The sequence below is a fragment of the Exiguobacterium acetylicum DSM 20416 genome (assembly GCF_000702605.1).
In the GTDB taxonomy this organism is placed as follows: Bacteria; Bacillota; Bacilli; order Exiguobacteriales; family Exiguobacteriaceae; genus Exiguobacterium_A; species Exiguobacterium_A acetylicum.
This window is the reverse complement of record NZ_JNIR01000001.1, coordinates 2,229,489-2,287,159: the sequence shown is the minus strand read 5'-3', so window position 1 is coordinate 2,287,159 and position 57,671 is coordinate 2,229,489. Positions and strand designations below refer to the sequence as shown.

The 57,671-nt window shown below is 47.1% G+C and carries 58 protein-coding genes (2 of these 58 cut by a window edge); 44 read left to right on the top strand and 14 right to left on the bottom strand.

What is annotated here, in order from left to right; all coding sequences use genetic code 11:
* Positions 1-31, bottom strand: the 5' portion of a protein-coding gene (locus P401_RS0112095) for a hypothetical protein (RefSeq protein ID WP_029342677.1). 413 nt of this gene lie to the left of the window's left edge; 31 of the gene's 444 nt are visible here — the first part of the coding sequence; it begins with the start codon at positions 29-31; its stop codon lies beyond the left edge, outside the window.
* A gap of 239 nt (positions 32-270) precedes the next feature.
* Here P401_RS0112095 and P401_RS0112090 point away from each other — a divergent pair, with 239 nt between their 5' ends.
* The gene (locus P401_RS0112090) at positions 271-1,089 is read left to right on the top strand and encodes a tyrosine-type recombinase/integrase (protein ID WP_029342676.1); all 819 of its coding nucleotides are present in this window, start codon (positions 271-273) and stop codon (positions 1,087-1,089) included.
* On the opposite strand, the gene P401_RS0112085 is transcribed toward P401_RS0112090, so the two are convergent.
* Together P401_RS0112085 and P401_RS0112080 are read right to left on the bottom strand one after the other, a co-directional pair.
* Positions 1,070-1,903, bottom strand: a complete 834-nt coding sequence (locus P401_RS0112085; RefSeq protein ID WP_029342675.1) for a tyrosine-type recombinase/integrase — start codon at positions 1,901-1,903, stop codon at positions 1,070-1,072. The genes P401_RS0112090 and P401_RS0112085 overlap by 20 nt on opposite strands.
* Positions 1,900-2,334 (bottom strand): sigma factor, encoded by a 435-nt coding sequence (locus P401_RS0112080; RefSeq protein WP_029342674.1) that lies wholly within the window; start codon positions 2,332-2,334, stop codon positions 1,900-1,902. The genes P401_RS0112085 and P401_RS0112080 overlap by 4 nt, the downstream gene beginning before the upstream one ends.
* A gap of 502 nt (positions 2,335-2,836) precedes the next feature.
* On the opposite strand from P401_RS0112080, the gene P401_RS0112075 reads away from it, so the two are divergent.
* From P401_RS0112075 to P401_RS0112050, 6 genes are all read left to right on the top strand, one after another.
* Positions 2,837-4,789, top strand: a complete 1,953-nt coding sequence (locus tag P401_RS0112075; RefSeq protein ID WP_029342673.1) for a DUF1430 domain-containing protein — start codon at positions 2,837-2,839, stop codon at positions 4,787-4,789.
* Entirely contained in the window at positions 4,786-5,397 is a 612-nt protein-coding gene (locus tag P401_RS0112070) for an ABC transporter ATP-binding protein (protein ID WP_029342672.1), read from the top strand. The genes P401_RS0112075 and P401_RS0112070 overlap by 4 nt, the downstream gene beginning before the upstream one ends.
* Positions 5,398-6,145: 748 nt before the next feature.
* Positions 6,146-6,571, top strand: coding sequence for a hypothetical protein (locus P401_RS18445; protein ID WP_152548195.1), 426 nt, complete (start codon positions 6,146-6,148; stop codon positions 6,569-6,571).
* A gap of 71 nt (positions 6,572-6,642) precedes the next feature.
* Entirely contained in the window at positions 6,643-8,100 is a 1,458-nt protein-coding gene (locus tag P401_RS0112060) for a hypothetical protein (RefSeq protein WP_029342670.1), read from the top strand.
* Positions 8,101-8,104: 4 nt separating this feature from the next.
* On the top strand, positions 8,105-8,755 hold the full coding sequence (locus P401_RS0112055; RefSeq protein ID WP_034786107.1) for an ATP-binding cassette domain-containing protein: 651 nt from the start codon (positions 8,105-8,107) through the stop codon (positions 8,753-8,755).
* Between the two features lie 20 nt (positions 8,756-8,775).
* Positions 8,776-9,867, top strand: a complete 1,092-nt coding sequence (locus P401_RS0112050) for a hypothetical protein (protein WP_236627117.1) — start codon at positions 8,776-8,778, stop codon at positions 9,865-9,867.
* 214 nt (positions 9,868-10,081) lie between these two features.
* On the opposite strand, the gene P401_RS0112045 is transcribed toward P401_RS0112050, so the two are convergent.
* The gene (locus P401_RS0112045) at positions 10,082-10,846 is read right to left on the bottom strand and encodes an Ltp family lipoprotein (protein WP_029342667.1); all 765 of its coding nucleotides are present in this window, start codon (positions 10,844-10,846) and stop codon (positions 10,082-10,084) included.
* A gap of 347 nt (positions 10,847-11,193) precedes the next feature.
* Here P401_RS0112045 and P401_RS0112040 point away from each other — a divergent pair, with 347 nt between their 5' ends.
* Genes P401_RS0112040 through P401_RS0112030 form a run of 3 tightly spaced genes read left to right on the top strand, consistent with a single transcriptional unit; the run spans position 11,194 to position 14,749 of the window.
* Positions 11,194-12,579, top strand: coding sequence for a TcaA 3rd/4th domain-containing protein (locus P401_RS0112040; protein WP_029342666.1), 1,386 nt, complete (start codon positions 11,194-11,196; stop codon positions 12,577-12,579).
* A gap of 20 nt (positions 12,580-12,599) precedes the next feature.
* Positions 12,600-13,022 (top strand): zinc ribbon domain-containing protein, encoded by a 423-nt coding sequence (locus P401_RS0112035; protein ID WP_029342665.1) that lies wholly within the window; start codon positions 12,600-12,602, stop codon positions 13,020-13,022.
* The gene (locus P401_RS0112030; protein ID WP_029342664.1) at positions 13,019-14,749 is read left to right on the top strand and encodes a zinc ribbon domain-containing protein; all 1,731 of its coding nucleotides are present in this window, start codon (positions 13,019-13,021) and stop codon (positions 14,747-14,749) included. The genes P401_RS0112035 and P401_RS0112030 overlap by 4 nt, the downstream gene beginning before the upstream one ends.
* A gap of 46 nt (positions 14,750-14,795) precedes the next feature.
* On the opposite strand, the gene P401_RS0112025 is transcribed toward P401_RS0112030, so the two are convergent.
* Positions 14,796-15,479: a hypothetical protein gene (locus tag P401_RS0112025; protein ID WP_029342663.1), complete on the bottom strand. Its 684-nt coding sequence runs from the start codon at positions 15,477-15,479 to the stop codon at positions 14,796-14,798.
* Positions 15,476-16,216 (bottom strand): zinc ribbon domain-containing protein, encoded by a 741-nt coding sequence (locus P401_RS0112020; protein WP_029342662.1) that lies wholly within the window; start codon positions 16,214-16,216, stop codon positions 15,476-15,478. The genes P401_RS0112025 and P401_RS0112020 overlap by 4 nt, the downstream gene beginning before the upstream one ends.
* An 84-nt stretch (positions 16,217-16,300) precedes the next feature.
* Between P401_RS0112020 and P401_RS0112015 the strand changes: the two genes are divergently transcribed.
* The 7 genes from P401_RS0112015 to uhpT all read left to right on the top strand — a co-directional run bounded on the left by P401_RS0112015 (position 16,301) and on the right by uhpT (position 23,924).
* Positions 16,301-17,518 carry a hypothetical protein gene (locus tag P401_RS0112015; RefSeq protein ID WP_029342661.1) on the top strand — a complete coding sequence of 406 codons (1,218 nt, stop codon included), beginning with the start codon at positions 16,301-16,303 and terminating at the stop codon, positions 17,516-17,518.
* A gap of 18 nt (positions 17,519-17,536) precedes the next feature.
* Complete coding sequence (locus tag P401_RS0112010) at positions 17,537-18,442, top strand: hypothetical protein (RefSeq protein WP_029342660.1); 906 nt, start codon at positions 17,537-17,539, stop codon at positions 18,440-18,442.
* 125 nt (positions 18,443-18,567) lie between these two features.
* Entirely contained in the window at positions 18,568-19,239 is a 672-nt protein-coding gene (locus tag P401_RS0112005) for a response regulator transcription factor (protein WP_029342659.1), read from the top strand.
* On the top strand, positions 19,236-20,621 hold the full coding sequence (locus tag P401_RS0112000; protein ID WP_029342658.1) for a sensor histidine kinase: 1,386 nt from the start codon (positions 19,236-19,238) through the stop codon (positions 20,619-20,621). Before P401_RS0112005 ends, P401_RS0112000 begins: the two co-directional genes overlap by 4 nt.
* A gap of 95 nt (positions 20,622-20,716) precedes the next feature.
* Complete coding sequence (locus P401_RS0111995; RefSeq protein WP_029342657.1) at positions 20,717-21,493, top strand: DUF3919 family protein; 777 nt, start codon at positions 20,717-20,719, stop codon at positions 21,491-21,493.
* The gene (locus P401_RS0111990) at positions 21,490-22,479 is read left to right on the top strand and encodes an ABC transporter substrate-binding protein (protein ID WP_051656300.1); all 990 of its coding nucleotides are present in this window, start codon (positions 21,490-21,492) and stop codon (positions 22,477-22,479) included. Before P401_RS0111995 ends, P401_RS0111990 begins: the two co-directional genes overlap by 4 nt.
* A gap of 35 nt (positions 22,480-22,514) precedes the next feature.
* The gene (uhpT, locus tag P401_RS0111985) at positions 22,515-23,924 is read left to right on the top strand and encodes a hexose-6-phosphate:phosphate antiporter (RefSeq protein WP_023469436.1); all 1,410 of its coding nucleotides are present in this window, start codon (positions 22,515-22,517) and stop codon (positions 23,922-23,924) included.
* Between the two features lie 44 nt (positions 23,925-23,968).
* Here uhpT and P401_RS0111980 read toward each other — a convergent pair whose 3' ends face one another.
* Positions 23,969-24,415: a hypothetical protein gene (locus P401_RS0111980; protein ID WP_029342655.1), complete on the bottom strand. Its 447-nt coding sequence runs from the start codon at positions 24,413-24,415 to the stop codon at positions 23,969-23,971.
* Positions 24,416-24,619: 204 nt separating this feature from the next.
* Between P401_RS0111980 and P401_RS0111975 the strand changes: the two genes are divergently transcribed.
* The 3 genes from P401_RS0111975 to P401_RS0111965 all read left to right on the top strand — a co-directional run bounded on the left by P401_RS0111975 (position 24,620) and on the right by P401_RS0111965 (position 28,072).
* Positions 24,620-26,146, top strand: coding sequence for an FAD-dependent oxidoreductase (locus P401_RS0111975; RefSeq protein WP_029342654.1), 1,527 nt, complete (start codon positions 24,620-24,622; stop codon positions 26,144-26,146).
* A 237-nt stretch (positions 26,147-26,383) separates the two neighbouring features.
* Positions 26,384-27,403 (top strand): Delta(5) desaturase DesA, encoded by a 1,020-nt coding sequence (gene desA / locus P401_RS0111970; RefSeq protein WP_029342653.1) that lies wholly within the window; start codon positions 26,384-26,386, stop codon positions 27,401-27,403.
* Between the two features lie 156 nt (positions 27,404-27,559).
* Positions 27,560-28,072, top strand: coding sequence for a VanZ family protein (locus P401_RS0111965; protein ID WP_029342652.1), 513 nt, complete (start codon positions 27,560-27,562; stop codon positions 28,070-28,072).
* 53 nt (positions 28,073-28,125) lie between these two features.
* Here P401_RS0111965 and P401_RS0111960 read toward each other — a convergent pair whose 3' ends face one another.
* Positions 28,126-28,320 carry a hypothetical protein gene (locus P401_RS0111960; protein ID WP_133207773.1) on the bottom strand — a complete coding sequence of 65 codons (195 nt, stop codon included), beginning with the start codon at positions 28,318-28,320 and terminating at the stop codon, positions 28,126-28,128.
* A 400-nt stretch (positions 28,321-28,720) separates the two neighbouring features.
* Here P401_RS0111960 and P401_RS0111955 point away from each other — a divergent pair, with 400 nt between their 5' ends.
* The gene (locus P401_RS0111955; protein WP_051656299.1) at positions 28,721-30,160 is read left to right on the top strand and encodes an ankyrin repeat domain-containing protein; all 1,440 of its coding nucleotides are present in this window, start codon (positions 28,721-28,723) and stop codon (positions 30,158-30,160) included.
* Between the two features lie 61 nt (positions 30,161-30,221).
* On the opposite strand, the gene P401_RS0111950 is transcribed toward P401_RS0111955, so the two are convergent.
* Positions 30,222-32,318, bottom strand: coding sequence for a 5'-nucleotidase C-terminal domain-containing protein (locus P401_RS0111950; RefSeq protein WP_029342649.1), 2,097 nt, complete (start codon positions 32,316-32,318; stop codon positions 30,222-30,224).
* 371 nt (positions 32,319-32,689) lie between these two features.
* Here P401_RS0111950 and P401_RS19065 point away from each other — a divergent pair, with 371 nt between their 5' ends.
* From P401_RS19065 to P401_RS17775, 3 genes are all read left to right on the top strand, one after another.
* On the top strand, positions 32,690-32,812 hold the full coding sequence (locus tag P401_RS19065) for a hypothetical protein (protein ID WP_255359374.1): 123 nt from the start codon (positions 32,690-32,692) through the stop codon (positions 32,810-32,812).
* Between the two features lie 376 nt (positions 32,813-33,188).
* Positions 33,189-33,947: an ABC transporter permease gene (locus P401_RS0111935; protein ID WP_236627116.1), complete on the top strand. Its 759-nt coding sequence runs from the start codon at positions 33,189-33,191 to the stop codon at positions 33,945-33,947.
* A gap of 15 nt (positions 33,948-33,962) precedes the next feature.
* A complete protein-coding gene (locus tag P401_RS17775) occupies positions 33,963-34,916 on the top strand; it encodes an ABC transporter ATP-binding protein (RefSeq protein ID WP_029342647.1) in 954 nt (317 codons plus the stop codon).
* 150 nt (positions 34,917-35,066) lie between these two features.
* Here the strand turns inward: P401_RS17775 and P401_RS0111925 are convergent, their stop codons facing one another.
* Positions 35,067-35,648, bottom strand: a complete 582-nt coding sequence (locus P401_RS0111925) for an LOG family protein (RefSeq protein WP_029342646.1) — start codon at positions 35,646-35,648, stop codon at positions 35,067-35,069.
* Positions 35,649-35,727: 79 nt separating this feature from the next.
* On the opposite strand from P401_RS0111925, the gene P401_RS18695 reads away from it, so the two are divergent.
* Both P401_RS18695 and P401_RS0111915 read left to right on the top strand, forming a co-directional pair.
* Positions 35,728-35,901, top strand: a complete 174-nt coding sequence (locus P401_RS18695) for a hypothetical protein (protein ID WP_169738098.1) — start codon at positions 35,728-35,730, stop codon at positions 35,899-35,901.
* 292 nt (positions 35,902-36,193) lie between these two features.
* A complete protein-coding gene (locus tag P401_RS0111915) occupies positions 36,194-36,427 on the top strand; it encodes a hypothetical protein (RefSeq protein ID WP_029342645.1) in 234 nt (77 codons plus the stop codon).
* On the opposite strand, the gene P401_RS0111910 is transcribed toward P401_RS0111915, so the two are convergent.
* Complete coding sequence (locus P401_RS0111910) at positions 36,428-37,300, bottom strand: helix-turn-helix domain-containing protein (RefSeq protein ID WP_029342644.1); 873 nt, start codon at positions 37,298-37,300, stop codon at positions 36,428-36,430.
* 169 nt (positions 37,301-37,469) lie between these two features.
* Between P401_RS0111910 and P401_RS18600 the strand changes: the two genes are divergently transcribed.
* The 4 genes from P401_RS18600 (at position 37,470) to P401_RS0111895 (ending at position 40,081) form a co-directional block, all read left to right on the top strand.
* Complete coding sequence (locus tag P401_RS18600; protein ID WP_160171463.1) at positions 37,470-37,616, top strand: hypothetical protein; 147 nt, start codon at positions 37,470-37,472, stop codon at positions 37,614-37,616.
* Between the two features lie 76 nt (positions 37,617-37,692).
* Positions 37,693-38,898 carry a hypothetical protein gene (locus P401_RS0111905; RefSeq protein WP_029342643.1) on the top strand — a complete coding sequence of 402 codons (1,206 nt, stop codon included), beginning with the start codon at positions 37,693-37,695 and terminating at the stop codon, positions 38,896-38,898.
* Entirely contained in the window at positions 38,891-39,628 is a 738-nt protein-coding gene (locus P401_RS0111900; RefSeq protein ID WP_029342642.1) for a class I SAM-dependent methyltransferase, read from the top strand. The genes P401_RS0111905 and P401_RS0111900 overlap by 8 nt, the downstream gene beginning before the upstream one ends.
* A 141-nt stretch (positions 39,629-39,769) precedes the next feature.
* Complete coding sequence (locus tag P401_RS0111895; RefSeq protein WP_029342641.1) at positions 39,770-40,081, top strand: hypothetical protein; 312 nt, start codon at positions 39,770-39,772, stop codon at positions 40,079-40,081.
* 37 nt (positions 40,082-40,118) lie between these two features.
* Here P401_RS0111895 and P401_RS0111890 read toward each other — a convergent pair whose 3' ends face one another.
* Positions 40,119-40,538: a helix-turn-helix domain-containing protein gene (locus P401_RS0111890; protein WP_029342640.1), complete on the bottom strand. Its 420-nt coding sequence runs from the start codon at positions 40,536-40,538 to the stop codon at positions 40,119-40,121.
* A 206-nt stretch (positions 40,539-40,744) separates the two neighbouring features.
* On the opposite strand from P401_RS0111890, the gene P401_RS0111885 reads away from it, so the two are divergent.
* Positions 40,745-41,215, top strand: coding sequence for a VanZ family protein (locus P401_RS0111885; RefSeq protein ID WP_029342639.1), 471 nt, complete (start codon positions 40,745-40,747; stop codon positions 41,213-41,215).
* Positions 41,216-41,285: 70 nt separating this feature from the next.
* Entirely contained in the window at positions 41,286-42,281 is a 996-nt protein-coding gene (locus P401_RS0111880) for an ATP-grasp domain-containing protein (protein ID WP_029342638.1), read from the top strand.
* 64 nt (positions 42,282-42,345) lie between these two features.
* Here P401_RS0111880 and P401_RS0111875 read toward each other — a convergent pair whose 3' ends face one another.
* Entirely contained in the window at positions 42,346-43,104 is a 759-nt protein-coding gene (locus tag P401_RS0111875) for a homing endonuclease associated repeat-containing protein (protein WP_029342637.1), read from the bottom strand.
* 28 nt (positions 43,105-43,132) lie between these two features.
* Positions 43,133-44,401: an O-antigen ligase family protein gene (locus tag P401_RS0111870; RefSeq protein WP_029342636.1), complete on the bottom strand. Its 1,269-nt coding sequence runs from the start codon at positions 44,399-44,401 to the stop codon at positions 43,133-43,135.
* Between the two features lie 339 nt (positions 44,402-44,740).
* On the opposite strand from P401_RS0111870, the gene P401_RS0111865 reads away from it, so the two are divergent.
* The 12 genes in view from P401_RS0111865 to P401_RS0111810 are tightly spaced (at most 21 nt apart) and all read left to right on the top strand, a layout consistent with a single transcriptional unit that may run on beyond the window.
* Positions 44,741-45,376, top strand: a complete 636-nt coding sequence (locus P401_RS0111865; RefSeq protein WP_231681773.1) for a YveK family protein — start codon at positions 44,741-44,743, stop codon at positions 45,374-45,376.
* A gap of 21 nt (positions 45,377-45,397) precedes the next feature.
* The gene (locus tag P401_RS0111860) at positions 45,398-47,263 is read left to right on the top strand and encodes a polysaccharide biosynthesis protein (protein WP_029342634.1); all 1,866 of its coding nucleotides are present in this window, start codon (positions 45,398-45,400) and stop codon (positions 47,261-47,263) included.
* Positions 47,264-47,278: 15 nt separating this feature from the next.
* A complete protein-coding gene (locus P401_RS0111855; RefSeq protein ID WP_029342633.1) occupies positions 47,279-48,538 on the top strand; it encodes an oligosaccharide flippase family protein in 1,260 nt (419 codons plus the stop codon).
* 12 nt (positions 48,539-48,550) lie between these two features.
* Complete coding sequence (locus P401_RS0111850; RefSeq protein ID WP_029342632.1) at positions 48,551-49,837, top strand: glycosyltransferase family 39 protein; 1,287 nt, start codon at positions 48,551-48,553, stop codon at positions 49,835-49,837.
* Positions 49,827-50,861, top strand: coding sequence for an NAD-dependent epimerase (locus P401_RS0111845; protein ID WP_029342631.1), 1,035 nt, complete (start codon positions 49,827-49,829; stop codon positions 50,859-50,861). The genes P401_RS0111850 and P401_RS0111845 overlap by 11 nt, the downstream gene beginning before the upstream one ends.
* Positions 50,851-52,200, top strand: a complete 1,350-nt coding sequence (locus tag P401_RS0111840; RefSeq protein WP_029342630.1) for a phenylacetate--CoA ligase family protein — start codon at positions 50,851-50,853, stop codon at positions 52,198-52,200. The genes P401_RS0111845 and P401_RS0111840 overlap by 11 nt, the downstream gene beginning before the upstream one ends.
* A gap of 12 nt (positions 52,201-52,212) precedes the next feature.
* Positions 52,213-53,556, top strand: coding sequence for a nucleotide sugar dehydrogenase (locus tag P401_RS0111835; protein WP_029342629.1), 1,344 nt, complete (start codon positions 52,213-52,215; stop codon positions 53,554-53,556).
* Positions 53,544-54,653, top strand: coding sequence for a glycosyltransferase family 4 protein (locus P401_RS0111830; RefSeq protein ID WP_029342628.1), 1,110 nt, complete (start codon positions 53,544-53,546; stop codon positions 54,651-54,653). The genes P401_RS0111835 and P401_RS0111830 overlap by 13 nt, the downstream gene beginning before the upstream one ends.
* 15 nt (positions 54,654-54,668) lie before the next feature.
* Positions 54,669-55,289, top strand: coding sequence for a sugar transferase (locus tag P401_RS0111825; protein WP_029342627.1), 621 nt, complete (start codon positions 54,669-54,671; stop codon positions 55,287-55,289).
* Positions 55,270-56,343, top strand: coding sequence for a lipid II:glycine glycyltransferase FemX (locus P401_RS0111820; RefSeq protein WP_029342626.1), 1,074 nt, complete (start codon positions 55,270-55,272; stop codon positions 56,341-56,343). Before P401_RS0111825 ends, P401_RS0111820 begins: the two co-directional genes overlap by 20 nt.
* Complete coding sequence (locus P401_RS0111815) at positions 56,340-57,491, top strand: aminotransferase class I/II-fold pyridoxal phosphate-dependent enzyme (protein WP_029342625.1); 1,152 nt, start codon at positions 56,340-56,342, stop codon at positions 57,489-57,491. Before P401_RS0111820 ends, P401_RS0111815 begins: the two co-directional genes overlap by 4 nt.
* A protein-coding gene (locus P401_RS0111810) for a hypothetical protein (protein ID WP_231925654.1) crosses the window boundary here: on the top strand, positions 57,488-57,671 show its 5' portion. 587 nt of this gene lie beyond the right edge of the window; the window shows 184 of its 771 coding nt (coding positions 1-184); the start codon lies at positions 57,488-57,490; its stop codon lies off the right edge, out of view. Before P401_RS0111815 ends, P401_RS0111810 begins: the two co-directional genes overlap by 4 nt.

The following is a 57,671-nucleotide window of genomic DNA, read 5'->3' as shown; positions in this document are numbered from 1 at the left end:
GATTGCCAAGATAGTCGTTATCCGTATTCATATGTAAGCTCCTTTATCGATTAGTGGAGAGAATCAATGCGCTGTCGTTCAGGGTAAAGAAAGGTATGTGTTCTCTCCTGCTCTACAGAAAATAGATTCAATACGATTGTAACTTTTTTCCTTATTTTTGTTTTTCGTTCATTGATTGTTTAGGGAAAGCGATTCTTGATATTTCATCGAAAATCAATCGTGTGCTTCATCAGCTGTCACGTCAGTCCCTACAAAAAGGAGGAACCAGCTATGACCCACTATGACTATCTCGATCAGTATTTATTGACCGACTTCTCGCGGTCAGCCCATACGATCAAGGCATACCGGAGTGATCTTCGACAAATGCGTTTGCATCAGGTCGATTGGTCAGTCGCGTCCTTACGACGCTACTTTCACTGGATGAAAGCACATTATAAGCCGTCGACGATCTTGCGACGCTATCATGTCTTACACCGGCTTGGAAATGTCCTCGTCGAGCGACGACGCATCAAAAAGAATCCGATGGTCGAGATCCGTCCCATCGTTCATCAACGTCTCCAAGATGAGACGTATCATGATAGTGAAGAGCTGATCCCCGTGATTCGACAGATTCAAGATCCAACCTATCGCCTCTTTTTTGAGGTGATCAGCCAAACGGGCCTCCGCTTCATGGAGGCCCGTTTGTTGACGGTGCAGGATTTTGATCTAGCGAAGAAGGAACTGTACGTTCGTCACGGGAAAGGCGGTCGAACACGGACGGTTCCGATCGGGGAGACCCTTTGCGATAAGATCGTTTTGTTTCTAGCAGGTCGCACGGTCGGCTACTTGTTTCAGTCCGTCACGGGACGGATGATCAATGAACATGCGGCAAGGAAGGCACTTCGCGAGGTGGGATTTACGTCCTTAAAGCGTCACGTCCGTCCGCATATGCTGCGGATCGCCTATGCGACCTATCTTTATCAGCAGGCAGGACTGAAGTTGCTCGATATAAAGCGTCTGCTTGGTCATGCCAGCATCTCGACGACGGAAGGATACATCCGTAGCCAGACGAATCATGTCCGGGACGTTCTTAATCGTCTGTCCGCTTGAGTCGATTGACTGACGTATGGGCAATGTCGTGCGATGGTAGGACGTAGTGCTGGGTCGTCCGAACATCGCTGTGACCGAGTAAGCGCATAATTGTTAGAATATCCGTCTGATGCACGTGATAAAGCGTCGTTGCGAACGTCACTCGGATGTCATGCGGACGCAGGATCCGTCCGAGGTATCGTTCACTTGCTTCTTTTAGGACACGACGAAACTTTGCCGGATTAACCGGTCGTCCGCTGTCTTCACAAAACAGTGGAAGGACATCAGGACGAATCGTCTCAATATAACGCGACAGGACATCGCGTAATGCATGATGCAACGGAACTTGACGTGATTGATCACCTTTACCGCTCCGGACGAGTACCTGATCGCGCGCAAAGTCGACATCTGCGAGCTGTAAGTCACGGGCTTCCGAAAACCGCAGTCCCGTGTGCAGGAGAAGAAAGCTAAAGGCGTAGACAGTCTCGTCACGAATCGTCTCGAGGACACGATGGACGTCGTCATACGTGAAGGCAAGTCGCCGGTGAGGCGTAGGAACCGGTTTTTTAACGCGTGCCAACGGATTCGTCTGGAGTGAACGTTCGGCGACCAGTTGATCGAACAGGATTGACAGAGCATGTAGTCGTCGAGCCGCAGTTGCTGGAGCGTAAGTATCGCGCAAAAACTTGCCATATCGCTGTAGGGACGGAAGATCGATTCGTTCGACGTGGCGACAGAGATGCCGTACGTCTGAGCGATAGGCTTTTTTCGTCAAGGGACGATAGTCCGCCTGTTCGATGATTACGAGTAAGCGTTCTTGATAGTACGTCATCATCCGAGGAGGAACTGAACTTTCTGCCGGAGTTCCGACTTTAATGAGCGCAGTCGCGCTGGTGAGTAACCGAGCGTCTCTTCCGTGCCGTGCATTAAGGCTTCGAGAAACGTGTACTCCTTATTCGACAGATCTCGCTTGAGTTCGCTGAGGAGATAATGAAAGGAGACGTTTGGGGTCCGAGGGAGTTCTGGCATCGTCTCGACCGCGACTTCGGTCGCAAGCGTCCGGTTGCGGGTCGCTAAGTAGTCGAGCATCGCTCCTTTTGCCCGGATCCGGGCGAAGGTGACGGTCATGACCTTTCCTTCTTCGATTGATTTCCAAAGTCGGAGGAGGGCAGCTTGCCGGCATTCATCATGTTCATTCGGATGGATCGAAAGGCGGGACAGGAGGGAGTTGACGAGGGGAATCCAGTTACGTAGTAAGTCGTTCATGAGTATCCGTTTCTTCAGATATGCATATCTGTTATGTATTCCGCGGTAGTTTTAGTATAAGTAGAGTTATCCTGAAAGCAATCGCGCGAGAATGCGGGTTTATCTGAGGCGAAGGGACGGAAGGAGGGGAAATCATACGGCTTACACTCTTTGAAAGTTAAAGAAACCGTTGGCATGATTGAAGAAATGGAGCGTTGCGCCCAGCGGATAACTCTACTTATCCGCTAGGGTGTTCGAAAAAAGAAATCAGTATCGTTCTACCAATCGAAAGATAGGGAGTAAGTCGTGGGAAAAAGATAATTAAAGAGGCGATCTTCCTAATTCGCTTACAGTCCTTAGATTCCTAGTCGCAAAAGAGAAGCGAAGCTGCTGATTTTAAGGAATAGATGGCTGTTGTTTTTAAAAGACGCGTTTTGTTGGATTGCGTTAGGAAATTATATCTTTTGGTTATTCGTGTTTCAAGGTAATCTGAACGTATTACTAAAAGATGGGAGGAAACCGGATGAAACGCTTGAAGTTAATGATTCTAACCGTGATGGTGTTTACGAGTCTGTTCATCATTGGAGAGAGTCGGATGCTGACACTTGAAGGATTCGCAGAACCGTTCGTGTCGACGACGATTTATCCGAATCCGAAGATTTCGGAACAACAGATGCTAGCAGATATCGAGCGAGCCGCGACGAAACATCAAGTCGATGTCTTCACTTATGAAGAGACGCCTAATCAGACGTTCTCGAGTACGAAGATGATTTACGGAACGGCGGGTACTAAAGCGATGTTTGCTACCCGCTCGATTGAAGAACAGGTCTATCAAAGCGTCTTTCTCGGTGATATCACGTTTCAGTTCAAGCCGTTATCCGAGCATCCTGCCGTTGCTTATACATCAAACTTTTACGGGATTGGTTCAGCTGCTGCCGTAAAGGCGTTTAAGATGGAATTGATTGATACATACGCGGGAAACCATCCGCAACCTGGTTATAACGAGTCGGCAGAACTCTACCGTATCTTAGGCGTATTCGCACTTGTTGCAATCATCACCGTGCTACTGACCTTCTATGAGCTGGCTGTCGTCAGAAAGGAATTGCTCGTTCGTCTATCGATGGGCGAATCGTTAGCCTATTGGATAACGCGTTCGATTCTGATGGACTCCTGCATTTTGTTGCTTTCGTTCATCGTTAGCTTTTTGACACTCCGTTCATTCACGCCGATTGATCCATACTTGGTGCTGTTCAGTGGATTGATGGTTGGATTGCTCGTCGTCAACGGACTGGTCTATCTCCGCTTACGACGCTTGACAATCAAAGAAGCGTTCTCAAACGGTCAGCGGTCGAATAAGTTACTTGTCTTTACATATGGAATGAAATTCGTGACAGCGTTCTTGACGATTTTGATGCTCTCAAGCAGTATCACGGTCATCGCCGAAGCCGTGACGATCTATAAACAACGTCCGTTCTTTGAAGCGAAGAAAAACTATTCGTATACTTACATCGGTCACAAAGTAACGTCTCCGCGCTATTCGGATGAGAAAAGTTCCGACACCTCGGAACAAATCCAGACGGAACTGTACACACGCTTTTACGATGACTTTAAAGTGACATTGAGCACTCCGATTAACAGCTTCACGGTAGATCAACCGACCGTCTTGATGAATCGGACGGCATTTGATGAAGTTGCTGGACAATTTGCGAATAGTGCCTCCGTCTTAAAGCATGAGCTGACATTCTTTGCGCCAGAGGGGATTGCGATTCCAGCGAAGTCGACCATTGATAGTGGTCTTCGTGAACTCGGACTCGCGGCGTATCTCGCAGATTCCTATCCGGTCGTCCGTTATCAAGAAGATTTCGAGACCGTCGCGATCGATCAAAATCTTACTAGCGGCAGTAGACTCATCGATGATCCGTTACTCATCGTCGTCAATGAAGCAAAGCAACCGAAAGTACCCAAACAACTGTCAAATGTCTTACTGGCTGACGTCATGTATGACCTGGACCAAGAAGCCTTTCAAGACTATGTGGCGGAGAAACAGATGACGAACGAACTCGTCTTACAGACGAATGCGTGGGAGAAGTATCTTGGCATCTGGGAAGCAGCAAAACGATTGATGAACATGAACCTGATCTTTGTCATTCTGATTCTTAGTCTGGAGTTACTCGTCATCTGGACGGTGCTACGCCTCGAGTATCAAGTGAATGCGATTGAGTTGTCGGTTCAAAAGGTGATGGGATACAGCATCTGGCAGAAAAACCGAAGCCTGATCGTGTCGACGATGGGGATTACGCTTGTCAGTACACTGGCTGTAGCGCTTACTGCCTATATCTTTGAGTTTTCTTCGCCATGGCTACTGTTAACTGGAGGAGCACTCTTGCTACTGGCCGAAGGAATCTTACTGATTTGGCTGATTCGAAAGATTGAACGGGCAAATGTCCAGCGCATTTTAAAGGGGGGTAATCTATGATTGAAATCCGGCAACTGACCAAGTCGTTTCAAGGGAAAACCTTATTCGAAAACCTATCGCTAACGATTTCTCAGGGCGACTTCGTCATCTTTTCCGGTCCAAGTGGATGCGGGAAGACGACGCTGCTTAACATGATTGGGGCGCTAGAGCCAATTGATACTGGAACGATCGTCGTCGACAGAAAGGATATCACGAACAAGCGCAATCAACTGGCATACTTTCGGACGAAGCTCGGCTTCTTATTTCAGAACTTCGCACTCGTCGATCAAAAAACGGTCCGGCAGAATCTCGAGATCGTTCAGAAACGCTATCGCTCGGGTAAGACGATTGAAGAAGTGCTGACTTCTGTTGGACTGAGCGACAAAATCGATCAAAAAGTCTTCATGTTGTCAGGCGGGGAACAGCAACGGGTCGCATTAGCTCGATTGATGCTGAAGCAGTGTGACATCATCTTAGCGGATGAACCGACGGGCTCGCTTGATCAAGCGAACGCGGAGCGGGTGATGGCGCTCTTACAAGAGTTGAACGATCAAGGAAAGACGATCATCCTCGTCACGCATGACGAAGCGATTAAACAACAAGGAAAAAGGCTGGTGGAGATAGGATAACGGAATGAACGATTCGCTGTTGTTGATTGGAGTTGTTCTAGTACTTTTTGTAATCAATCAAGTCTAAAACATTTGAAAGAAGTAACGCGTGAGCATTTTTTCGCTTGATTGATCGTCAGATACCTCTCCTTTTTAAGGAGAGTTTTTTTGTTCATTAGAAACAGAAAATAGATTTCAAAAGTAGATTGATGTAATTTGAAACACAGTGATGAAATAAAAATGGATAAATTTTGCATTGGTCGGAATCCGTGACAAAGAAGGAATCGTCAAATGATATGGACAGGGTTCATCATACTCGTCATGATCTTGGTGTTGCTCGTCCCTATTTCAAAACCATGTCAAATACTAATTACTAAAAAAACAATTCACAGTAGCAAAAAAGAACTTTTCTTTTATGCGAAGGCAAAGTTGTATGATTGCTTCACATCAGAGAAAATGGTAAGTCTGCAACGAATTGATGACATTCATTTAAGGCATTAAGAGTGACTTTTGGTTCCGTAATGGGAGGTCTCTTTTTTATTTATAGTTATCCATTGCTTATCAGAAGAAAAAGTTTAGCACCATTACTAAAGAGTGTTTCAAAATAATATATAAAAAACAAATAAATTATAAGGTAAAGAAATGATGGTAGAAAAACGAAAAATGGAAATTTTTTTCTAATTTGATGGTTATTATCTGAAAATTTATGATAGGATTTTTACGAAAGGGTAAGTGTAAAAGGAAATGAAAATTTAGGAGGAAATGTAAAATGAAAAAAGTACTTACGTTAACTGCAGTATCGACACTCGCTTGTACGCTTGCTTTCGCACCTCAAGCAGATGCTTACCGAGCGACCAAAACTGTGAGCAGTGTCACATCAAAAGCAGATTTACCTTACTTCTCTGATTTTAGTGGCTGCGGAAATTATAAAGCCTATAGTTCTACTACACGGACAGGCTTTAAAAGTTTAAAGCACCACGTCACATTTACGACAGTTGGAGGAAGTGTTTCATTCTCAGGTGCCGGCGTTAGCGGTAGCGGAACAAGCCCAGGGTACACGAAATCAACAAAGAGTAAATCATACTATAGTTCAGGAAATGTGTGTGGTAGCGGATTGACACTCTATTTAGGGATGAACACGACTATACATGTGGATTATAGCAACCGAACGTATACAGCTACTGCAAAGATTTGATCATTCGAACATAATTTAATCATTCTTTTTACACTAACCTTTCGTATTATGAACAGGAGTATCGAAACCATATGAAAAAAATAATCCTTATTTGTATCAGTTTTTTATTCATATTAGCTGGTTGTAGCCAAGGTGAAACGTTCATCAATCGAGATATACATAATTCAAACTTAGTGAAGACTGCATCTTCTTATCTAAAAACATCAGATGGTGGCTCTGTCTTTGAAGTAGATAGTCAGTTTAGTGAATCTTCAGCTATTAAAAATAACAGTACCTATCGTTTTCTAAAAAAGAAGTCAAAGAACTATTCGATTCAAAAATGTAATGAAAAGAGAAACAAGTTTTATTGTGACTTGATTGTTATGCAACTTAACCGTGAAGGTACATTGAATAGCAAACAAATTTCAAAAATCGACTCATTTTTTGATCTCTATTTTTTATACGAAACTGCAAATTCAATCAAAGAAGTCAGCATGATTCAAGACATAAAAGAGCATATTCACCAAATGAGACAACCCGTTCAAGGTGATCAAATTGAATATTTATACTTTACACTCCTATCGCTTGAACTTGATTCTAATATAAGCACTTCTCCGACAAAAGAAACGATAAAAACAATCATTGACGAATATTCTAATCAAGATTTGATGGATCCAAACCGTCCTATCTTGTTGTATGCAGCATTAAAATTAAACGATAGTCATAAATGGGGAATAAAGTTAGAACGTCTCCAATCTCTCTATCAGAATGAACAAAACCAAATCACACTACTATTTTGTGATGAAATCACATACTGGATACAATTACAAATTGTCGAGATGGTTATGGAGAACGATGCAGGAAAAAAAGCATTCGTAAACTTATTGAATCAAAATAAACCTTACACTAGTTTTTATCATTCTTTAGACAGTATTCGAAATCTGTATCTGATGTCTAACTTATTTGCTAGTAATAAATTGAAACATACAGAACAATACATCGAGGTGATTAATTCCCGCCTCGATACCCTCTTAGGAAGCGAAAAGAAGACGCAACAAAATTTGTACTTCATATCTGTCATAGATCAAATTTTAAAAAATGAAAATCGAGATTTGAGTGAGTTTCCAGATGTGAATTGTAAAGATTTACACAACCTATCGGAGAGATATTATTGTGGAAAAAACCAAGATGAAAATGATCTTTTTAATGAAAAGAATCTATTAGAAGAAAACAAATTATTAACAAAATTGTTGATTTATGATAGCTTTACATTGACCTCTTCACAGAAAAAAGAAGTGAAGTCATTATTTCCAACTGTCTTGAAATATGATGGAAAGGATGATTATGTCGTTTTGAATGTGTATAGCAGTATGATCACGGAGCATGAATTAAAAGTGGATACTGAGAAGATCAAAGAGCGTATAAAAGAGAAAGAATGCGGTCTTGGTTATTGTGAGAAAGCAGGAAACTATTCATTCGAAATGAGTGTCTACCTGAATAATATCTTAAATATTTTAGAGGGTGACGAAATTGCTAGGAGGTTTCGATGATTCGATGATGTCAATAAACGTAAATAACGTAAGTTTCGGCTATGGAAATCAAGAAATTTTAAATGACTTTTCTTTAGAAATTCAAAAGCCAGGCATTTATTCACTATTTGGTAAAAGTGGTTGCGGTAAAACGACTTTGATTAACATCTTGTCGTTGATACAGGCTCCTACGCATGGAGAAGTAGTATTGTTCAATCAAACGCTAGATTTTTCGAATAAAGAAAAGATTGATGAGGCACGTAAACAAATCGCTTATTTCTTTCAGGATTTAAATCTCATTGAAGCATTAACCGTGCGTGAAAATCTCGAAATCATATCGTTAATTAATCATCAAAATATTGATGAAGAAAGATTAAAGCGATACAGTGAAAAAATCGGAATGTCGAAGAAGTTAGACGTACCTGTCAACAATCTTTCAGGAGGAGAACGGCAACGGGCTGCTTTTTTAAAGGTAATGATTTTTGAATACAAATTGATTTTGCTAGATGAGCCAACAAATAATCTAGACAAAGAAAACATTGAAATGATCATGGATTTATTAAAGGAAATTAAGTCTGATAAAATCATCTTAATCGTTACGCATTCTAATTATGTAGTTGGTCAATCGGATCAAACATTTAATTTCAATGAATTGAATAGAGGAATTGCAATATGAAAATGACCGTTTTTCATTACATGAAGAAGAAGTATATGAAACAGCTTAAAAAATTGACTACATTAAACTTCCTGCTCATCATTTTACTATTGTTTTCTGTTTTTACCATCTTTATCTCAACAGAAAATATTCGAAATAACATTTTAAATAATGAGCGGCTTTCGATGGTACTCATCAACGGATACAGTAAAAACGGTGAGTTTTCGTATGATACAGAGAAGATAAAAAAGATGGATAACGTTAAAGATTTATCGTATGAATATGAGATTCCATTATCATATTCAAATGGTGATGGTGAGCAGGATTTCATGAACTGTCTGACGCTAAATCCAACGACGCGAGATGCCATCAACTATCACAAATCGGTCAAAGGAAATGAAATCATACTACCTGATTCATTTAAAGGGAATACGTTGAAGTTCACGGATATGGAGAATAAACCGTTGTCCTTAAAACAATCCTACTATGAGGGCTCAGGTATCTTCTTTTTGAAGGATAAATGTTATCTAGCACCTCAAACTAGTGCGAAATTGGCAGAGGAAATAAGTAAATCAGATAATTACTCTAGTGCTAAGTCGTTGTTAGTCAATATTACGAAAACAGAGCATATCTACGATTTCGTACAAGATTTTAATAACATGTTTGATGAAGAAAAAGCATATGTATACTATCAAGCGGAAGGATTAGAAAAACTTGTAACAGGATCTAAAATGTCGATGTATCTGTTGATACTCTTCCAAGTAGTGTTGCTTGCTATCGTTTTTATCTTCTATAGAAATAGTTTAAATGCACTGATCAAAACACTAAATAGAGACTTGTTGTCGTTATATATCAACGGGTTATCGAGTAAAGAAATTTCTCGACAATTTTATTCAACCATCGAATCCATGAATAAAAAAATATATATGTATTCCTATGCTCTGATTGCATTATTTGCAGTAGGAATGTGGAAATACATGGGAATGCAGCCGCTTCTGATAATGGTCGCTGGATTAGTTGTACTGTTATCCATTCTGATCGTATTAAACAAACGATTCGTGAAGTTATTGATTACTCGGAAAATGAATAAAGAGTTATCGAACGACAACATCGTCTCGCAATTGAGAAACTAATGTTGTTCCACACGATGTAAGAAAAATGGAGTGTTTAACATTTTATTTTGTAATAGAATTAGGAAGATTTTTTATACCCTTTGGTCAAGTATTGATCAAGGGGTATTTTTGTGCAGTTATCTTTATGTAGAGGATTCATTTCAACCATGCACAACGAATGAGATAGTCTAAATAAAAAACCACCCCATTCAAAATTAGAACAGGGTAAAAATTATTATTTCAGTTGACTGATTGCAAAGTTCGCTTCTTCCGCTGTGAATTTTTCTCCGTAATCCGATGAGAGTTGATCTCGAATCGCTTCAGGTGACATGCTCATCGTCTCTTGGTATTCCTTTGCCTTTTGAAGTGCATTCTGGTTGTAGTCGGCATCAAGTGTATCGATCGCATACTGTGCCTCTTCACTTGTAAACTTCTCACCGCTGTCGGATGTCAGCTGCGCGTAGATGCCTTTCTTCGACATACTCATCGTTTCGGAATAAGACTCAGCTGATTTGAGTGCGTTTGATTTCCAATCATTAAAACTCATGTTTTCCATCGCATAAGCTGCAGCTTCCTTCGAAAACTGCTCTCCATAATCGGACGTCAACTGGTTCGAAACGGCTGCTTTTGACATGTTCATCGTTTCCGCATACGATTCCGCCTTGTCTAGTGCTGACAGATATTCTGTTGGAACATCAGGTGTCGAGTCTTCTACTTCAGTCTCTACTGTAGAAGTATCTTCTACAGTAGCTTCTTCCTCCGAAGCAACCTCGTCCTCTTCTGAATTCGATGGTGCAGTCGTTTCGTTATCCGTGTCGTCTGCCTTTGTAGTAGAAGGCTTTTTCGTGGTCGATTCTGTTGATTTTGCTGATGTTTCTTTTTTGGCTGGAGTCGCCTGATCTTCTGAATTGTTTCCTGCTGCTACAAAAATAAGAAGTACGATTAACCAAAACCACCATTTCTTATAGAATTTACGTTTTGGTTTAGTAGATGATTGCATTATTTTATCCCCTTATATCTTTTATACATAAAAAATAGCATACATGACTATAAATTGGAATTTCATTATTTTAAAAAATGGATAATTGAATATGTTTATAGGATATGAATTCCACCTAAGTTTATTCATTCATCAAGAGAACACTAGAGGGAAAGATAGCGTTTAATATGTATAAATCGTTTTTAGAATAAGTAAAAAAATCTTTTGAAATATTGATTTTAGTCAACAAGAAGTCTGAAAACAAAATTATTTTTACAAAAATAGTAAGTTTCGAGTAAACGTGTTATTATTTTCTATGGCTATTTTTTACTTAAATGAAATTAAAAAACAGAAGGAGAGTAGGACATATGGCATGTGTGAATTGTTCGGATGCTGCAAAACGTGGATTGAAATTTTGTCCGAGTTGCGGTGACGCCTTGGAACATCACGTAGAACACGCAAAACCTGTAGAAAAAGAACGCGACGTCAGACCTGTACGCTCTAAAAAAATGAGTAAGTCTGCAAAAGCCGTTCTTTTAACAGTTGGATTGTTGGTCGTAGCAGGTGGTGCCTATTATGGACTCGCGACACAATGGTTCACGGTCGAAGCGACGACGAATAAGGTCCGTGATGCGATTCGCTCTGGTGACGCTACATTACTCGCTGAGCATACGGAGTTCAACGGAAAACCGGTTGATCAGAAGATGGCGCAACGCTTTTTAGATGCCTTAAAAGAGACACCGGAACAAAAGAAATCATTCATGGATTATTTATTGATGGCCGGTGTGTCGATTCAAGCAGAAAACGAAAGTGATGTTCCTGGTCAAATCGTAGCGAGTGGTCGCCAGCTCGGGATCTTCAAGGATTATCGTCTGCGCCTCGATAGTGTGAAAACGGAAGTCATCAGTAATTTTAAAGGAACGAAGGTGACGCTCGTCAATCCGGTCGGAACGGAAAGTAGTAAAGCGTCGGCGGAGGGCATCATGATGGACGGCGTCTATCCAGGATTGACGGATGCCAAGATCGCGTATGATGGCGAATACGGAAAAGAGTCGAGCGATGTGACAATCAATCCGTTGACGCTTGACGCTGCAGATCGGAAATACGAAATCACTTTAAAAGGAAATGCGGTCGAACTCGACCAGACGTATCCGGATGCCTTTTTGATTGTTGATGGAAAATCGACATCAGAACGAGTATCAGATTTGAAGAACTATGGACCAATCCCGAAGAACGGTATTAAACTCTCGATTGAAAATTCATTCCCCTGGGGTGAGGAAACATCGGGTGAGGTTGTCGTCAAACCAGATACGAAAAAAGCGATGTTCACGTTCGAACCATCAGAAAACGTTTTGAACCAACTGCAAGAAGCCGTCGAGCAGCATGCTTCTGACTGGGTTGATGCGGCAACTTATCAAGATACAAGTTATTTCTCACTCGTTGATGATGCTTCCTATCTTGCGAAACAACAAAAGAACTATGACGATTGGAGCCGAAAGGACTTGGAGTGGGACGGAGAGTTCATGAATGCGTCGATTGATCGTCCCTCAGCTAAGTTCGTCGAATATGGGGATTCGGTAGGTATCGAAGTCATGGCGACAACCTATATTCGGGGTGAAATGTATACGCCTGATAGTGAATCGCCAGGAAAAACAACATCGAAGTCGCTCTTCCGCTACTTGTTCACGTATGAAAGTAGTGAGGATAGCTACGAGGAAAGTTTCAGGATTCAACAGGCAACGAGTATTAAATAAGAACAAGGGAGGCTACACAGATGATGGATTGGCAATCAGTCAGATCACGTTTTCAAGGGATGACAGCAAAAGAATTACAGGAGCAGGCGGAGCAAGCACGACGTGAAAAAGGACGCTTGCTGTACGAAATCGGAGAGCGTCATTACATGAAGCTGCGGAGCGAAGGGCATCGTCAAGAAATCGAGGACATTCTTGCACAAGAAGTACTCGTATTCGGTGCCTTGTCACGGATTGACGAGATGGAAGTCGAAGCTGCACAAAAGCAATGTAAGTCATGCCGGACGCCACTTGAGCCAGGCGCGAAGTTTTGTGGGAAATGCGGCACGTCCGTTCCACGTGAGAACGAACAAACGAAAGTCGCCTGTACGACATGTCATACACCACAACGTAATGATCAGCATTTCTGTACATGCTGCGGATCGGAAATGGGGCAACGCGTATGAAGTATTGTTCGACCTGTGGCCAAGCACATGCTCCACACGCCCAGTATTGCGAAGTAGACGGGACGTCGCTCGATAAGCAAGCCCGTCCGATTCGCTTCGAACAAGCTGCGCATTTTTGTGTCGGGTGTGGTACACAAATGGATGGTCGTGCGTCGTACTGTCCGAATTGTGGACATTCGCGCCTCATCGCTGCGACGTCAGAAGGCTCACTTGTAGATCGTCTTCCAGGTATGGACGACATTCGTAAGAAGTGGAAGTCGCAGGATTGGAACGTGAATCTCCCGTTGAAAGAGCGTGGACGCGCATTTATATCACGATTCGATTTCTCGTTTGGGAATCCGAGTCTTGCGATCGGTAGTATCGCTGCCATCATTTGTTTTGCTGCAATCGTCGTCTTATTGTTCGTCATGCTCGGTCTCCTCAGTGATAACCCGGCATTAGAAGGAATCAAGACTGTTCAACAAAACATGGGAGATGATTTTAGTACGTTCGGTATGTTCTTTTTCCTTGCTTTCGTTGCCCTTGCTGGTCTAAATCTCACATCAAGTGAAGACTTGAAATCACGCTTCCTTACAGAAGTGGTAGGCAACGATGCAGAACAGTTCTCTGATATTCAAAAAGCGATCGATCAACTTGATTTTCATATTTTCTCAGGACATTTCTTGCTGTCCTTACCGGGTCTGCTTCTATTGATTGGGAGTGCGTGGTTACTGGAACGAGGTGGTGTCATCGGAGTCAAGACGACATCGTGGAATGAGCGAATCGAACGTGCTGTCGTCTTTGCCCTGACATTATCGTTGATTACGCTGGTCGTCGGATTGTTTGCGACAGATTTCGGTATCTTCGATCTACATCTGGTCATAGGAATGCTTCGGATCTTCCTTCTAGCGCTCGCTGGTGTCCTTTTGTTCCAATTCATCGGTCAAACGGATCTGCGTAGTTCTTGGCAAGTCGGGCGGATCGCTGCGACGACGTTAATGAGCGTCTATTTGTTTGGTGTCCTGCTGACGTCATTCGGACAATTGTATTATCTAAACGAGCTCGATGAAATGGACGAAGTCGAATTTGGTGAATCAGCAAGCCTCGTTCTCTTGAGTGGTGCTTCTCCGCTTTACGCGATGTCGCAAGCGGGACAAGTCGATTTCAAGATGACCGTTTTGACGGAAGACTTCCGTTTAGGTGCGGCCTTATATGGCGAAGACCGTTTGAATGATCTGCAACGACCAGTGGAAGAAGCGGGAGAAGCTTCGAATCTGAGTCGGATTCAAGGAATCATCGGGAACCAGATTGAAAACGGAGAAGATCCAACACTCGATCCGAAAGTAACACGTTTTGATGAAACGGTAGATGTCGGGCTCTTAACACGCTTCGCTCAAATCGCGAATGCCTCCACTCCATTTGAAGAAGAGCAATTGCTCAGTTCAAGTGTTGCTCCTTACGGCTTGATTGCGCTTGTACTGATGTTCATCATCCATATCGGAATCGGATTCCGCTGGATTCGGACGTTACCGAATGTTGCGATTTATGCTGGGGTCTTCATGATTGGTGGACTCATTCTAGCGTACTTCACACAAACACGGTTTGAACTGCAATGGGATAACGATGTCCTAGCCGGTGTCGTCGTTTCTACTTTGACATGGTGGAATGCGTTCATGCTTTTCCTCTTCCCATTCCTCGGTGGATTAGTGGGATACGGATTGAACCGCTTCAAAGATACAAAAGGATGATTCCAAATAAAAACGCTTGTCTCCTTTTGCGAAGACAAGCGTTTTATCATAAGGATTGTTTAGTTGTTTGTTCAAATTCAATGTAAGAGTCTTTTTCGATACCAGAAGCACGGAATGTCAGACTCCCGTCTTCATTAAACCTGATTTCTAAAGATGACTCGTGAAAGTAGAGCATCAAGGTGTTGTCGGAATTGAAACGTCCGCTGTACGTATAGTCATCGAGCGGTTGTCCTTCATAATCACGGGCGTCATGAATCGTCAGTGTTGCCTCGCGATTCGGACGTGTCACGACATCGATCGTCGCATCCGTATAATCTTGCTCATATTCGCCTTGATCACTTGTCGAGTACGCATAGCTACCGGCTAAATCATTGAACGCTTTTTCGACTTTACCGAGTGTCCGGTGATAACGAGCCGCCTCGTTCGCGAGTGCTTTGTCACCGAACGTCTGGTTCATGACCCGTTCTGCGTAGCGAAGGGCATCTGTAGTCTGATTCATGAACAAGGCGGCTTCAAGGTCACGAAAAGCTTCCTGTTGTTGCGTCAGTGCGATGAGCCGTTTGTCCGTCGTACCTTCCGTACGCGCCTTCTCACGCCATTGTTGTTCATCGAAAAGATCTCCAGCCATTGTACTTTGAGCACTTTGCTTCAAGTAGAGATCTGCTGAATCGTTACTACAGCCACTTAGTACGATGGCTATGAAGAGGAGAGGAAGTACACGTGTCATCATGATGTAGTCTCCTTCTTGAAAGTTCGTTTGATCGAAGTAATGCTATATCGATCGTCTTGGAACGTGATCTCATATTCGACGATTGCACGATGCGAGGGCTGGTTCTCCATCTCGAAATCGTGTCGGTCGTATGTTTCCGTCGTCTCGACATGGAAGTGATTTTTATCGATGACTTTGACGGCATCGAACGTCATGTCTTGTAAGGCAACGTAACTCGTCGGATATTCTTCTGAAAAGGCAAGGCGATCGCCGAAATGTACGCGTTCATCTTCCGTCAAATCATCGTCTCCATAAAATAAGTCCGCATACGATATGTATTCGTCCATTGACGAATCATAATACTGCCAGTCATCGCCACCTTCGTTCTCAATCGAAGGAAGACGCTTGGCATAGGTACTGAGAAAGCGGTACAGGGAATCGGGTGATGCTGATTCAAAAGTGAGGTACTCCTCGAGTTCGTCGTCAGCTAACCTCGTCGCTGAGAAGCCTTGCGGCAAGACTTGATCGACATCTGCTGCGTCATGAGTCAGCTCACTCGTCTGAAACAATGGTTGTGCAGCTTGATATTTCAAATAACCGAAGGCACCTCCACCGATGCAAAGCAACAGAATCAGCAATCCGATGAACCACGCTTTTTTGGAGGAACGGGATTGCGTGTGACTATTTTTTTGACCACAAACTGGACAAAAGATCATCTGATCATTCATCGGAGTCTGGCAATTTGAACAATGTGACATAAAAGCACTCCTTTCTTATCTTCGTCATTATAATGTAAAATAAATATAAAAATAACAATTTTTTGAATAAAAGGAGAGGAAATCATGGATCCATACGAACGCCTAGGAATATCGCGTACCTCATCGATGAAAGAACTGGAACAAGCATACTCGGAAAAGCTTGAAGCACATCCGGAGGACTCCGAAGAACGGACGGAAATCGAGCGAGCGTACGTCGTCATAAAATACGAAAAGAAACAAAAGAACAAACGAAATAAACGAACGATTGGGATTGGAGCGCTCGTTCTGTTGCTCGCTGCAGGAGGCGGAACGTATTTCTTTTTAAATCAGGAAAAGACGCCTCAGGCGGTCGAACAGAAGAATCAGGACGCTTCGTTCGTCATTGGGGAAGAAGAGAAGGCAAGTCAGGAAAAATCAGAATCGACGGATACAACGAAAAAAACAGATTCGGAGGAACTGTCTAATCAGGATTATAAGGACGTCCAAGATATTTCAATGCTCTTTTTCCGGGAACTTGAAGATGCTTTGACAGAACGAAGTGTCAAAGGACTGTCCGTCAGTACAGACACATATAACCAGAACTTCCAAAAGAGTTTGGATGATTTAGTCACAGGTGGCTATATCTTTGACGGTGTACTGACGGTCAATGATATTCCTCAAAATGATATGACGATCAAAGGAGATAAGGCGACAGTCAAAGCGACGGTCGACTATTCCTCCCGGTCCTATCAGCCGTATCTGCACGAACGCCCCGAGGGTAGCACGATCGTCTGGGAACTAAGTCTTGTAAAGTCAGGTCAAGACTGGCTCGTCGATCAGCGGAAGTCGCTCTCGGATTCAGCGACAGGTAGAGGCATGGAAGTTCGAGAATCGGTTAAAGAAGATATCGTTGATACAGTGTATCAACATGCCAAAGAGTGGGAGCAGGCGTATATCGATAAAGATACGTCGGCGTTCACATTGTTTACATCATCTGCATACTTGAATAAGCAACAAGGCTACTACGCTAGCATGGACAAAAGGGGCGTCTATTGGGAAGGGTACTTGGACGAAGTCGAATATTCACCAGCATCTATCACTGTCAGTGAAGTCGCGACCAATCTGACCGCGACGGTCGAAGCACTTTGTTATTATGATGGAGATTATTTAAAAGAAGAAGACGGTTCACTTGCTGAAGAAAACCCAGGAAAAGACGTACCTTTCAAGTATTATTTGAAGTACAACCTGGATGACGAGCGCTGGTATATCACCGACTCGGAAGAACTGAAAACTTTCAGTCAAAACGATACGACGACATATTAATTGTAAGGAGGAGTTCAAATGAAAAAAGTAGTTATAGCAACAGCACTTGGTCTCATCATCAGTACACTACCAGTAGCAAGTGATTCGGTAGCAGCACTCAGTAAGACGGAAAAAACGATCGTTGATCGTCAACTCGCGGCGTTAAAGAAAAGTAAACTATCAGGTGGTTATAAACCGGTCGATGTCCGGTCTGTCTATCTACTAGGTGGCAAGTATCCTGAGACATTTACGTTGTATGAACGATTCAACTCGAACACATATATGAATGATGTCATCGGTAAAGCTCAGAAGTATGACGCGAAGAAGAAAAAATGGACAACGATCTATACGTATACAGATCGAGATACAGACTATTATGATGTCCGGGCGAAAGGAAAACTACTCGATACGAAAAAAGAACAGCTTGTCATCGGACCATCTGGTGGAAGCGGGGGTTACATCGTGCCGATCCTGATTGGTTCAACGGATGGTAAGATGATCAAAAAGATGTTCGAATCAAAAGAAGCATACCCGTTCGGTCGGGCGCTAATTAAAGATAAAAAACTCTATGTCGGTTCGATGACGATCGTTCATGATGTCTACTCCTACAACGGAAAGACACTGAAGCATCGAGTCGGTACAGGAGCGGATGACCGGATTGTTGCCGGGAAGGTCTCTAACTATATGACGCTCGATTATTATGGCGGTAGCACGCATCTGACGAGTGGCAAAACGATGACACTCAAAAAAGGGCAACGTTTCGGAATCGTTCGTAAATCGACGAAGGATACGAATCCATACGTCTATCGGGCATTTTCTTCAGGAGAAGGAAAGTTACAACTCGACGGATATGGATTTAAAGCGATTAAGACTGGCGTTGAAAAATGGCACTTCGAACCAGACGCATATAGTGATGCTATTACGATGAAGTTTACAGTGAAATAAGTACGAGCCAGTTCCTAGTTGTTGTAGGAACTGGCTTTTTTCGTTGTTCCTCTTATTATGGGATTGCAAACGATTTCATGATACGCTAGGGGACAGAAAAACCTGCCTAGAAAGAAGGAATTCCTATGCATATTCTTGTCATCGATGATGAGGCGAGCATCCGGCATCTCGTCAAACTGCAACTCGAGCTTGATGGTCAGACGGTCGAGACGGCAGCCGATGGAGCAGCAGCACTCGCCTTGCAGGCAACACAGACCTTTGATTTGATCGTCCTCGATTTGATGCTACCGGATACGACCGGTTTCGATTTGATTCCAAAACTTCGACAGACGACGCCTGACTTACCGATCTTGATGCTGACAGCACGTGATCAGATGAACGATAAAATCATCGGGCTGCAGCTCGGAGCGGATGACTATATGACCAAACCGTTTAACGGAACGGAGCTCGTCTTGCGTGTCAAAAATCTATTGAAACGCACGAAGGCGGTCGCGCCACCGGTACCTGTCGCAAGTGATCCATTCTTATCTGTTGATCCCGAAGAACGAGTCATTCGGCTCGACGGTCACCCGTTACCACTGACATACCGGGAGTATGCATTGCTCGCACTTTTCCTGACGCATCCGAAACGGGTCTTCGAGCGAGATGAACTGCTCGAACAAGTCTGGGGCTTTGACTTCTCGGGTCAGACCCGCGCCGTCGATATCATGGTCCAGCGCTTACGGAAGAAACTCGGAGCACAAGGCGAACGGATCAAGACGATTTACGGTGTTGGCTACAAGTGGGTCGACGCATGAAGCTACGTCAAGTCATCACGGAAAACTTCGTCTTGCTCCTCGTTCCGGCATCGCTCGTCCTCTTCTTGATTCTCTATGCCTTCATCCAATCGAACCTATACGAGAACGCCGTCGAGTCCGTCCAAAAACTAAGTCGGGAAGCGGATCTCTACACGATGAACTACCTCGCAAGTGAAGAGACGGACTCGCTCGCCGATACGGCAGTCCCGATCGCTTCCTATCTCGCAGACCGATTCGATGCGCGTGTCCAACTGTTTGGACCAAACGCAGAACTGCTCGCTGATTCGGAACGCGATCAATTGCCGCTACTCGCGGGAGACATCGATCAAGCGTTAAAAGGGAAGTCGAGTTATCTCTTTCTGAAAGAAACCGATGTTCCGGTGCTGTTCTTCTCGAGTCCGCTGTATGGCAAAACGGACGTCATCGGCTCGGTCCGTTTTCTTGTTGATCTGAGGACGGAAGCCGAACTGCTGCGGCAATTCACCTACGTTTTCACGGGCGTATTTCTGATCTTGATCGTGATTGCTGTTTGGACAGCGCGGCGGATGGCAAAGACGTTGATCGGGCCGATCGATGATTTACGGAGCGTCTCGCACGCCTTGACGAAAGGACACTATGCGCACGCGTTACCGACGTATCCATATGAGGAGTTGAACCGACTGGCGGCGGACTTCTCGACGCTTGCTGACGCAATCCAGCACAACATTGGACAGCTCGAACAACAACGAAGCGACCAACAGACGTTCATCGATCACATCACCCATGAACTCCGGACACCGATGACGGCGATCATGGGCTATGTCGAATTGATCCCCAAGCTGCCGCCGGATGAAGCGGCGCACTGTTATCACTACATCGAAGTCGAGAGCCAGCGCTTGTTACGACTCGTCTCGCATAATCTCGAACAGGCGAAACAACAACGCAACGAACGCCACGTGACGTCGACGATGTTCGCGCTCGACACCTTGCTCGCAGACGCCTTATTCATCATGCAATTGCGTCTTGGTGGACAAGGAATTCAAGTTGAACAGGATGTTCCGCCGATCTACGTGCTCGGGCAACCGGATCAGACGAAACAAGTCTTATTGAACCTTCTTGAGAATGCCGTCAAATACAGTGACGCGATGTCGGTGACGTTTTCGACCGTCAGTACGGATACGACCCTTCAACTCATCATGACGGATGACGGAATCGGCGTTGATCCAGCAGTGCTTGCCGAATGGGAGAAGGAGCAACATAGTCTGACGACGGCGAGTGGGAATGGACTCGGTCTACCGCTCTGTCGGCGTCTGATGCAGGAACAAGGTGGCGATTTTGCACTTGAAAGTGATGTAAGCGGAACACGTATCACATTGACCTTCCGATTAGCGAATCAGACATGATGTAATCGCTTACAAATGATACATTTACGAAACAATTCGACCGGATTTACGAAACAATTGCCACGTAATCTAAGAATCAAGCAAGGAGAGGAATCATGAAAGCATCGACCATCGCTTATCTCTTCCTGATGGGCATCTTGTTTGCCCTCGGTCTTCTTTTGCTTCAGCAGACGGTCTTCGGACGCTTACACGTCCTCGATGGACCGAAACGACTGAATGCTTCCGATGACTCACTCCCGACCGAGTTGACGTTACGTCACCGGGCATGGGGGGAGCAGACGGTAGAAGACGGAACGGAAGTCCAGCGCATCACGACGCTATTGAAGCAAATGAAGACGGTGACAAACGGAACCTGTCCGGCAGGAACGGCGACATTTAACGGGACGCTCCGTTTCTTAAACGGAACGACGTGGACGTTCTCCCTCGGGGAAAGCATGACGCTAAATGGAAAATGTGTCGCAAAACGTCCTAGCACTCAAACGACGTCACTGAAAGCACGATTCTTAAACGCCTATCACGAACCGGAACAGCTCGCGCGTCAGTTCGCCGAGGCGGAAGTCGTGACCGTGTATGCAGCAGGACGATCTCGTTCTTTGACTGCACGTGAGCGAGAAGACGTCAAGCGTCGCCTGGGGCAAGCGGAGCCGATGACGGACTATGAAGAAGTCGGTCAAGCACTCGATGCCAGTCAGGGACAGCCGCGCATTCTCAAGCTCCAGCGGTTCAAGAATGAGCAGAACAAGCGTGCCAACTTAATGAATATTACTGTGTATGAGACATTGTTCAGCGTCCAGTACATGGATGATGACAATGGAAACACCTTCTATTTAAAAGGACAACTCCTGCCGACCGGGAAGGAGGCAAATCGATGAGAAAAGGAATGCTCTTCTTGCTGAGTATCATTTGTCTCATGAGCATTTGGATCGTCCGCAACAATGAACAGACGAAGCAGGGAACAGCTGCGCGGGAAACCGTTCCGCATTTGACGGCGTATGTCTCTGCGAAAGAGGATATCGGTCGCGCCTTGCTGTCATCATATTGTGAACAAGCTGGCTGTACGTACGAGTTCGTCCGCCTCTCGACGGAAGAACTCGTCCGGCGTGTGACGAAGGAAGCGGATCATCCGCGCGCCGACGTCATCATCGGTGGAACGTGGGATGCCCACCAGACGCTCAAGCAACGCGGGTTGTCGACACCGTTCCCGAGCGACATGGATCAAGCGGAACTACAGGATCCGGATCGCTACTGGATCGGCTACGAAGTCGAACGCCTCGCAATCGTCATCAATACGGACGTCTGGAACAACCGATTCGGGGCGGCACCGTATCCGAAGACGCTCGCTGACTTGACAGCGAAACGGTATCAGGACGAGTTAATTTTGCCGGATCCGAACCATTCCGGTACCGGTGCGACGATCCTGCAAGCGATCTTTGACGGATACGGAACAAAGTCGGAAGGTGTCTTACGCGAGCTAATCGAGCGAACGCGACTATTCACGGCGAACGGTTTTGCACCGACGTCGTACGTCGCCAGTGGGGAAGCGATGCTTGGGGTCAATTTCATCGGGGATCAACAATCGCTACGCGAAAAGTATTATCCGGTCAAAAGCATCCCACTCGATACGTACTCGATCAACGCGATCTCAAAGCTGAAAGGACGGACGCAACAAAAGCAGGCGAATGCCTTCATGCGTTTCGTACTCTCGGCGGACGGTCAGGCGATTCTGAGGAAAGTCTCGTTCGGTACGCCGACCTATGCGATCGCGAAGACACAACCGATCCAGCAGAACGTCGGGCAGGACATCGTCGCCGATTACCGGGACTACCTCCGTCGATTCAATCAGCTCCAGGACAAATGATGCGAAGACTCTGATTCAGATAGGGGAAATGGAAGATAGGCTTCTTCAGCATCAAAAAATTGCCGAATGCCGGCATACCAATCGAAGTACAACGGAAACAATGGTTACAGCAATTCTTAAAGGCATTCTTAGTCGTCTTCTTCTCATATATGGCGATGTATCTCATCCGAAACAACTTCAAGGCAGCGCAACCGCTCTTGAAAGAGGAACTAGGTTTTACGACGACGGAACTCGGTTATATCGGCTTCGCCTTCTCGATTACATACGGAATCGGGAAAACATTGCTCGGCTACTTCGTTGACGGGAAAAATACGAAACGCGTCATCTCGTTCTTATTGATTCTCTCTTCTTTGATCGTCACCGCGATGGGACTCTTGATGAGTGCCGGCGGAAGTCCGGTCGGTTTATTGATGGTTTTATGGGGACTCAGTGGGTTCTTCCAATCGGTCGGGGGACCGTCGTCGTATTCGACGATCGCCCGTTGGACACCGTTTGAAAAACGTGGGCGCTACCTCGGCTTCTGGAACGTCTCGCACAACATCGGTGGAGCAATTGCCGGTGGTCTCGCACTGTGGGGAGCGAACGTCTTCTTCAACGGAAGTGTCGTTGGGATGTTCATCTTCCCAGCTGCGATCGCGCTCGTCATCGGAATCGTCGGTCTGTTCATCGGGAAGGATGATCCGGAGGAACTCGGGTGGAATCGGAGTGAAGAAATCTTCGAGGAACCGATCGAACCGGAAAACATCGCTGCTGAAAGTATGACGAAATGGCAAATCTTCAAAACGTACGTCATCTCGAACCCATGGATCTGGACGCTCTGTATCGCGAACGTCTTCGTTTACATCGTCCGGATCGGGATTGATAACTGGGCGCCGCTCTACGTCACGGAACACTTGCACTTCAGCACGGAGAGTGCTGTCAATACGATCTTCTTCTTTGAGATCGGCGCATTATGCGGCAGTATGATTTGGGGTTACGTGTCCGATTTACTGAAAGGACGCCGGGCGCTCGTCGCAGCGATCTGTCTCTTACTGACGGCCGTCGCGGTCCTCGGTTATCGTTACGGGACGAGTGAACTTATGATTTACGCGTCACTATTTGCACTCGGTGCGCTCATCTACGGACCACAGCTCTTGATCGGTGTCTCGGTCATCAGCTTCGCACCAAAACAAGCGACGACGGTCACGAACGGGATGGTCGGTACGTTCGGTTACTTGTTCGGTGATTCAATCGCAAAAGTCGGTCTAGCGAAAATCGCTGATCCGGAAACGAACGGTCTAACAATTGGTTCGGTTACGTTACACGGCTGGAGCGACACGTTTGTCATCTTCAATGCAGCATTACTCTTTGGTTTGATCGCCCTTGCGATCGTCGCTGTCGTCGAGGAGAAAAAGATTCGTCGCCTCGGACTGCTGGAGCGTCAAGCGGATAAGTTGAGTTCGTAACAGACACGAGCACCCTCGCCTTATTTAGGAGAGGGTGCCCTTTTTTAATGAGACAAATAAGCAAGCAGAAAACCTTCTTCCAGTTTAACGTGACGAATCGAGCGGTAACGGGCATGACGGAAAGGAAAATAGAAGGAGAAATCGACAGTCAAGAGTCGGTTTTCATAACGCAGATAAGGTGGACGAATGAGGTAGGTTTCATTAAAGGATTCGGTATCGTGAGGACAGACGTCAAAGACTTCGAATGTGATGGTACGTTTATCGACTGCCCGCAATTGGAGCGTCAATTCGACAGGTAAGTCGCGCTCTAGACCATAACGTGTCAACGGTACGGAGGCTTGAAGGTGAAGGTGAGTTGGTCGAATCGTGACACAGATATCTGTCAGCTCTGGAATTTCCTTTGTCAGCACACTTGCAAGGTCGTATTCATCAATACTTGTTGCAAGCGTAAAACGACGAAAGGTCTCAATTATATGGCGCCCCAGTTTCATGAAGTAAACTCCTCTCTTATGATTCTTAACCTTAGTATAACTGAATTATAACCTAATTATTCCATATTATCTTTTACTAAAGTAAATTAATCCCTATGAATTAGAGCTTCTTTTTAAAAACAATATGATTTACGCATGTTTTTGTATCGTTCAGGGAACGATTAAGCATGTCGATCTGTTGTATTTTTTGAAAGGAGTTTTTTGATGCCTTACTTATCTGGATTTCCATCATCTTATTGGAAACAAAGTGCCCCTGCTACTTCCTATCCAGCTTTGAATCAAGATGCCAAGCATGATGTCGTCATCATCGGGGCTGGGATTGCTGGACTTGTCACAGCGATGCAATTGACGGAACGGGGATACGACGTCGCCGTGATCGAAGCAGGCGACGTCGCTGCCGGCACGACGGGTTATACGACGGCTAAAGTTTCCTCACAGCACGGTTTGATCTATGACACGCTGATCCGAACCGTCGGCGAGGAATCAGCAAGGCTCTATTATGAAGCGAACGAAGAAGCAATCACGTTTTTACGTCATCAAGTGGAACGGCTCGATATTGGCTGTGAACTTGAAAGGCAAGACGCCTATCTCTACGTTGCGAACTCAAAAGAGCAAGCGATGGAACGAGAAGTCCGTGCCTATGAACGCTTAGGGTTGAACGGTGGCGAGGCGACGGAAGAAGTCCGAAGTAAGTTGCCGTACGATGTCAAACGAGCGGTCGTCCTGCGCGATCAAGCGCAGTTCCATCCTGTGAAATATCTTCAAGGTCTTGCGGAACAAATCGTCCACCAAGGTGGGAAGTTGTATGAACAGACACGTGCCGTATCGCTCGAGTCGAACCGGACGCCAACTGTCATCCTTGAGAACGGTCACCGGATCGAGGCGAAGAAGGTCGTCATCGCGACCCATTTTCCGTTTCATGACTTCAAAGGCTTGTATTTTTCAAAACTCGAAGTCCATCGCTCGTATATCGTATCGGGTCATGTCGACGAGACGTTTCCGGACGGAATGTTCATAAGTGCTGATCAACCGAGTCGTTCTTTGCGTCACGCGCGGACAGAGGACGGTCGTCTGCTTGGTCTGTTCGGTGGTGAGAATCATTTATCCGGTCACGAGACAGAAACGATGCAACGGTATGAGCATCTTGCTGACTTTGCGAGAAGTGAGTTTCATGTCGAGTCGTTCGAACAATTCTGGTCAGCGCAAGACTTGATCACGCTCGATAAGATTCCCTATATCGGACAGATGACAGCGGGTGATCCGAACGTGTTTGTTGCGACCGGCTTCGCGAAGTGGGGGATGACGAACGGTATCGCAGCCGGACTATTGTTGAGCGATTTATTGACGGGAACACCAAATCGTTTTCGTCATTTATTTGATCCGAACCGTTCGAAGCTAAAGACGAAGGATGCGACTCAGTTCGTCAAGAACAACGCGGACGTTGCGATCGAGCTCGTCAAAGGGAAGCTGACGAAAGCAAGTCGTCGTGCTGACGAGTTACAGCCGGACGAAGGAGGACTCATCACCCATCATGGCAAGACGGTCGGTGGATACCGGGATCCGGAAGGGAACCTTCATCTCGTCTCGACGACTTGTACCCATATGGGATGCGATACGAAATGGAATAAAGCAGAACGGTCATGGGATTGTCCGTGTCATGGTTCACGATTTGGTCCGACAGGAGAGGTACTAGAAGGACCAGCCGTCAACCCACTCAAATCAATCGATTAAGCAGAGGCACTTGTCTCTGCTTTTTTTTTTTATTTTAAAAATAATCCGGAGTCGATTTATAATATGTGATATAATTACCTGGTAACAAAAATATTTTAGCGCTAAACAATTAGAGTGCCGCTTTTGAATCGTGTTGTAGAGGCACCGTCACGACCACTGCTCACTGGTTTCATATTTAGTTTCACTATTTTACTTAGCGTCGTGAACGCTGAAACAACCCGAGGAGGAAGCACCACTATGAGTAAAGAAAAGATTGCCCAGCTGCGCAAACATGTGTCGCCGTTTGAAAAGGCAGACATCAAAGCCAGCGTCCGGCAGATGATCAACACGATCCTGCCATTTCTCGTCCTATGGTTTCTGGCATATCAGGCCCTGAAGCTATCTGTGTTTCTCGCGATTCCTTTGGCGATCCTCGCTGCTGGATTCGTCGTCCGGATGTTCATTATCTTCCATGACTGTACGCACGGTTCATTCTTCAAGAATAAGAAGGCGAATGCTATCGTCGGTACGATCACCGGGATTTTGACGTTATTCCCGTATGAGAAATGGAAGCGAGAGCATTCGATTCACCACGCATCAAGTGGAAATCTCGATAAGCGTGGTGTCGGTGACATCTGGGTCATGACGATTGAGGAGTACATCGAAGCGTCACGCTTCACACGTCTCAAGTATCGTCTGTACCGGAACCCACTCGTCATGTTTGGTCTTGGACCGCTCTTATTGATTCTCGTCTCGAGCCGCTTCAACCGGAAGGATGCTCGCAAAAAAGAACGAGTCAACACACATGTCATCAATGCGTCGCTTATCGTCCTGTACGGTATCCTGATTTACTTCATCGGCTGGCAAGCCTTCTTGATCATCCAAGGAACGACGATGTTCACAGCAGGCGTACTTGGAATCTGGTTATTCTACGTTCAACACACGTTCGAAGACTCGTACTTCGAGGATGAAAGTGAATGGGATTACGTCAAGGCGGCAATCGAAGGTAGTTCGTATTACGAGTTGCCGAAGGTCTTGCAATGGGTGACAGGAAACATCGGCTTCCACCACGTCCACCATCTCAGCCCACGTGTTCCGAACTATCATCTCGAAAAAGCACACGTCTCGACGCCACCGCTTCAGAAGGCGACGAAGATTGGTTTATTCTCGAGTCTGAAGTCGCTTCGCTATAAACTATACGATGCGAAGAACAGAACGTTCGTGACGTTCCATGACATCAAACACCTCTTACGCGAACCGAAGACGTCATCGTTGTAAGGAACTGTACCTCGTCCACTTGGACGAGGTGTTTTTTGTTGTGTTTGAAGCAAAAGAGGGAATCAACAAGAAATGAGAGTAAGATAAGTCCGCCTTTTGACGTATGTTCACGATGAGCATCCATGGTAGGATGTACAATAGAAAGGAGAGTGCATGATGCGCCGAATACCCATTTCCGTTTATATAGGAGGAGCCATCTTACTTTCCTTATTCGTCTTCAGCTCGATGACGTACCAGCAACAATCTTTGATTCCGTTTTTGACACAACATATCCCACTCGACTGGGTTTATGCGTTTTCCTTCGTGTCGTTCCATTATGAAGTTCCAATTAGTGTCGCGTCGCTTGGACCTGCAGCGTTCCTTGAGTTTTTCATTCGAAAGGGGATGCACGCTGGATTGTTCTTCATTCTTGGAATCAGCATCGTATATTTCTTACGTGGACGAGGATACGCAGCATTACCAGCTGCCTTCTTTGCCTTTACGGCAGCGATGACGATTGGTGTCATGGATGAGTTCCATCAGCAATTGACGGGTGGACGAACACCGCTTGTAGGCGATGTATTGATCGATGGCAGTGGTGCATTGATTGGCATCGTATTGTACACAGCGATTCGTCTTTACTTAAAAGCTGATCGAATCGTGCGGGAGCAAGAACAACAGCATGCATGAAAATAACCCATCGTCTCAATCATCATGACTGAGGCGATGGGTTATTTTAGCGATTAGAACCGTTGTACCCATTCAATCTTATACTGAGTACGTCCGAATTCTTTTCTTAACATGTTGTCTGCTTTCTTTCGTGCTGCCGTGTGATCGCCTGCCCGGATGTTGAGTCGATCCGTATCAACGATCTCATCTCCGCGTAATACTTGATACTGGACGGTATAGTCCTTTTTTATTAAATTAAATAAACCCAAGAAAACCACTCCCATATTCTTCTTCCTATTAGTTATTATATGGTATTGCAAATTTTTCTGCAATCAAAAAAAGTGACTTTTGTCCTACCTATCAATAAAAAAATAGTGGTTCGAACGACAGGTTGCTTTATTATGAGAATTGCGTATGAATGCTGAAAAATCAACAAAAATCGCTCTAAAATAGAATATGCGAAATTTTATTCCATATATAATGAATAATCAGGAAAAAAAGTTACGTTATCAAAGAATAGGTGAAAATATAAGTTATCTGAATATTCTTTTGGTATGTCAGGAAAGGATTCCCTTGGAACTTCGAGGGAATAACCGTTAAGATAAGAAGGAAGAGAAAACGGTGAATTACGTGATAGGTGAATTACGTGATAGATGAGGGAGATGACGTATGGAGCAGGAGACGAAAGAACGGATTGATCCCGCGCACCGGATCAGAAGAGCGGTGACCCGCAAAGAGACCGTCTACTTTAGTTTGTTGTTAAGCATCGCCATTTTGACAGTGGGTGGCATCATTGGGTTAGTGTTTGAAACAGGGCAGCCCGGTATTTATGTGATGGTGGGTCTTGTGATCCTATTGTTAATACTCTGGCTACGGCAATGGCAACGGGTCTCCCGGATTCGAAGTGAAGGAGTTCGCTTGAGTGCCGAGCAGTTTCCAGAGTTGTTCGAGCAAATCCGTATACATACAGAACAGTTGCAACTATGGCGGATGCCAGAAATCTATTTCCAAGATGACGTAAAACGACCGCACGTCATTGGCCTATTCCAAAAGTATTTGATTGTCCTACCGACGTCGTATCTAGAATTGACAGAGATTCGTCGTTTCCGATTGTTACTTGAACTGGCACGAATCAAACGGAACCATCAGGAAAAGCAAATCTTACTATGGATTGGCAGTTGGATTCCGTTTTTACGTCCGGCTTACATGAGGGCATGTGCTCGGACCCGTCACCAGATGGTCCTACCACTTGTTTCGCCCTTATACGCGCGACAAGCCATGTTTGAGGATGTGCTCGGACCAACACTTCTAGCAACGACAGATACAGCTATCTACGTCGAGGAGAAACGGCAACAACGGACGTTTTCTATATTATTGTATGAAGCGTTACGAACCGAACTTTCTTTACTCGAAAGGTTGCACTTAACGGGTGAGCCAATCGAACGTCCGCGCCCACTCTTTCGATATGGTCAAGGCTTCGTCGTCGCAGGTAGCATTCTAATGGCAATATTCCTCGTTAGCACGACGGCAGGTATGCTGTTAGACGAAGGGGCGATTGAGGCAAAAAAAGAAACGAGTGACGAGAACGTCACGACGAAGACGAATGGTCAGGATCTCAACGAGACGGAGTTGATGGCAGCGATTCAAAAAGGGAAGCTCGAAGACATACATCGACTGATTCCGGAAAGTGATATGAAGGCAGTCGATGCCGATGGCGATACGGCGTTGCATTATCTCGGGTACCGGAAATCGAGCACAGGACTCGAATCGGTCTTTAAGGAATTGCTTGCAGCAGGCAGTGATGTCGATGCTGTCAATGAGTTCGGCGAACGACCGTTCATTACGGCAGTCTTTAGTAACAACGATGAACTCGTCGACCTATACTTGAAGCGAGGCGAAATGGTCAATCAACAAGATGCCGACAAGTTCACGCCTCTTCATCATGCTGTTGAAGGGGAAGGGAAAGAGACCGTCAAGCTCTTACTCGAGCACGGCGCTGATCCGTCGATCAAAAACGCGGATGGCTTTACGCCACTTATGTTGGCACAAGAGTATGAACTCGATGAAATCATTGAGCTGTTGAAGCAAAACTCAGCGCAGACACTATAACATAACAACCGCAGGCGTTCTCGAACGAATCGAGAAGACCTGCGGTTGTTTTTTGTTCGTATTAGTTTGGAAGTTTTGATGTATCGACGATGCGACCTTCAATCTTGTAGTCGACTTGACCGAGTGATTTCGTGAAATCACGTAGGTTTTCCCAGTCAGAGAGACCGAGGTCCGTGACGCGACCAGCTTTGTAAGCCGTCTCGAATGGTGTGAGACCATCGCCACCTTTAGCTGTGAAGGCATTCGTTGCGATGACATATGTCTTCGCTGGATCGATGACTTCGAATGTGCCGTTATTGTTCACTTCCATCTTCGTGACGCGTTCACCGGCCGCTTTTGTGCTATCGTATTCGAATTTCATACCAGAGACATGGAGGAAACCACCATTTTCTTTTGGTGCAATCCCGACACTGATTTCAAGAAGGTTTTTGATTTCTTCTCCTGTCATTTTAGCTGTCGCAAGCGTGTTACCGAATGGAAGCGTCGTTAAGACTTCACCGACTGTGAGTGGTCCGGCATCGATAGCAGCACGGATCCCACCACCGTTTTGCATCGCGATGACTGTATCTGTATTGTATTCTTTTGCTTTTTTGAGCATGCCGTCCGTGATCAAGTTTCCGAGAGCTGTTTCGCTGTTACGGACACTGACTTCACCACGTGGGTTTGGAAGAGCATTAACGATATTCGCACCGACTTCTTCGTTTTTCAATTCAGCGATTTGATCTGCATATGGTTTGAGGATTTCAGCTGCACGAACGTCTTCAACTGCTTTTGAAACGTCGATCAGTGATCCGTTGTACTCCGTCAACTTCCCTTTGTAGTCGAACGTCAAATCAAGATTTCCGAGGAAATCACCGTATTGGTATGCTTGAGCGATGATCGTTGGTTCTGTTTTGCCTGGTACGACCGTTTCGTCGACAACGACTGGTTTTTCAAGTTTCGTATGCGAGTGACCACCGACGATGACGTCGATCCCGTCGACGTTACGTGCGAGCAGTTGATCGTTATCGATTGCTTCGTTGTCATCGAATCCGATATGTGTCAAGGCGACGATTTTATTGACGCCACGATCTTCGAGTTTCTTCACGGCCGCTTTCGCACTCGTGATGTAGTTCGCGAACGCCACCGTACCTGGGCTTGCGATATCAGCAGTTTCTTCAGTCGTCAAACCGAAGAAGCCGATTTTTTGTCCTTTGTATTCCTTGATGATCCCTTGATAGATTTTGCCACGCTCTGGTCCGGCTGTGATTGTTTTCTTTTGTAGACCGTTGAAGAGTTCGTTTTTACTGAAATCGACGTTCGCCGTGATGAACGGGAATTTCGCAGCAGTGACGAAGTTCTTCAAAGCGATGTTGTTGTCTGTATCCCCGAGATCGAACTCGTGGTTACCGAATGTCATCATGTCGTACTTCATGTAGTTCATCAGTTCAAGATCAGCTTGACCAAGGAACTTGTTGAAGTAGAGTGATCCGGAGAAGACGTCACCTGCATCTAAAAGAAGCGATGGTTTACCTGCTGCGCGGTAAGCAGAGCGAAGGTCTTTAATGACAGTTGCACGTTTCGGTGCTTTATCGAGGTTCGCATGCGTGTCGTTCGTATGCATCAAACCGATTGAGAAATCATCCGTGTTGACGTCAAGCACCGTGATTTTTGCTTTTAATGTAATCGTCTTACCAAGACGTGTATAACTTGCGACCGCATATTTCACACCCGCTTCGCTCGTATCAACTTTCGACCAGCGGACTGGCTTGTCATAGATGCGACCTGTCGCATAGAGAACAGCTAATGTTTTCGGCAATTCTGGTTTTTGATCGACGTAGATCGTCTGATCCGCAACCTTCTCGACGAACTTCACGGCGTAGTTCTGAATGTAGATCTTGATTTCAATTGGATTCTTTTTCTTACCGTATGTGCCTTTGACCGTTTGATAACGGTTGAACGCATGGCGATCGTAAGATTTCCACGTGATCTTCTCACCTTTATATGTAGCAGGGAGTTTGACCGGAGCACCTTTCGTGAAGACGAGTGACTTGAGTTTGACCGTTTTGACTTTGACATGTGTTGCAGCCGAAACTGTCGTTTGAGCAACTGGCACGATTGCCGATGTCGTCAGGGCGACAGCAACAGCTGCCGCGTAAAGCGGTTTTGATTTGTACATACGTAAAAATCCTCCTTCAAGAGTGGGGTATGAATGCAAGGTCGCGATGCGATCGTTGACCTCTTCTTCTACTATAAAGGGTTCGGAAAGCTTCGTGGGATGAACCTTTTGTAAATAACGTAAATTCTTAGGTCCGACGACAAGACAACCCACGGGAGTCGTTTGCTCGTAAGCTTGAGAATCCGAACGTTCGTCTTCATAAGTAAATGATAACGCTTTCATTATATCTTGTCTTAAATAAAAATGAAACGAAAGAATATTACCAATCGTTAAACATTACCATTAAATGTCGATTTTTTAGTGGTCCTGAATTGCTAAATATTGTATGATTTCAGTATATAGACAGTTCGGATGAAAAGAGGCAACGATAGATGAATGATACGATTCGAGGCGGTGTCCTCGTCGGCATTATTTGTGTGATCACGGTCCTCCTCGTATGGGGGCTCGCATCACCACCGACGACGATTGAGTTTCCACATTTTAATCATGCGTAAGGAAACAAACTAGGAGATGACCGGTGGTGTACCCGCCGGTTTTTGTCGTGCCTGAAAAACTACAGTTTGGTGTCGGTTCGTCCAATACATTGACACGCTTTTTCACGATAGCTAGAATTGATTAAGTGTATATAGGAAGTATTGCTTCTGCCATGCACGAATGAGTGGACAAAGGAGGCGAGTCGGAATCGACCGGGCAAGGACCCGTTCATGCGGAGAGAGCGTTCGTTTGAGCAATCGCGGACGGCATCTGTCTTTTTTTGAGTGGAATCAACGAATATAAAAATAAAATACATGTATCATGAATCGGAAGGAACTTACACTTATGCTGAAAGAAATGAGAAGTATCATCCGGGAACAGGTGGAGAATTTCCCCTTGATTCGCCGGTTGGCGCGATATGAGATCAAATCAGCGCATGCAGAGCAACGCCTTGGCCTTTTATGGGAGCTCCTCAATCCAGGTCTCCAAATCTTTATCTATTGGTTCGTCTTCGGTGTCGGTCTACGCGGAAACAAGAACGTCGACGGAGATATTCCGTTCATCGTCTGGCTTCTTTGCGGGATTGTCGTCTGGTTCTTCATCAATGACGCCTTGCTCCGTGGATCGAACTCGATCAATAGTCGTCTCGCGATGGTAACGAAGATGCGTTTCCCGATGAGTGCGATTCCGTCGTATGTCATCTTATCACGCATGTATCAACATTTTGCGATGCTCTTGATCGTCTTCATCGTCATCATTGCAAATGGCATCCCGATTACATGGAAACTACTTCAGTTGCCGTATTATATGATCGCGACGTACATTTTCGTCTATGCGTTCTCACTTTGTTTTTCAACACTTATCACACTCGTTAAGGACATCCAGCTCTTCTTACAATCGATGATGCGGATGCTCTTCTATATGACACCGATCCTTTGGAACATCGAACGGTTCCCAGATGCTTTACATGGTATCCTCCGTTTGAATCCTGTCTTTTATCTCGTCGAGGGATACCGAGCAAGCTTGCTCGGAGGACATTGGGTCTGGCAAGAGTGGCCGACCGGTCTGTACTTCTGGAGTGTGACGCTCCTCTTGTTCACAGCGGGAACATTCTTGCACATCAAGTTCCGTAAATCATTCACAGAGCTCGTTTAAGGGAAGGAAATCGCCATGTCTATGATTAAACTCGACCATGTCACGAAACGCTTCGACATGGTCACGACTACGAAAGAAAAATTCAAGCTCTTGTTCAAGAATCAAAGCAAGAGCGTTAAAACATTCACTGCACTACGGGATGTCTCGCTCGAAATCGGCTCAGGTGAAGTCGTCGGACTCGTCGGAATCAATGGTTCTGGTAAATCGACGTTATCGAACTTGATTTCAGGTATCATCTATGCAAACGAAGGAGACGTCGCGATTAACGGTGAAGTTGCGATCATCGCCGTCTCACAAGGATTGAAGAACGTCCTGACAGGACGGGAGAACATTCGCTTGAAGTGTCTCATGCTCGGGATGGACGATGCGGAAATCGAACGTCGAATGCCTGGAATCATTGATTTCGCGGATATCGGTGACTTCATCGATCAGCCGATCAAGAAGTACTCAAGTGGGATGAAGTCGCGTCTTGGCTTCGCAATCGCCGTCAACGTTGACGCCGACATCCTGATCGTCGATGAAGCGTTATCGGTCGGGGACCAAACCTTCTATAACCGCTGTATCGATAAGATGAACGAATTCAAGGAAGAAGGCAAGACCATCATCTTCGTCAGTCACTCGCTCTCACAAATCAAGAGCTTCTGTGAGCGAGTCGTTTGGCTCGAGTACGGTCAAGTCCGCCTCGACGGAACGACGAAGGATGTCTTGCCGGAGTATAAGAAGTTCCTCGCGGAATATAAGAAGTGGTCGAAAGAGGAACAGCATCAATACCGTCGTGATCGCTTGAAGGAACAAGCGGCAAATGCGCGAACGGGTAAAGAAAACACGGACTCAGAGGATACAGTCAAACATCCAGGGTGGATTTTATCAGGTCTTGGGTTACTCGTCCTTGCAGCCGGGAGTTTGATGGTCATTGATGAGACGCCGTCTTTGACGAATCTCAGTGATGCGATCTTGAAGTTCTTTTAATGTTAAGCCAGGTGCATGCGCATCTGGTTTTTTTTGTGCGGTAAAGTAGGATTCTTACGTCAGTGTAGAGAAAATGAGTAACGAGAGAGAAGTAGAATCGGAAGAGCTGGGAATCCATACAAAAAAACGGAGTCAAAGACTCCGTTTGCATCAGGTTTGTGAGCGATCCATATAGGTTTTGACGTGTGGAGCTTCATACGTCGCGAAGCGTTCAAGGAGACGATCAGGGTCTGACTCGACGATCAGCATCGCACGGTGTTCTGGAATCAGGAATCCTTGACGTTCCATCGTGTCAAATAGGGCGATTAAGGAATCATAGTATCCGTCGATATTGAGTACACCACACGGTTTTTCGTGTAGACCGAGTTGCGCCCACGTAAAGACTTCAAAGAATTCCTCCATCGTACCGGGACCACCGGGAAGAATGATGAAGCCGTCAGCGAGTTCTGACATCTTCGCTTTCCGCTCGTGCATCGAGTGAACGAGATGTAATTCAGTCAGTCCGGGGTGGGCAAGTTCTTTTTCTTGTAGAAAATGAGGCAAGACACCGATTGCCTGACCTTGAGCAGCAAGCGTAGCGTCCGCGACAGCCCCCATCGTTCCAACACGGGAACCACCGTATACGAGTCCGATGCCGTGCGTAGCGAGCGCTTGACCAAGCGTACCCGCTTCCTCGCGAAAGATTGGGCTAGCACCATCTTTGGAACCACAAAATACAGCAAGTCTATTCATGAAACAGAACCTCCTTCGTTATCTTCACCATAGCATATTCGGTGATCGGACGGCAGAGTAGATCAGAAAGGAGATCGATATGCGACCACGTACGATTGTTTGGCTCGTCCTAATTATCGCAGCAATCAATTTAGGACTTGGGATATGGATGCCGGATACGTCGACGCGAACAACGATTAGTTCGATACTACTAGGCGTGATTGTAGTACTCGGTATCTTTTACGTCATTGTGTTACGACAATCTTCAAAATAAAGAGAGCTCATTCGACTCGTAGGAGTTGAATGAGCTTTCTTTTTGTCTGTTATGGAATTTCATCATGATGGAATATTCAAAAAAATCTATTTTCATACACAAGTTCGACATATTGATGGATGATTTGTAAGAAAAACACAGGAATAAGGACATATGACCTGCGTCAATAGTCATATAAAATGAAAATAATGTGTAAAATACCATAATTATTCGTATTCGAATATTCAGAGGGGGTCTAAGGTTATATGATGTTGTTACGAAGCCATACGAAAAATAATAGGAGGTAATTTAAATGAACTTGAAAAACAAAGTTGCTTTAGGATTAGGAGCACTCCTGTTGAGTATGGGAGTTGCAAATTGGAATCAAAATGATCAATCTAAACAAATAGCTAAGACAGAACTACCTTATGAATATGTTATGAAGCAAGTAGCTAAAACAGAATTACCTTATGAGTACGCAGTAAAGAAAGTGGCCAAAACAGAATTACCTTACGAGTACGTTGTAATAAACAAAACACAGGTGTAATTAAATAATATATTTTGATTTGTAAGTTATTATAATTTGTTGATATTCTTTCATCTTTAGTAATTCAAAAAATAAATAGGCTCGTTCATAAGACTTTTTGATTAAGCCGAAATCTTCATTTAAATTTTCAAGACAAGAACCTTTTTGATAATACAATTGCCCAAGCATAGACATATCTTTGTATTTTAAACTTTGCTCGATTGCTTCATTAGTTACGTTGAGCGCATACTGCATGTCTTTCAACTGAAAAAGAGTTTTTGAGAAATTATATAGAATACGAATACGATCCAATACAAGTTCTTCGCTCTCAAAGTCTAGATTAATAATTTCTTCGTAAACTTTTCTACTATGTGAATAATTCTTATGTTCAGAGTACAGATTTGCAATCGCTGACTTTATTCGAATGATCATACTAGGAGAATAAAAGGTTGAGGAATACTTCTCAGATAGTTGGCGTAATACTACGATACAAGTTCTATAATCAATCTTGTTTAGTTTGTGAGCAGCAATATTATTGTAGTAATGAAGCAATAAAGTAACTTCTTCATCCACATTGGGTTGTTCTAGTTTTGATTTCGTTTCATAGTAAACTTCATCAAATTCTTTATTTCGGAATTTTTTTAACAGCTCTTCATCTAGGTGATAAAAGGCTTCACGATAATTGGCATGATCAAAGAATGAAGAAAAAGGAACTTGTAGTTTTTTAGACAGAGCGAAGAGAAGCTCGACCGTCGGCGAATGCGTGCCACTCTCGATCTTACTGATCTCTGCTTGACTGCAAATTCCGTTTGCTAAATCTTTTTGAGTCAGATTGTGTTTCTTCCGCAATCGGCGTAATGCTAAGCCGATTTGCGGTGACATGAATTGATCCATCGGCTCCTCGTCCTTTCGTGGAGATTGAATTGGTATAGGGTATCAACTTCTATTATAGAAGCGAATAAGACGAGATACTACTGATTTACTTGATTTCGTATCAATGTTTCAACGACCATCACACTTGGTTTCAACGACCATCACACTTGATTCAGAAAGGGGTACATCCATGACACTCATATTAAAAGAAACGCGACGTAACATGACTTCTTGCGCTTGGTGTCTCAATCCTGCTACCGTCGCCGTCGCCCCCCTCGCTCATCGAGAAATGGACCGGACTGCTAAGAAACCTAAGGCAAACGTCAAATCGGCTTAATCCACAAAAAAGGACTTCATTCGGCTATTAGAATGAAGCCCTTTTTTCAATCATTTGATGAGAAAGGAGAGAGGACATGATCGGATTATCGCTTTTATCGGAACAAGACGGCTGGCTGCAACGTTCTCTACCATCGATTGATCTGCAGACGTTTTGTGAGACGCACCGTATTTCGCTCGACGCGTTTGATTACGACACACATACGTTCCATGATTTACTCGATTATATGGATTTTCAAGAGTATGAGCACTACGTCTTCGTCCTCCAAGGGGAAGGGGAACGAACGTTACGACTCGTCGCGTATTTGCAACACGAGATGTTGCACGTCCAGTTCCACTTGATTCGCCCGAATGGAGAAGTCCTGTTCGGGCAACCTGATTTCCTGAATGGTCTCTTCTTACCAGAAGAAGCCATGCCTGCTTCTGCATCCTTTCCAGCTGTCCATCATGCTCTCCTCTCATTGATGACGGGTGTGTACCCAGCGTCCGTGCCACATCATCCGCAACCGTTACGTCATGTCTACATCGAAGACAGCTCATTACTGGAGAAGATTCCGGCAAGCAATTTTCATGCGATGACGATCAATAGTGTCATCTATTTTGATCATCCGATGCGCCACGATCTACCGATCATCGAACTGATGAGCCGGACACCGATTCTGTTGACGTTTTCCGACCGTCTCTCTCCCGCGCTTGATTCGCAACTAACGGTCTTATCGCGTGACGCGCTAGCAGAGCGATTAGTGGATTGGCAACAAACGGGACGGATTCAAAATGATCAATCGATGGGGATCCTCGATTATGCGACGTTAAGTGGATTACGCGTCTCGCATCGACTCTTCTTCTTTGCTGATGGAATTTACGCCAATCGACAGAAGACGATTCAGTTGAGTGCAGACCTATCTGTTGATATCGAGTCATTCCGAGAACAGCAACCTCAGCCTGACGCGCTTGCGTCACAAACTGAACTGGAGCTATATCCTCTCCTGTATCAACTTGCCGGAACGTTTCAGGGAACGAGCCGTTTCATCACACCGTACTCTGATCTCGAATTACCTCGGACATCGGGGCGGATCGGACCGTTGACGTTAATCGGCATTCAAAACGAGGAAGGTTGTTTTGCGTTCGACCGGACGACGTTGCGCCTATTTGAGACGAACGAAGCTTTCCTCTGGATTCTCGAAGCGGATCAAAAGGAGCAGTTCGACATATTACCGGAGCGACTCGGCGCAGATTATGCAGAAGCGATTCAGCACTACAAGGAGTTGATGTATCATGGGTGATGTCTTATTTGGTCCATTCTTGCGTAAAGGGAGTTACTCGCGCGTCCAAGTGCTAGATCATGTTCAGGCGGATGAACGATTCGGTCAACTGTATCAAGAGGCGCAACAGTTAAATGAGGTCGATGAGCTGATGCTCTATCGGCGTTATTTACGAAAAGGGGAGCGGATCCTGTTTCATGGAACGTTTGATCCATCGCTCTTCAATCTCTTGTCGGATGAAGGGTATGATCTTTATCTGATCGAACCGGAAGCTGCACGGACGAAACAGATTGCGGAGAAGTATCAGCATAAGATTTACGGCTGGAGTCATGACGTAACGGACGTCGTCGGACCTGAGTACTTTGACCGGATCATCTTACCGGGAACGACGATTTTACGTTATACGCGTGGGGAGCTGTTATTGTTCTTCCGAAACATCCGTCAATTGCTACGACCGAGTGGACGACTGCTCGTGTCCTTGTATCGTATCGATCATCTAAAATCGATGGCCCATCCGATCGCGACACGACGTTTTCAAAAGACATTACTGTTCTATGGCTACCACATCGATGGCGAACGTTTATTATTTAACGCCTACCTTAAATCGGGGCAAGAGGAAAAGATCAGCTATGCAATAGAATATTTGTACGAACCGAAGACGCTGTTTGAATTTGCGACGTTATCGCGCTATCAGGGACAATTTCTGTATGAAGGAAACACGATGCTGGTGTTGGAGTTCGAGAAACAGTAGTCCAACAATATAATATAACGATACAATTAAAAATATATGTAATATACTGGTTTGAATAGGTCTAAAGGCTGGGTAATGTGATACAGTAGTTTCCTTTTCACGATTCGAAGTACATCATGAGAAAGAGGAGCCGGACACATCATGGAAAATCAGAGCGGAAGTACCTTTCAGCAAAGCTGTTTATCGTTCATTGAGACCTTGTTTCCAGATGAATCTTTTCACTTCTTAGAAGAATCGAAAGCAACGGACGCCTTTGGTCATCCCGGTCGACAATTGTTCTTCTCTTCATCTGCCCGTACTCTGAAATTCAGTGTACTCGAGCAGGCGCACCAGCGCTACACACGTGTATTCGTATCCGAGAAAACAAGTGAAAATGCGTTTTTTCGTCAACTATTAGAAGCGACATATGAAGACGGACAATTGTACATCGACCATATTGTCCAAACAGAATAAGAAAAAGGGATCATAATTAGCTGATTTTGATCCCTTTTTACGCCTCGATGGAGGAAAGCCCTCGTTTTAATGCCTGATCAATGGACGTTGCCATCTCATCTCGGACGTTCGCTGAGACGAGGCGACCATCAAAATAGATTTCCTTTGACAGACTGAGGTGAACGAGTAAGTCTTCGAGAATGAGTTTCAGATCAAGCGGTTGTGATGGTTCAAGCGCTTGTTGCATGAATTCATTCAACGAAGGATGCTGTACATACTTCGGATCGATAAGATCAATGACCGTCGTGTCTAAAGCAAGAGCCAATCGTTCTAGGACTTGAGGAGAGGGCATGCGCTGACCACGTTCGTAAGCGGAGATGTCCGTTGCTGTTTCCCCACACCGTTCAGCTAAAAACTTTTGAGTATACTTGTGTTGTTTGCGCAATTGCATGATTTTTTTACCTAGTGCACGATTCATGGCACTCCACTCCTATTCTGCAGGTCATCGTGTATAGTACTAATTAACCACTTTCATTATAAAAGAAACCTTTTAAATGTAAAATATCGTTTTTCAAGGAAACTAAAAATATGAAATGGGTTAAAATAGAAATTGAATTTCAGGAGAAATCGCCTATTGTTTCCACCCATGTTATTCTAAAGTGATCTAAAAAAAGGAGTGTGTTCATGAAAAAAATCACGTGGTCCGGCTACGTCGTCCTGACCGTTCTATTGATCCTTTTTATCTCGAGTTCGATGCCATATCAGGCACAATCCATCAAGCCGGGGTTATCTCGATACATCCCGTTAGGATTCGTCGATCATCTGCGATTCATCTCCTTCTCCTATCATGGAGAAGTCAGTGTTGCAGCACTCGGACGAAGTGGCTTCATTGAATTTTTCATCCGAAAAGCAGCCCACGTCTCGACGTTTCTCGTATTAGGCATCGGATTGATCGATTTAACACGCCGTCGCCTGACACCAGGACTTGCGGTCCTGTTCGCCTATTCGTTAGCAATCATGGTCGCTGTCTTTGATGAGTTCCATCAAATCTTGACAGGGGGCCGGACGGGACTCATCCAAGATGTTTTACTCGATGGAGCTGGTGCTTTGATTGGAATCGGATGTTATGTACTCATCTATAGGAAAAAAGTATGACGTTAAGCAGGAAGTGTCTCCTTCCAGCACGAAAAGAACAGGCATCATTTTCAACGAAGGAGACTGCCCTATGAAGACTTCCCATTTGTTGATGACGAGCGTCGGTCGACGGACGAAGCTGGTCGAGTATTTCGTCCGTGAGATGCCGGACGGTCACGTCAGTACTGCGGATTGTAGTTCACTCGCACCGGGTCTTTATATGACAGAACGCCATCATCTCGTTCCCTGCATCGATGCACCGGATTATATCGATCATTTGCTGGAGTTGTGTCAGCGCGAACAGGTGACGGCGCTATTGTCATTGATTGATCCTGAACTGGAATTGCTCGCAGCGGCGACGGAACGGTTTGAAGCCATCGGTGTCACAGTCCTCGTCTCACCGATGGATGCCTGTCGTCTCTGTTTCGACAAGTACGCGATGTATACGTATTGTGTCGCGGAAGGGATTGCGTATGCGCGGACATACGTGACGCTCGAAGCATTCCGGAGCGCACTTGCGCAAGGGGAGGTACAGTTCCCGGTCTTCGTCAAACCACGCAATGGGAGTGCCAGTCTCCATGTCCAGGCGGTCTCCTCCCTCGAAGTCGTTGAAGGACTGTTTGCCGTCCATCCGGATTTATTGATTCAAGAATACTTAAGAGGACAAGAACTCGGTGTCGATGTCTATGTCGACTGGTTGACGCATGAAGTGACCGATATCTTCATCAAGGAGAAACTCGTCATGCGTGCAGGGGAAACGGATAAGAGTCGCTCCGTTAAACGCGACGATGTCTTTGAACTGGTCGAGCAGGTCTTACGTGGAACCGGTCTCGTCGGACCGCTTGATTTCGATCTGTTCGATGTGGACGGAACGCTCTATCTATCGGAAATCAATCCGCGATTCGGTGGGGGATATCCACATGCGTATGAATGCGGCGTTAATTTTCCGAAAGCGATCCGAAACAATCTGCAGGGAAGACGTAATCCCCGACGCATCGGGGCATATGCGGAAGACATCTATCTATTGAAGCACGACACGGTGACGCTGTTGCCTGCAGCTTTGCTTGAGCAAATCAAAAAACCATAAGCGCACGAAAAAGGAGTGACTCGGTAGTGATACCGGGTCACTCCTTTTAGGTAGAAGAGCAGAATCAAGAAAGAGAGACGCGTGCACGCTTGAGGCATTGCACGGCGGAGGTCCAGCTACCGAAGAGAGCGTTGATCGTCGAGGTACTCGGAACCGAGCGACCTTCTGCCCATTTCCGGTAATGAATGATACTGAGGGAAGGTAATTCTTCTTGTGCCTGCCGCAGTGCTTCAAGGACATCTTCTTCGACCCATTTCCGGCGAGGCGGTGCGATGTCGAGGCAAGCGAGGGCATCTGCCCATGAACCGTATTTACGGGCAATCGTCGCGACTGTCGGATGACCATTTTCCTGTGCCCAAATCGCATACGTCTGTGTCGTCAGACGGGGAAGGACATCAGAAGCTTCGAGTAAGGCGGTGATGATCCGTTCTTCCGTCATCGAGATGGAGCGTGTCATCTCGATTTGTGCTTCTTCGAGTGCACGTGACCAAGAACCGAAACGTAAGTTGATCAATGTCAAGGAGGGTCCATGTTTCGCCTTTGCCCATTCTCGGTAGCTGTTGCTATGGAAAGGGTGTAAGCGTGTCGATGCTTCCTTGATGAAAGCAAGGATCTCTTCATCTGAAAAGTACGGACGAATCGATGAGAGACCGGCCGCTTGGAGTGCTTCACGCCAAGAGCCGAATACATTGATGATCGTCGTGATCGACGGAATATCTTTTCCAATCGACCAACGTGCATACGTCTTTGCGTCGAGAGCGGGATATTCGATACTAGCTTCGATTAGGCTATCGATGACTTGTTGTTCTGTCCATTTCTTCATGATGTCATACCCCTTTCGTGTAGGTGCTCTAGGTGTGGGTACTGTCGTGAGGTGGAAGTCGACGAAGCGACGTATAAGCGAGAAGGCTGAGCCAAATGAAATAAAATCCACTCGGTCTGACGAGAATACTTTCCGTAAATTGGAGCAATCCGAGCCAGCTAGCAAGCAACAGGGCGAGAAACGCGAAATCCGTCGTCTGAATCCGAAACAGTCGATAGAACAGATATAGAAAGACTGCACCGTACAGCAAACAACCGATGAGTCCGAATTCATAAAGATGGGTGATCGGTGTGCTGTGGAACGTATAGAGAACTTGTTCGTTTAGTTGTTCCTGCAGACCGCGTGGGGCACTTCCAATCCCGTGTCCGAACCAAAGCGAATCAGTGGAAGCGCGCCATCCTGCTTGCCAAAGCGTAAATCGTCCGTTGAGACTGAGCAAACGGGGAAGCAGTCCTTGAAACGCAAAGACAGCTAGGAGAATCAAGCTTCCCGTTACGTAACATGCTGTCACCTGCAACCGCCGTTTCATTCCCGGAACCATTCGAATACTTGTCAGCAGAGCAAGAAGGAGAAAAGAATAGATTCCTGTCTGCGAACCGCTTCTGAGTAACGCGATGATGATGAGCAAGAGAAGGACCGCGTGCAGAAAGCTTTGCCGACGCGGGAATTGTCTGAGCAGGTAGAACCAAGCAAACAGTCCTCCTGGAACAAGCCACGCTGCAAACGTATTCGGATTGTTCATCAGACCAGCGAGGCGAAGGAACGAGCCTTGTTCCCCGACGTACAGTTGAGGAAACGACAAAGGACCGATTCGAAGCCATTGCAGGTTTTCGACCGGAACATACTCTGAACCAAATGAGACGATGAGGGCGTAGGAAGCGAGAAAGACGGCTTGTCCATAAAGAAAGTGACACAACAGTCGTTGCCATTGTTCGATCAATGTACGCGAGAGCGAAGAGACGATGCCAACGAATAGCCAAGTCGAAATGAGGTAAAGCGAAGCAAGAATACGATCCGTATTCGCGTTAAAAAAGAAAAAAACGATATGAAATGTCAGATAAATCAGAAAAATAAGTGCAATTTGATGTCCAGTCGCTCGGTTGGCGCGATAGAACGGTCGTAAGATGAGCCAACAGACGCTGAACAGAACGATGTAGACCGGAAGCAACCAAAGGGACCACTGTTTCGGCAACACTTCGTCCGTGAAGGATAAGGGACGAATCCAAGCATCGAGCATGATCCAAACGACTAGGATGGATAAGGCAAAAGATGTGGGTATATTGGCTGATTTTAACATGATTTCTAAAGACTATCCACCCTTCATATAGGACTTATTACCGATTTGAGCACTTTTTAATCATCAAATTGGTATTTACCCTTATCTTTCAAAACATCATGCAGATAAATGAAAAAAGATTAAGGGAAACGTGATCATTTTTTCGTGAATCGCGTTTTTTTTCGTGATATGAATTCATGCTGTGAACTAGTGTCACGCAAGCGAGATAGCTACCGAAAAAAATATAATCATTTCCATCAAGCTCTAATTGTTTTGGGAGTCGATTGGAAATAAGGTGTAGACATAACCAATGTCCATCCATTCGGTCAAGCCAGAAAGAGGTGAACAACAGTGAGCTCGATGCATCAAAGAAAAACCTTCGGAGATCATCTAACGACACTCCGACGCGGCTGGTGGCTACTCGCACTCTTCATGATTCTCTTCGCGGGAGCCGGATATGCGCTTAGCACGTATGTCATCCCGAAGACATACGAGGCGACGGCCTACATTCTTGTCGTTCCTCAAGCGAACGCAGAGGCGACATCGACGCCGACACTCGTCAGTACCTATCAAGATATCCTACGAAGCCCAGAGGTCGTCGATCAGGTCGCCCAAAAGATGAACGTCACCGACAAGCGGTTATTCGATTTGACGGATCGTCTGACAGTCTCGAGCAATCTCGATTCGCAAGTCATCGCCTTATCCGTCACGGATCGTTCGGCGGAGCAGGCAGCCATCCAGGCGAATACGATGACGGAAGTCTTCCAGGATTATCTCCCACAACTGATCAACACGAGTAAGACGGAAGTGTTCTCAAGCGCACGGATTCCAACGAAACCCGTGTCACCGAACATCCTAATGAATACAGGCATCGGTGGCGTTCTTGGTCTGATGCTCGGACTCCTGATCGTCTATTCTCGCTCGTTAAGCAAAAAGGAAGCGACACGCGAATCCACTGATAGTTATCCGAAAGCGATTCCCCGCAGTCATTCATGAGAGAGGAGAGGAGACACCGTCATGCAGCATTCCCCGCTCACCCCGTATCGTCGACAGTTGAAGATCGGACTCCTTCGCCTAATCGACGCTGGAATCATCGCACTCGCGACTGTCGTTACGTTCTACTTCTTTAATCCGCTCCATCTCACCGTCAACTTCGAGTTGCAGGACGCACTCGAAATCGCCCTCATCCAGTGGGTCGCTCTTACATTCGTCGCACACTGGATGCGCTTCTATCAAATCATCTGGCGTTACGCGAGCCTTCGTGATCTTGCCGTCTTACTCGTCGTCGTCCTCGCTAGCAGCTTCGTTTTACTGGGTCTCGAATACGCCTTGTTCGACTTTGCGGTCGAACGAGCGATCTTCCTGCAAACAGGACTCGTCCTAAACGGTCTCTTATTCGTCCGGTTGTTGATTCGTGGACGTAGCCTTCGTCTCGTTCCTGACAATAAGACGCTCGGCAAACGAACGCTGATCATCGGTGCCGGTGCTTCCGGTCAGATGATCACAAAAGAGCTGAAGCAAAAGAAGTCGCACATCTTAAACGTCGTCGGATTACTTGACGATTCGCTCGAACTACGCGGGATGCGGGTTCACGGTGTTCCCGTCATCGGAGCGATCGACCAGCTCGAATGCATCATCGAGGAACAAAAGATTGAAGCAGTCGTCCTCGCGATTCCATCGTTACCGTATCCGCAACGGATAGAATTGCTGAACCGGATCAAACAAACCCAAGTCGAAGCGCATACGTTACCAATGCTCGTCGAACTGGCATCCGGAAAAGTCTCGATCAAACAGATCCGTGAAGTCTCGATTGCTGATTTACTGGGTCGGGAACCGGTCGAACTCGATATTACGGAAATCGAACGAAGCGTTCATGGCGCGACCGTCCTCGTCACCGGTGCCGGTGGTTCGATTGGTTCCGAGATTTGTCGGCAACTGATTCGTTTCCGTCCCGAACGGCTCATTCTTCTCGGGCACGGCGAAAACAGCATCTACCTGATTCGTCGGGAGCTCGAGTGTCTCAGTCGGGACATCCAGTTCGAATCCGTCATCGCCGATGTTCAGGACAGTGATCGGATGCTTGAAGTCATGCGACGGTTTGAACCGGATCTCGTCTATCACGCAGCAGCCCATAAGCATGTACCACTGATGGAGGATAATCCGAGTGAAGCCGTCAAGAACAACATCTACGGCACACGCAACGTCGCTCGAGCGGCGGAAGCAGCTGGTGTCAAACGCTTCGTCATGATTTCGACCGATAAGGCCGTCAACCCAACGAGTGTGATGGGGGCAACGAAGCGAATCGCCGAGATGGTCATCCAGCAGATGGCACGTAACAGCGAGACGACGTTCGCCGTCGTCCGGTTCGGAAACGTCCTCGGGAGCCGTGGTTCCGTCATTCCACTGTTTAAGGAACAAATCGCCAAAGGCGGACCGATCACGATCACCGATTCCCGGATGACGCGGTACTTCATGACAATTCCGGAAGCGAGTCGACTCGTCATTCAAGCGAGTGTCCTCGCGAAAGGTGGCGAAGTCTTCGTCCTTGATATGGGTGAACCAGTCCACATCACGACACTGGCGAAGAACTTGATTCACTTGAGTGGCTTCACGGAAGAGCAGATCCCGATCGTCTACAGCGGCATTCGAAAGGGTGAGAAACTCTACGAGGAATTGCTCGCTCGCGATGAAGTCCATGACGAGCTCGTCTTCGACAAGATCCTCGTCGGGAAGACACGACCTTTTGGATCCGTCGACCCGTACTTGCGTGAGATCGCCCAAGCGCTCGGTCAGGACGAAGCACTCCGCCAGTATTTGTTAGACGTCACGAACGAAACCGATACCGACCCGGTCGCACCAACGATACGGATCGCTCGCAAATAGAGAGGAGGGGAAACGATGAAAACGGCCCGGCTGTCCCGCTTCAATCTCATCTTCATTGCCGATACGGCGTACTCGCTCCATCAATGGATGATTTTGACGCTCCTGATCAAATGGAGCACACCGCTCAACATCGGTTACTTCAACTATGCCCTTGCCATCACCGCACCGATCGTCATGTTCTGTTGGCTGAACGCCAGTACGATCCTGACGGCAGAACGGGCTGGCCTGACGAACTTCTGGCTCTTCATCAAGACTCGTTTTTCACTCCTCTCGGCAGGTGTGTTCGTGTTACTCGGTGTCTATTATTTCTTCGGTGAAGCGGACATCTTACTCCTGACATTACTCGTCTACCTGAATAAGTACATGGAGTCGTTCGCCGATCTCGCCTATGGTTTCCTGCAAGGACACACTGCCTTCAAGGAAGTCGCGGTCTCGAAGATCTTCCGTAGTCTCTTGAACGTCTCAGGCGCAGCACTCGTCCTCTTTACGACCCATTCAATTCACGGATTCGTGCTCGCCTTGATTGCTGGGAACTTGATCATGCTACTCGCATACGACTTACCGACGATTCGCCGGGTCGGTCGTGGCTTTGACAATCAAGCGCTCGACTTACGATATCGGTCAGGCAAGGAGCTGTTCCTCAAAGCGATGCCACTCGGATTCGTCGCACTCCTGATCGCCTTGAACGCAAACATCCCACGATTGTTCGTCGGTCGCACGATCGGCACGGAAGAACTTGGCTATTACGCCAGCATCGCCTATCTACTCGTACTCGGCAGTCTGTTCATCCACTCCTTGATCGCCGTCTTGCTACCGAACTTCTCGTCTGAGACGGGCGAACGCCAAAGTTTGCCGGAATTACGCAAGCTGACCCGCTCGATGTTACTGATGACGAACATCGTCGGCATCCTGTTGATTGTCGGAGCGATCTTCTTCGGCAAGTGGGGCTTGACGATTTTCTACAACGCATCGTTCGTTCAATACCATCTGATTTTCGTCTTGATGATGGTCGCCTCACTCTTTTTCTACAACTCGACCGTCATTCAGGCACTCTTGACCGGCTTCCAGCAGTTCCGGATCCAGACAATCTCGATCTTCGGCAGTGTCGTCGTCAACCTGATTGCCTGTAGCTTTTTGATTCCGCTGTACGGTCTATACGGTGCAACGATCGCTTACACCCTTTGCGCTGTCACTCAGATCGTCCTATTGTTACCGGCACTGTATCGGTCCTTATATCCACGGGACGTCACGCTCGTCGTCGAACAAAGCAGCTGAGGAGGGAAGAAGATGCGACCAATCCTACTACTCATCGTCATCGAAGCGCTCGTTTGTCAATTCGCCCGGTCGCTCTTCCCGGACACCTACGTGACCGCCTTGCTGCTCATCAACTCGGTGTTGTTTCTTTATTACTTGCTTCGTCAAGCAGAGACGACGCCACTCTTTCTCGTTTTCATCACCGCTTTCTTCGTCCGATTGGTCCTGATGTTCATCGATCTCGAGCTGTTCCGTTTACCGCCACACAGTGGTGACGACACGGAAGCCTTTCATCTCGAAGGTGTCCAAATCTTCACTGATCCGTCGACCTTCAATGATGTCGTTCGTGGCACCTATTCCAAGTTTCTCGGAATCTTCTACCTGATGTTCGGTCCAGAACGGATCCTCGCTCAGTTCTTGAACGTCATTCTCGGTGTCGTCGCTGTCATCATCCTAGCGAAGACGCTGCAACGGTTACGCTTACCGGAACGCTACGTGTTCGCAGCAACACTGATCTTCGCGTTCTTCCCGCAAGGATTGTTACTCTCACCGATTCTCTTGCGTGACCAGATCGTCGCCCTTGGCATCGTCTATACCCTCTACTACATGGTGCGCTGGACGGAAGACAAGTCCGGATGGTATATGACGCTCGCGTATCTCGGCTACTTCGTTAGTACGATGTTCCACTCCGGTCTTGCTGTCGGGATCATCGTCTTACTCGTCTATTTCTCGTTTTATAGCCATGAGACACGACGAATGGACTTTGAACCGACGAAGGTGCAGCGACTGATCTTTCAAGTACTGATCGTTGGCTTCATCGTCTACAGCTTCCAGGACGTCTTGTTCGCAAAGTTCACCCACGTCTCAGAAAACGGACAGTTGTTCAGCGGGATGAGTTACGACCGTGGCGGCTCCGCTTATCTGAACGGATTGACGGTCACAGGTCCAGCTGACATGATTCTCTACTCACCGATTCGGATGATTTACTTCCTGTTCTCACCGTTCCCGTGGCAATGGTCGAGCGTCATGAACATTCTGATTTTCTTCCTTGACGCCATCTTCTACTTCATCGCCTGTTTTGCGATTGTCCGTTTCTTTAAACTGATCCGTCAGCATCCGTTCGGCAGCGTCCTCTTGTTCTTTTTCCTTCTCTTTGCTCTTAACGCCGTCATCTTCGGTCTAGGAACCGGTAATGTCGGAACGGCCATCCGACACCGGTATAAGTTGTTCCCGATGTTACTCATCGTCTACACATCCGTTCACTACATGCGCTGGCAAGCGCGCCACTACTTCGAGGAGGTCGAACACCGTGCCGAATAAAACGATCTTAATCACTGGTATCGCAGGCTTCATTGGATTTCACGCCGCACGTCGTTTCATCCGGGAGGGTTACCGAGTCATCGGACTCGATGAAGTGAACGACTATTACGATCCGACGTTAAAGGAAGCCCGGCTCGCTGAACTTGGAACGAACTACACGTTTTACCGGGTCTCACTCGAAGAGACGGCAGCCGTCGCACGGATCTTCGAACAGGAATCAATCGATCTCGTCCTCCATCTCGCAGCACAAGCAGGGGTACGGTACAGCATCGATCGACCGGACGTCTACATGACGTCAAACATCGTCGGCTTTCTCTCGATTCTTGAGGCGTGTCGGCATTACCCAGTCGAACAACTGATTTATGCTTCCTCCAGTTCCGTCTACGGATCGAATACGAAGATGCCGTTCGCGACGACGGATGCCGTTGATCATCCGCTAAGTCTTTACGCCGCTTCAAAGAAAGCAAACGAGCTGATGGCACACACCTACAGTAGCCTCTACGGCATCAAGACGACCGGACTTCGTTTCTTCAGTGTCTACGGTCCGTGGGGACGCCCGGATATGGCATTGTTCAAGTTCACGGAAGCGATTGCGAAAGGCGAACCGATCGACCTCTACAACTACGGCGAGATGGGGCGGGACTTCACTTACGTCGACGACATCATCGAAAGCATCTATCGCCTGTTCCAAACTGAACCGGAAGTCGACGAAGCGTTCGATGCCTCGAATCCCTTACCGGATCGTAGCAACGTCCCGTATCGTGTCTACAACATCGGCAGTCACAGCCCGATTCGACTGAACGAATTTGTTGCCTTGATCGAACGGCGCCTCGGTAAGACGGCAATTAAACACGGGATGCCGCTTCAACCAGGCGACGTTCCAGAAAGCTTTGCTGACGTTTCCTCACTGTTCGAGACGATCGGCTATCGACCACAGACGACGGTCGAAGCCGGTGTCAACGCATTCATCGATTGGTACGAGAGTCACTACTTGCTGAAGGAGGAAATCCAAGATGGCGCTTAAAGAGGAATTCTACTACCGCTCTCCGATCTTCATCCAAAATTGGCTGACATCGTTATACGGTCGCAAGTTGATGCAAGAACGGTACGGTCCCTTCTATGAACAGAAGATGAAGGAGCTCCGGATGAAGGATCGGACGCAGGATTATAAAGCGGAACAACTCGATCGCCTGAATGCCTTTCTAGCCTTCGTCGTGACGCATACACCGTACTACACGCAACTCTTTCACGAACATGACATCCAGTTACCGTTGACATCACTCGAGCAGCTGAAGAAAATCCCAATCCTTGAAAAAGAGACGCTTCGCCAAAATAACGATGCGTTCATGTCCCGCGTCGATGCGCCGGTCCGAGGGCGGACGGGCGGAACGAGCGGAAAGTCGCTCCAAGTCGCGTTCATGCGCGAGGATGTCCAGGAACGAATGGCTCATCTTGACTACTTCAAGGAACGTCACGGCTTCCACGCCGGGATGCGGCGGGCGAGCTTCACCGGTCGGACGCTGACAGCCGTCGATCAAAAGAAACCCATCTTCTGGCGGATGAACCGACCACTCAATCAATTGCTCGTCTCCATCTTTCATATGAAGGAAGAGAACTTCCCCGCTTATATCGAGGAGCTGAATCGATTCCAGCCACAGGCACTCGACGGCACACCGACGGCAATGGTCGAAATCGCCCGGTATATGCTGAAGCATCACATTCGACTGGATATTCCACTGATCGCCATCTTCCCGACATCGGAAACGGTGACGGAGGAGATGCGCTCGGTTCTCGAGGAAGCCTTCAACGCACCGGTCTTCGATCAATATGGTTCATCGGAGGGAGCGCCGATCATTTCAGAATGTAGTCATCGAAAACTTCATCTCCACCATGAGACGGGCATCATCGAACCGTATGGAGAGGACGGGGAAGTCGTCGTCACGTGTTTTACGACACGCGGCACGCCACTGATTCGTTACCGGATCGGTGACCGGATGACGCTCAGTGACGAGACATGTAGCTGTGGACTAAACGGACCGGTCATCGCTTCAATCGATGGACGGGGAACGAGTTACATCGTCAGCGAAAAACGGGGCAAGGTGTTTGAAGGGGACATTACAACGATTGCCCGTGAACTGCCGAATTCGGTCTTACGACTCCAAGTCGAGCAGCATACGATTGACCATGTGACACTCCGGTATATTCCAGACGCCAAACGTTTCCATCCGAAACACGAACAGATCCTTTTGAACGAGATGCGCAAGTTGCTCGGCTCCGAGATGAAGATTGTTCTTGAACCAGTCGAACAAGTCAAACAGGAACCAAACGGAAAAACGTTGATCGTCAAACAGTCGATGAAATAGGAGGAACCCACCATGAACAAGGCAGTCAAACACATCGTAGATACGACAGCAGCCCAAACCGGTGCACTTCCCATTGCCAACCGTTCGATTGCCGTCGTCGGACTCGGATACGTTGGACTTCCCGTCGCCGTCGCCTTTGGCGAAAAAACAGACGTCGTCGGCTTTGACATCAAGGAACAACGCGTTCAAGAACTGCAAGAAGGCATCGACGCAACACTCGAACTGAGTCCGTTCACGTTGAAGAATGCAACGGTCGACTACGTCTCGGATCCTTCTGCTCTCCAAGCAAGCGACTTCATCATCATCGCTGTTCCAACACCAATCAATGCGCAGAATCAACCAGACTTAACGCCACTCTTACGGGCGTCCCATCTCGTCGGTCGCCAGCTCAATAAAGGCGACATCGTCGTCTACGAGTCGACGGTCTACCCAGGGGCGACGGAAGAAGATTGTGTCCCGGTTCTTGAAGAAGCATCTGGCTTACGCGCTGGCGTCGACTTCTTCGTCGGCTACTCCCCGGAGCGGATCAACCCGGGCGACCACGAGCACACATTCAAGACAATCAAAAAAATCGTCTCTGCTCAGGATGAACAGACACTCGACGTCGTCGCAGAAGTCTACGAAGCGGTCGTCGAAGCTGGTGTCCACCGTGCTTCATCGATCAAGGTCGCGGAAGCGGCAAAAATCATCGAGAACACACAACGTGATCTCAACATCGCCTTGATGAACGAACTAGCAATCATCTTTGACCGGATGGACATTGATACGCTCGAAGTCCTCGAAGCAGCCGGAACGAAATGGAACTTCCTTCCGTTCCGTCCAGGTCTTGTCGGTGGTCACTGTATCGGCGTCGATCCATTCTATCTAACGATGAAAGCGGAGTCGCTCGGCTATCATCCGGAAGTCATCCTCGCTGGTCGCCGGATCAACGATACGATGGGACGCTTCATCGCAACGGCGCTCGTCAAGAACTTGATTAAACAAAATATGCCGGTCCTCGGCGCTCGCGTCACGATCCTCGGCTTATCATTCAAGGAGAACGTCAGCGATATCCGTAACTCGAAAGTCGCGAACCTCGTCCGTGAAATCGAAGAGTTCGGAATCGACGTCCAGGTGACGGACCGACTCGTCGAAAAAAGTGAGGCGAAACGCGAGTACGGCATCGACTTACTCGAAATGAGCGAACTCAAACCAGCCGACGTCGTCATCTTCGCTGTCTCACACGAAGAATATGTCGAAGGTGGTTGGAATTTAGCACAACATCTACTCAAAGTCGGACGCGGCATCGTCGTCGACATCAAAGGGATGTTGCCACGGTCAGAACAGCCAGAGGGGGTCCACGTATGGCGCCTCTAAAAATCCTTCAAGTCTGTGCCCTTGATACGACGGCAGAGACGATGTTGCAGCCGCTCTTACTTGCTTTGCAAAACGCTGGGCACGACGTCGGTATCGCCTGTGCCGACACCGGTGCCTCGGCAAAACTCGCAGCCAAAGGATTCCGGATGCATGACATTCCGATCGAGCGCCGGATCGACTGGACGAGTAACTGGCGGACAATCCGAGAAATCACGCGAATCTTGAAGGAGGACGGCTACGACGCTGTCCATGTCCACACACCGGTCGCCGCCGCCCTCGGACGCGTTGCCGCGAAACGGGCCGGAACGAAGCATATCGTCTATACGGCACACGGCTTTTACTTCCACGAGAAGATGGGGCGGATGACGTATCAGCTGACATACTCCGTCGAAAAGTGGCTAGCACGTTTCGCAACCGACTACCTGCTCCTCCAAAGCGAGGAAGATTATCAACTCGCTCAGCGCAAACGCTTCAAAGCGAACACGCGCCTGATGCACCTTGGAAATGGGATCGACTTGACCCGCTTCTATCCACGCCCGCGCGAAGCCGGGGCACCGTTTACTTTCCTCTTCATCGGTCGGATCGTCGAAGAGAAGGGGATTCTCGAACTGCTCGATGCATTCGAGGATGTCGTCTATCGTCACCCGGAAGCTCGCCTCGTCATTGCGGGTGAGATGATGGCGAGCGAGCGCGATCAAACGACGAAACACTTATTCTTACGGCGGATTCGCGAGATTCCAAACGTCGACTACCTCGGATTCGTCGAAGATGTGCCCACCTTGTTCCAACAAGTCGATGCCTTCGTCTTACCGTCACATCGCGAAGGCGTACCACGATCAATCATCGAAGCGATGGCGAGTGCTAAACCGGTCATCGCAACAAACATCCGCGGCTGCCGCGAAGAGGTCGTCGAGGGGAAAACGGGTTATCTCGTTGAAGTCCGCGACGTCACAAAGCTCGCTAAACGGATGAACACACTCGTCGAACATCCAGACCGTGCCAACGAGATGGGACGGAACGGATTTGGCCGTGCTATGAAACATTTCAACGAAGCCGACGTCATCAAACGACAACTTGATCTCTTTTCAGCTATGTAAAAGGAGGACGTCATCATGAAACGCACATTCGACTTCACGGTTAGCCTCATCGCCATCCTGATCCTACTTCCTGTTTATGCCGTCGTCGCCTTAGTCATCTATACGAAACTCGGACGACCGATTTTCTTCAATCAAGTCCGCCCTGGCTATAAGGGGGAGCTGTTCAAAATCTATAAGTTCCGTACGATGACGAACGAAACAGATGCCGACGGACAACTCCTTCCGGATGTGGACCGGATTCCAGCATCGCTCGAGTGGATTCGTCGCTTAAGTCTTGATGAGATTCCACAGTTCGTTAACATCCTCCGCGGACAGATGAGTTTCGTCGGCCCGCGTCCCTTACTCGTCAGTTATCTCAATCACTATACGAAGGAGCAGATGACACGTCACGACGTCTTGCCTGGTCTGACAGGCTGGGCGCAGATTCACGGCCGCAACGCAACGACGTGGCAGCAACGCCTCGAACAAGATCAATGGTATGCGGCAAACCATACGTTCCGACTCGATCTCTATATCCTGTTCAAGACGTTCAAAATGGTCATCTCATCAGAAGGAAACTCGACGGCTCACCAGACTAGTATGGGGGAGTTCAAGGGTCTCGACGGAGGTGTTCCCCATGATGTCGCTAAGCGATGAACGCTTGATTCGGGATCCACGGGAATGGGACGCGCTCGTCGCGAGCTATCAGCTCGATTGTTACTACGAACATGCTTACTTCGAACTCGCAAAAGAGCAAGATGAGATTCCTGAATTATTTTATTATCCAACAGAGTTCGGAACGTTGATCTATCCGTACTTGCGGCGTCCGATTCCAGGCACACGCTTTGAAGACATCACGACGCCGTACGGCTACGGTGGTCCTTATTTCACAGGTATCTGGTCACTCGATCAGATTCGCGAAGCCCGCGCGCGATTCGAACAATACTGTCACGAGACCGGGATCGTCACCGAGACGGTTCGTTTCCACCCCTTGCTACACAACCAGGAACTCGGTCAACACTGGTGCCATCAAACGGATATCTTGCAGCCGACCGTGACACTCGAGCTGACGGATCCATTCGAGACGATCGAAAGTGGATTCTCGCAAATGACGCGACGCAATATCCGGAAGGCACGTCGCGAAGGGGTCACGATTCGCCTCGGGCGTCCGGAAGAGTACTCGGACTTCGCCCGTCTCTACCAGATGACGATGGATAAACATCAAGCCGATGCGCGGTATTACTTTGATCAGACCTACTTTGATCACTTCGCCGACGGACGGATTAAAAATGTCCTGTTGCTTGCCGAACAAGAGGGACGAATCATCGCTGGTTGCATCGTCTTAACGGGTCGCCAGTTCGCACATTATCACCTCGGTGCTTCAGATCCTGCCTACTTGTCGCTTCGACCGAATCACCTATTATTCGCGGAGATGATTCGCTGGGCAAAACAAGCTGGTCTGCAAGCGTTACATCTCGGTGGCGGAACGACACGATCCGATGAGGATAGCTTACTCGCCTACAAACGGTCTTTTGGCGAAGCGAATCGAACATTTTTCGGACTCGGGACATCGATTCTTGATACAACGATTTATGACCGGCTCGCACGACAAATCAAACGACAACATCCGGAAGTCGAGACGGGGAATTGGTTTCCGGTCTACCGGACGCCACTCCGTCAGCTGTCACCTCGAAGGGAGGAAACATCATGAAACACATCCCGCTCTCCATCCCGCACTTAAGTGGCCAAGAAGCACGTTACGTCACGGAAGCACTCGAGACGAACTGGGTCGCACCGCTCGGACCGAACGTCGACGCCTTTGAGCGAGATATGCGTGCCTACACAGGGGCTGGTGCAGCACTTGCGACGAGTAGCGGAACGGCGGCGATCCACTTGGCACTCGCGACGCTTGGTGTCACGACGGGGGATGACGTCTTCTGTCAGTCCTTGACGTTCATCGCTTCGACGAATCCGATTCGCTACGTTGGTGCTAGTCCCGTCCTGATTGATTCGGAAGAGGAAACATGGAACATGTCACCCATTGCACTCCGACGCGCGTTGATCCAGGCAGCAACGCGAGGAAAACTTCCGAAAGCGGTCATCGTCGTCCATCTCTACGGTGTCGCAGCGCAAATCGAGGAGATCGCCGCCCTCTGTGAAGAGTACGATGTCCCGTTGATTGAAGACGCAGCAGAGTCACTTGGAACACGCGTCAACGGGCGGATGACAGGAACGTTCGGGACGTTCGGGATCTATTCATTCAATGGCAACAAAATCATCACGACGTCAGGTGGTGGGATGCTCGTCGCAAATGATCCAGCCTTGATCGAACGCGCCTTCTATCTCGGGACACAGGCGCGACAACCGGTCCTCCATTACGAGCATACGGAAGTCGGCTACAATTACCGGATGAGCAACGTCGCTGCTGGGATCGGACGCGGACAACTTGAAGTCCTCGATCAACGCGTCGATGCGCGGCGGAAAATCTTTGATCGTTACGATCGTGCCTTTGCACCGGACGGCGTCACGTCGCAAGTCGAGCAGACCGGAACATTCGCCAACCGCTGGCTCAGTGCTTTTCTCTTACCTGGTGGTCAAGCGCAACGTGATGCAATGATTCGGACGTTGCAACAAGCAAACGCAGAATCCCGCCCGGTCTGGAAACCGATGCACTTACAGCCCGTCTATCGCGATGTACCATTCGTCACAGCAGAAGGGAATGATGTCAGCCGGCGCCTGTTTGAAGACGGCATCTGCCTTCCGTCTGCTTCACAAATGACGTTCACCGAACAAGCCGTCGTCATCCGAAACGTTCGTCACGCCTTGCAGACGACCGTACGCCGGAACGTCCAGTCATGAATATATGGGAAGGGGACATCGTCATGCGCGATATGGAGGAAGCGATCCACGCACTCCGTCTCGCTGCGAACGGGAAGAATGAATTGACGGCCAATACCTATTTCCGCTGGCAACTGAACACCACTCATCCAAGCGTCGCGGAAATCTTGATGCTGTTTGGATCGTGGCAGATTGCCTTGG

What these genes read in the sequence shown, in the direction of transcription:
- P401_RS0112055 (WP_034786107.1), top strand. Translation starts at nt 8,105, where the DNA reads ATGATGTCAATAAACGTAAATAACGTAAGTTTCGGCTATGGAAATCAA.
- P401_RS0112000 (WP_029342658.1), top strand. Translation starts at nt 19,236, where the DNA reads ATGAAGCTACGTCAAGTCATCACGGAAAACTTCGTCTTGCTCCTCGTT.
- P401_RS0111885 (WP_029342639.1), top strand. Translation starts at nt 40,745, where the DNA reads ATGAAAAAAATCACGTGGTCCGGCTACGTCGTCCTGACCGTTCTATTG.
- P401_RS0111925 (WP_029342646.1), bottom strand. Translation starts at nt 35,648, where the DNA reads ATGAATAGACTTGCTGTATTTTGTGGTTCCAAAGATGGTGCTAGCCCA.
- P401_RS0112020 (WP_029342662.1), bottom strand. Translation starts at nt 16,216, where the DNA reads ATGTCACATTGTTCAAATTGCCAGACTCCGATGAATGATCAGATGATC.
- P401_RS0112075 (WP_029342673.1), top strand. Translation starts at nt 2,837, where the DNA reads ATGAAACGCTTGAAGTTAATGATTCTAACCGTGATGGTGTTTACGAGT.
- P401_RS0111915 (WP_029342645.1), top strand. Translation starts at nt 36,194, where the DNA reads ATGAACTTGAAAAACAAAGTTGCTTTAGGATTAGGAGCACTCCTGTTG.
- P401_RS0112060 (WP_029342670.1), top strand. Translation starts at nt 6,643, where the DNA reads ATGAAAAAAATAATCCTTATTTGTATCAGTTTTTTATTCATATTAGCT.
- P401_RS0111900 (WP_029342642.1), top strand. Translation starts at nt 38,891, where the DNA reads ATGGGTGATGTCTTATTTGGTCCATTCTTGCGTAAAGGGAGTTACTCG.
- P401_RS0111955 (WP_051656299.1), top strand. Translation starts at nt 28,721, where the DNA reads ATGGAGCAGGAGACGAAAGAACGGATTGATCCCGCGCACCGGATCAGA.
- P401_RS0111825 (WP_029342627.1), top strand. Translation starts at nt 54,669, where the DNA reads ATGAAACGCACATTCGACTTCACGGTTAGCCTCATCGCCATCCTGATC.
- P401_RS0111950 (WP_029342649.1), bottom strand. Translation starts at nt 32,318, where the DNA reads ATGTACAAATCAAAACCGCTTTACGCGGCAGCTGTTGCTGTCGCCCTG.
- P401_RS0111870 (WP_029342636.1), bottom strand. Translation starts at nt 44,401, where the DNA reads ATGTTAAAATCAGCCAATATACCCACATCTTTTGCCTTATCCATCCTA.
- P401_RS0111840 (WP_029342630.1), top strand. Translation starts at nt 50,851, where the DNA reads ATGGCGCTTAAAGAGGAATTCTACTACCGCTCTCCGATCTTCATCCAA.
- P401_RS0111990 (WP_051656300.1), top strand. Translation starts at nt 21,490, where the DNA reads ATGAGAAAAGGAATGCTCTTCTTGCTGAGTATCATTTGTCTCATGAGC.
- P401_RS0111815 (WP_029342625.1), top strand. Translation starts at nt 56,340, where the DNA reads ATGAAACACATCCCGCTCTCCATCCCGCACTTAAGTGGCCAAGAAGCA.
- P401_RS0111965 (WP_029342652.1), top strand. Translation starts at nt 27,560, where the DNA reads ATGCGCCGAATACCCATTTCCGTTTATATAGGAGGAGCCATCTTACTT.
- P401_RS0112070 (WP_029342672.1), top strand. Translation starts at nt 4,786, where the DNA reads ATGATTGAAATCCGGCAACTGACCAAGTCGTTTCAAGGGAAAACCTTA.
- P401_RS0111835 (WP_029342629.1), top strand. Translation starts at nt 52,213, where the DNA reads ATGAACAAGGCAGTCAAACACATCGTAGATACGACAGCAGCCCAAACC.
- P401_RS0112040 (WP_029342666.1), top strand. Translation starts at nt 11,194, where the DNA reads ATGGCATGTGTGAATTGTTCGGATGCTGCAAAACGTGGATTGAAATTT.
- P401_RS0111980 (WP_029342655.1), bottom strand. Translation starts at nt 24,415, where the DNA reads ATGAAACTGGGGCGCCATATAATTGAGACCTTTCGTCGTTTTACGCTT.
- P401_RS0112085 (WP_029342675.1), bottom strand. Translation starts at nt 1,903, where the DNA reads ATGATGACGTACTATCAAGAACGCTTACTCGTAATCATCGAACAGGCG.
- P401_RS0111850 (WP_029342632.1), top strand. Translation starts at nt 48,551, where the DNA reads ATGCGACCAATCCTACTACTCATCGTCATCGAAGCGCTCGTTTGTCAA.
- P401_RS17775 (WP_029342647.1), top strand. Translation starts at nt 33,963, where the DNA reads ATGTCTATGATTAAACTCGACCATGTCACGAAACGCTTCGACATGGTC.
- P401_RS0112045 (WP_029342667.1), bottom strand. Translation starts at nt 10,846, where the DNA reads ATGCAATCATCTACTAAACCAAAACGTAAATTCTATAAGAAATGGTGG.
- P401_RS0112030 (WP_029342664.1), top strand. Translation starts at nt 13,019, where the DNA reads ATGAAGTATTGTTCGACCTGTGGCCAAGCACATGCTCCACACGCCCAG.
- P401_RS0112025 (WP_029342663.1), bottom strand. Translation starts at nt 15,479, where the DNA reads ATGATGACACGTGTACTTCCTCTCCTCTTCATAGCCATCGTACTAAGT.
- P401_RS0111890 (WP_029342640.1), bottom strand. Translation starts at nt 40,538, where the DNA reads ATGAATCGTGCACTAGGTAAAAAAATCATGCAATTGCGCAAACAACAC.
- P401_RS0111975 (WP_029342654.1), top strand. Translation starts at nt 24,620, where the DNA reads ATGCCTTACTTATCTGGATTTCCATCATCTTATTGGAAACAAAGTGCC.
- P401_RS0112010 (WP_029342660.1), top strand. Translation starts at nt 17,537, where the DNA reads ATGAAAAAAGTAGTTATAGCAACAGCACTTGGTCTCATCATCAGTACA.
- P401_RS0111895 (WP_029342641.1), top strand. Translation starts at nt 39,770, where the DNA reads ATGGAAAATCAGAGCGGAAGTACCTTTCAGCAAAGCTGTTTATCGTTC.
- P401_RS0112090 (WP_029342676.1), top strand. Translation starts at nt 271, where the DNA reads ATGACCCACTATGACTATCTCGATCAGTATTTATTGACCGACTTCTCG.
- P401_RS0111995 (WP_029342657.1), top strand. Translation starts at nt 20,717, where the DNA reads ATGAAAGCATCGACCATCGCTTATCTCTTCCTGATGGGCATCTTGTTT.
- P401_RS18695 (WP_169738098.1), top strand. Translation starts at nt 35,728, where the DNA reads ATGCGACCACGTACGATTGTTTGGCTCGTCCTAATTATCGCAGCAATC.
- P401_RS19065 (WP_255359374.1), top strand. Translation starts at nt 32,690, where the DNA reads ATGAATGATACGATTCGAGGCGGTGTCCTCGTCGGCATTATTTGTGTG.
- P401_RS0112015 (WP_029342661.1), top strand. Translation starts at nt 16,301, where the DNA reads ATGGATCCATACGAACGCCTAGGAATATCGCGTACCTCATCGATGAAA.
- P401_RS0111865 (WP_231681773.1), top strand. Translation starts at nt 44,741, where the DNA reads ATGCATCAAAGAAAAACCTTCGGAGATCATCTAACGACACTCCGACGC.
- P401_RS0111820 (WP_029342626.1), top strand. Translation starts at nt 55,270, where the DNA reads ATGATGTCGCTAAGCGATGAACGCTTGATTCGGGATCCACGGGAATGG.
- P401_RS0112035 (WP_029342665.1), top strand. Translation starts at nt 12,600, where the DNA reads ATGATGGATTGGCAATCAGTCAGATCACGTTTTCAAGGGATGACAGCA.
- P401_RS0111875 (WP_029342637.1), bottom strand. Translation starts at nt 43,104, where the DNA reads ATGAAGAAATGGACAGAACAACAAGTCATCGATAGCCTAATCGAAGCT.
- P401_RS0112005 (WP_029342659.1), top strand. Translation starts at nt 18,568, where the DNA reads ATGCATATTCTTGTCATCGATGATGAGGCGAGCATCCGGCATCTCGTC.
- P401_RS18600 (WP_160171463.1), top strand. Translation starts at nt 37,470, where the DNA reads ATGACACTCATATTAAAAGAAACGCGACGTAACATGACTTCTTGCGCT.
- P401_RS0111830 (WP_029342628.1), top strand. Translation starts at nt 53,544, where the DNA reads ATGGCGCCTCTAAAAATCCTTCAAGTCTGTGCCCTTGATACGACGGCA.
- desA (WP_029342653.1), top strand. Translation starts at nt 26,384, where the DNA reads ATGAGTAAAGAAAAGATTGCCCAGCTGCGCAAACATGTGTCGCCGTTT.
- P401_RS0112080 (WP_029342674.1), bottom strand. Translation starts at nt 2,334, where the DNA reads ATGAACGACTTACTACGTAACTGGATTCCCCTCGTCAACTCCCTCCTG.
- P401_RS0111880 (WP_029342638.1), top strand. Translation starts at nt 41,286, where the DNA reads ATGAAGACTTCCCATTTGTTGATGACGAGCGTCGGTCGACGGACGAAG.
- P401_RS18445 (WP_152548195.1), top strand. Translation starts at nt 6,146, where the DNA reads ATGAAAAAAGTACTTACGTTAACTGCAGTATCGACACTCGCTTGTACG.
- P401_RS0111855 (WP_029342633.1), top strand. Translation starts at nt 47,279, where the DNA reads ATGAAAACGGCCCGGCTGTCCCGCTTCAATCTCATCTTCATTGCCGAT.
- P401_RS0111910 (WP_029342644.1), bottom strand. Translation starts at nt 37,300, where the DNA reads ATGGATCAATTCATGTCACCGCAAATCGGCTTAGCATTACGCCGATTG.
- P401_RS0111860 (WP_029342634.1), top strand. Translation starts at nt 45,398, where the DNA reads ATGCAGCATTCCCCGCTCACCCCGTATCGTCGACAGTTGAAGATCGGA.
- P401_RS0112050 (WP_236627117.1), top strand. Translation starts at nt 8,776, where the DNA reads ATGAAGAAGAAGTATATGAAACAGCTTAAAAAATTGACTACATTAAAC.
- P401_RS0111905 (WP_029342643.1), top strand. Translation starts at nt 37,693, where the DNA reads ATGATCGGATTATCGCTTTTATCGGAACAAGACGGCTGGCTGCAACGT.